53 protein-coding genes and 14 pseudogenes (2 of these 67 only partly in view) are annotated in these 57,671 nt (G+C 40.9%); 46 read left to right on the forward strand and 21 right to left on the reverse strand.

Going from position 1 to position 57,671, the window contains the following annotated elements:
• From JEU79_RS17755 to JEU79_RS17770, 4 genes are all read right to left on the reverse strand, one after another.
• A protein-coding gene (locus tag JEU79_RS17755; RefSeq protein WP_198265183.1) for a TRAP transporter TatT component family protein crosses the window boundary here: on the reverse strand, nucleotides 1-272 show its beginning. 628 nt of this gene lie to the left of the window's left edge; only the first 272 of its 900 coding nucleotides appear in the window; its start codon is at nucleotides 270-272; its stop codon lies beyond the left edge, outside the window.
• Nucleotides 273-490: 218 nt separating this feature from the next.
• Nucleotides 491-952 (reverse strand): PilZ domain-containing protein, encoded by a 462-nt coding sequence (locus tag JEU79_RS17760; RefSeq protein WP_198265184.1) that lies wholly within the window; start codon nucleotides 950-952, stop codon nucleotides 491-493.
• A complete protein-coding gene (locus JEU79_RS17765; RefSeq protein WP_214660620.1) occupies nucleotides 903-1,751 on the reverse strand; it encodes a flagellar motor protein MotB in 849 nt (282 codons plus the stop codon). Before JEU79_RS17765 ends, JEU79_RS17760 begins: the two co-directional genes overlap by 50 nt.
• Before the next feature lie 3 nt (nucleotides 1,752-1,754).
• Nucleotides 1,755-1,916, reverse strand: coding sequence for a hypothetical protein (locus tag JEU79_RS17770; RefSeq protein WP_198265186.1), 162 nt, complete (start codon nucleotides 1,914-1,916; stop codon nucleotides 1,755-1,757).
• Nucleotides 1,917-1,989: 73 nt separating this feature from the next.
• On the opposite strand from JEU79_RS17770, the pseudogene JEU79_RS17775 reads away from it, so the two are divergent.
• Nucleotides 1,990-3,137, forward strand: a pseudogene (locus JEU79_RS17775) (IS3 family transposase).
• A gap of 288 nt (nucleotides 3,138-3,425) precedes the next feature.
• On the opposite strand, the gene JEU79_RS17780 reads toward JEU79_RS17775, so the two are convergent.
• On the reverse strand, nucleotides 3,426-4,055 hold the full coding sequence (locus JEU79_RS17780; protein WP_198265187.1) for a MotA/TolQ/ExbB proton channel family protein: 630 nt from the start codon (nucleotides 4,053-4,055) through the stop codon (nucleotides 3,426-3,428).
• 300 nt (nucleotides 4,056-4,355) lie between these two features.
• On the opposite strand from JEU79_RS17780, the gene JEU79_RS17785 reads away from it, so the two are divergent.
• The 20 genes and pseudogenes from JEU79_RS17785 (at nucleotide 4,356) to JEU79_RS17880 (ending at nucleotide 14,354) form a co-directional block, all read left to right on the forward strand.
• The gene (locus tag JEU79_RS17785; protein ID WP_198265188.1) at nucleotides 4,356-4,511 is read left to right on the forward strand and encodes a hypothetical protein; all 156 of its coding nucleotides are present in this window, start codon (nucleotides 4,356-4,358) and stop codon (nucleotides 4,509-4,511) included.
• A gap of 8 nt (nucleotides 4,512-4,519) precedes the next feature.
• The gene (locus tag JEU79_RS17790; protein WP_198265189.1) at nucleotides 4,520-5,050 is read left to right on the forward strand and encodes a transporter; all 531 of its coding nucleotides are present in this window, start codon (nucleotides 4,520-4,522) and stop codon (nucleotides 5,048-5,050) included.
• Nucleotides 5,051-5,136: 86 nt separating this feature from the next.
• Nucleotides 5,137-5,376, forward strand: a complete 240-nt coding sequence (locus JEU79_RS17795; protein WP_198265190.1) for a hypothetical protein — start codon at nucleotides 5,137-5,139, stop codon at nucleotides 5,374-5,376.
• The gene (locus JEU79_RS17800) at nucleotides 5,363-5,716 is read left to right on the forward strand and encodes a hypothetical protein (RefSeq protein WP_198265191.1); all 354 of its coding nucleotides are present in this window, start codon (nucleotides 5,363-5,365) and stop codon (nucleotides 5,714-5,716) included. Before JEU79_RS17795 ends, JEU79_RS17800 begins: the two co-directional genes overlap by 14 nt.
• Nucleotides 5,713-6,213 (forward strand): hypothetical protein, encoded by a 501-nt coding sequence (locus tag JEU79_RS17805; protein WP_214660621.1) that lies wholly within the window; start codon nucleotides 5,713-5,715, stop codon nucleotides 6,211-6,213. Before JEU79_RS17800 ends, JEU79_RS17805 begins: the two co-directional genes overlap by 4 nt.
• Entirely contained in the window at nucleotides 6,210-7,862 is a 1,653-nt protein-coding gene (locus JEU79_RS17810; RefSeq protein WP_198265193.1) for a sensor histidine kinase, read from the forward strand. Before JEU79_RS17805 ends, JEU79_RS17810 begins: the two co-directional genes overlap by 4 nt.
• Nucleotides 7,855-8,175 (forward strand): response regulator, encoded by a 321-nt coding sequence (locus JEU79_RS17815; protein ID WP_198265194.1) that lies wholly within the window; start codon nucleotides 7,855-7,857, stop codon nucleotides 8,173-8,175. Before JEU79_RS17810 ends, JEU79_RS17815 begins: the two co-directional genes overlap by 8 nt.
• A gap of 43 nt (nucleotides 8,176-8,218) precedes the next feature.
• A complete protein-coding gene (locus tag JEU79_RS26765; protein WP_246540374.1) occupies nucleotides 8,219-8,797 on the forward strand; it encodes a PAS domain-containing protein in 579 nt (192 codons plus the stop codon).
• 18 nt (nucleotides 8,798-8,815) lie between these two features.
• On the forward strand, nucleotides 8,816-9,082 hold the full coding sequence (locus JEU79_RS17825) for a PAS domain-containing protein (protein ID WP_198265195.1): 267 nt from the start codon (nucleotides 8,816-8,818) through the stop codon (nucleotides 9,080-9,082).
• A gap of 91 nt (nucleotides 9,083-9,173) precedes the next feature.
• A complete protein-coding gene (locus JEU79_RS17830) occupies nucleotides 9,174-9,341 on the forward strand; it encodes a hypothetical protein (RefSeq protein WP_198265196.1) in 168 nt (55 codons plus the stop codon).
• 84 nt (nucleotides 9,342-9,425) lie between these two features.
• Nucleotides 9,426-9,761 (forward strand): ATP-binding protein, encoded by a 336-nt coding sequence (locus JEU79_RS17835; RefSeq protein WP_198265197.1) that lies wholly within the window; start codon nucleotides 9,426-9,428, stop codon nucleotides 9,759-9,761.
• 23 nt (nucleotides 9,762-9,784) lie between these two features.
• Nucleotides 9,785-10,087, forward strand: a complete 303-nt coding sequence (locus JEU79_RS17840; RefSeq protein ID WP_198265198.1) for a hypothetical protein — start codon at nucleotides 9,785-9,787, stop codon at nucleotides 10,085-10,087.
• Complete coding sequence (locus JEU79_RS17845; protein WP_198265199.1) at nucleotides 10,042-10,293, forward strand: response regulator; 252 nt, start codon at nucleotides 10,042-10,044, stop codon at nucleotides 10,291-10,293. Before JEU79_RS17840 ends, JEU79_RS17845 begins: the two co-directional genes overlap by 46 nt.
• A 121-nt stretch (nucleotides 10,294-10,414) precedes the next feature.
• Nucleotides 10,415-10,723: pseudogene (locus tag JEU79_RS17850) on the forward strand (FKBP-type peptidyl-prolyl cis-trans isomerase N-terminal domain-containing protein); the annotation flags it as partial.
• Nucleotides 10,724-10,811: 88 nt separating this feature from the next.
• Nucleotides 10,812-11,758 (forward strand): annotated as a pseudogene (locus JEU79_RS17855) (IS1595 family transposase).
• A gap of 5 nt (nucleotides 11,759-11,763) precedes the next feature.
• Nucleotides 11,764-11,945, forward strand: a pseudogene (locus tag JEU79_RS17860) (FKBP-type peptidyl-prolyl cis-trans isomerase); the annotation flags it as partial.
• 134 nt (nucleotides 11,946-12,079) lie between these two features.
• Nucleotides 12,080-12,595, forward strand: a pseudogene (locus tag JEU79_RS17865) (SGNH/GDSL hydrolase family protein); the annotation flags it as partial.
• A gap of 217 nt (nucleotides 12,596-12,812) precedes the next feature.
• Entirely contained in the window at nucleotides 12,813-13,232 is a 420-nt protein-coding gene (locus tag JEU79_RS17870) for a phospholipase D-like domain-containing protein (protein WP_198265201.1), read from the forward strand.
• Nucleotides 13,208-13,570 carry a phospholipase D-like domain-containing protein gene (locus JEU79_RS17875; protein WP_198265202.1) on the forward strand — a complete coding sequence of 121 codons (363 nt, stop codon included), beginning with the start codon at nucleotides 13,208-13,210 and terminating at the stop codon, nucleotides 13,568-13,570. Before JEU79_RS17870 ends, JEU79_RS17875 begins: the two co-directional genes overlap by 25 nt.
• 76 nt (nucleotides 13,571-13,646) lie before the next feature.
• Nucleotides 13,647-14,354 carry a phospholipase D-like domain-containing protein gene (locus JEU79_RS17880; protein WP_198265203.1) on the forward strand — a complete coding sequence of 236 codons (708 nt, stop codon included), beginning with the start codon at nucleotides 13,647-13,649 and terminating at the stop codon, nucleotides 14,352-14,354.
• Between the two features lie 40 nt (nucleotides 14,355-14,394).
• Here JEU79_RS17880 and JEU79_RS26770 read toward each other — a convergent pair whose 3' ends face one another.
• The 6 genes and pseudogenes from JEU79_RS26770 to JEU79_RS28805 form a co-directional block, all read right to left on the reverse strand.
• Entirely contained in the window at nucleotides 14,395-15,009 is a 615-nt protein-coding gene (locus JEU79_RS26770) for a glycosyltransferase family 4 protein (protein WP_246540375.1), read from the reverse strand.
• A complete protein-coding gene (locus JEU79_RS26775; protein ID WP_246540376.1) occupies nucleotides 15,006-15,632 on the reverse strand; it encodes a hypothetical protein in 627 nt (208 codons plus the stop codon). The genes JEU79_RS26770 and JEU79_RS26775 overlap by 4 nt, the downstream gene beginning before the upstream one ends.
• 178 nt (nucleotides 15,633-15,810) lie before the next feature.
• A pseudogene (locus tag JEU79_RS28800) lies at nucleotides 15,811-16,740 on the reverse strand (LysR family transcriptional regulator).
• Between the two features lie 189 nt (nucleotides 16,741-16,929).
• A complete protein-coding gene (locus tag JEU79_RS17895) occupies nucleotides 16,930-17,439 on the reverse strand; it encodes an MATE family efflux transporter (protein WP_198266062.1) in 510 nt (169 codons plus the stop codon).
• Between the two features lie 7 nt (nucleotides 17,440-17,446).
• A pseudogene (locus tag JEU79_RS26795) lies at nucleotides 17,447-17,839 on the reverse strand (MATE family efflux transporter); the annotation flags it as partial.
• Nucleotides 17,840-17,868: 29 nt separating this feature from the next.
• A pseudogene (locus JEU79_RS28805) lies at nucleotides 17,869-18,072 on the reverse strand (MATE family efflux transporter); the annotation flags it as partial.
• A 477-nt stretch (nucleotides 18,073-18,549) separates the two neighbouring features.
• Here JEU79_RS28805 and aceE point away from each other — a divergent pair.
• The 5 genes and pseudogenes from aceE to JEU79_RS17930 all read left to right on the forward strand — a co-directional run bounded on the left by aceE (nucleotide 18,550) and on the right by JEU79_RS17930 (nucleotide 26,598).
• Nucleotides 18,550-21,212 (forward strand): annotated as a pseudogene (aceE, locus tag JEU79_RS17910) (pyruvate dehydrogenase (acetyl-transferring), homodimeric type).
• Between the two features lie 69 nt (nucleotides 21,213-21,281).
• A pseudogene (gene aceF / locus JEU79_RS17915) lies at nucleotides 21,282-22,567 on the forward strand (dihydrolipoyllysine-residue acetyltransferase).
• A 17-nt stretch (nucleotides 22,568-22,584) separates the two neighbouring features.
• A pseudogene (gene lpdA / locus JEU79_RS17920) lies at nucleotides 22,585-24,354 on the forward strand (dihydrolipoyl dehydrogenase).
• Nucleotides 24,355-24,739: 385 nt separating this feature from the next.
• Entirely contained in the window at nucleotides 24,740-25,948 is a 1,209-nt protein-coding gene (locus tag JEU79_RS17925; RefSeq protein WP_198265206.1) for a patatin-like phospholipase family protein, read from the forward strand.
• A 197-nt stretch (nucleotides 25,949-26,145) separates the two neighbouring features.
• Nucleotides 26,146-26,598 (forward strand): hypothetical protein, encoded by a 453-nt coding sequence (locus tag JEU79_RS17930; protein WP_198265207.1) that lies wholly within the window; start codon nucleotides 26,146-26,148, stop codon nucleotides 26,596-26,598.
• Here JEU79_RS17930 and JEU79_RS17935 read toward each other — a convergent pair.
• The 5 genes from JEU79_RS17935 to JEU79_RS17955 all read right to left on the reverse strand — a co-directional run bounded on the left by JEU79_RS17935 (nucleotide 26,581) and on the right by JEU79_RS17955 (nucleotide 28,130).
• Nucleotides 26,581-26,913 carry a hypothetical protein gene (locus JEU79_RS17935; protein WP_198265208.1) on the reverse strand — a complete coding sequence of 111 codons (333 nt, stop codon included), beginning with the start codon at nucleotides 26,911-26,913 and terminating at the stop codon, nucleotides 26,581-26,583. The genes JEU79_RS17930 and JEU79_RS17935 overlap by 18 nt on opposite strands.
• A gap of 9 nt (nucleotides 26,914-26,922) precedes the next feature.
• Complete coding sequence (locus tag JEU79_RS17940; RefSeq protein WP_198265209.1) at nucleotides 26,923-27,072, reverse strand: hypothetical protein; 150 nt, start codon at nucleotides 27,070-27,072, stop codon at nucleotides 26,923-26,925.
• The gene (locus tag JEU79_RS17945) at nucleotides 27,072-27,707 is read right to left on the reverse strand and encodes a transposase (protein WP_198265210.1); all 636 of its coding nucleotides are present in this window, start codon (nucleotides 27,705-27,707) and stop codon (nucleotides 27,072-27,074) included. The genes JEU79_RS17940 and JEU79_RS17945 overlap by 1 nt, the downstream gene beginning before the upstream one ends.
• Before the next feature lies 1 nt (nucleotide 27,708).
• Entirely contained in the window at nucleotides 27,709-27,876 is a 168-nt protein-coding gene (locus tag JEU79_RS17950) for a hypothetical protein (protein WP_198265211.1), read from the reverse strand.
• An 80-nt stretch (nucleotides 27,877-27,956) separates the two neighbouring features.
• On the reverse strand, nucleotides 27,957-28,130 hold the full coding sequence (locus JEU79_RS17955; RefSeq protein WP_198265212.1) for a hypothetical protein: 174 nt from the start codon (nucleotides 28,128-28,130) through the stop codon (nucleotides 27,957-27,959).
• Nucleotides 28,131-28,206: 76 nt separating this feature from the next.
• On the opposite strand from JEU79_RS17955, the pseudogene JEU79_RS17960 reads away from it, so the two are divergent.
• Both JEU79_RS17960 and JEU79_RS17965 read left to right on the forward strand, forming a co-directional pair.
• Nucleotides 28,207-28,737, forward strand: a pseudogene (locus JEU79_RS17960) (Druantia anti-phage system protein DruA); the annotation flags it as partial.
• Nucleotides 28,738-28,776: 39 nt separating this feature from the next.
• On the forward strand, nucleotides 28,777-30,285 hold the full coding sequence (locus JEU79_RS17965; protein ID WP_198265213.1) for a transposase family protein: 1,509 nt from the start codon (nucleotides 28,777-28,779) through the stop codon (nucleotides 30,283-30,285).
• On the opposite strand, the gene JEU79_RS17970 is transcribed toward JEU79_RS17965, so the two are convergent.
• Nucleotides 30,197-30,907, reverse strand: a complete 711-nt coding sequence (locus tag JEU79_RS17970; RefSeq protein WP_198265214.1) for an IS5 family transposase — start codon at nucleotides 30,905-30,907, stop codon at nucleotides 30,197-30,199. The genes JEU79_RS17965 and JEU79_RS17970 overlap by 89 nt on opposite strands.
• 212 nt (nucleotides 30,908-31,119) lie before the next feature.
• Here JEU79_RS17970 and JEU79_RS17975 point away from each other — a divergent pair, with 212 nt between their 5' ends.
• The 3 genes from JEU79_RS17975 to JEU79_RS17985 are packed head-to-tail and all read left to right on the forward strand — an operon-like array spanning nucleotide 31,120 to nucleotide 32,322.
• Complete coding sequence (locus JEU79_RS17975) at nucleotides 31,120-31,782, forward strand: transposase family protein (protein WP_198265215.1); 663 nt, start codon at nucleotides 31,120-31,122, stop codon at nucleotides 31,780-31,782.
• Nucleotides 31,769-32,074 (forward strand): hypothetical protein, encoded by a 306-nt coding sequence (locus JEU79_RS17980; protein ID WP_198263231.1) that lies wholly within the window; start codon nucleotides 31,769-31,771, stop codon nucleotides 32,072-32,074. The genes JEU79_RS17975 and JEU79_RS17980 overlap by 14 nt, the downstream gene beginning before the upstream one ends.
• 26 nt (nucleotides 32,075-32,100) lie before the next feature.
• A complete protein-coding gene (locus JEU79_RS17985) occupies nucleotides 32,101-32,322 on the forward strand; it encodes a hypothetical protein (RefSeq protein ID WP_198265216.1) in 222 nt (73 codons plus the stop codon).
• Nucleotides 32,323-32,576: 254 nt separating this feature from the next.
• On the opposite strand, the pseudogene JEU79_RS17990 reads toward JEU79_RS17985, so the two are convergent.
• Nucleotides 32,577-33,384, reverse strand: a pseudogene (locus JEU79_RS17990) (IS1595 family transposase); the annotation flags it as partial.
• A gap of 153 nt (nucleotides 33,385-33,537) precedes the next feature.
• A pseudogene (locus JEU79_RS17995) lies at nucleotides 33,538-34,464 on the reverse strand (IS1595 family transposase); the annotation flags it as partial.
• A gap of 253 nt (nucleotides 34,465-34,717) precedes the next feature.
• Between JEU79_RS17995 and JEU79_RS18000 the strand changes: the two are divergent.
• The 9 genes from JEU79_RS18000 (at nucleotide 34,718) to JEU79_RS18040 (ending at nucleotide 46,764) form a co-directional block, all read left to right on the forward strand.
• Entirely contained in the window at nucleotides 34,718-35,914 is a 1,197-nt protein-coding gene (locus JEU79_RS18000) for an efflux RND transporter periplasmic adaptor subunit (protein WP_246540383.1), read from the forward strand.
• A gap of 6 nt (nucleotides 35,915-35,920) precedes the next feature.
• Complete coding sequence (locus tag JEU79_RS18005; RefSeq protein ID WP_198265217.1) at nucleotides 35,921-38,998, forward strand: efflux RND transporter permease subunit; 3,078 nt, start codon at nucleotides 35,921-35,923, stop codon at nucleotides 38,996-38,998.
• 149 nt (nucleotides 38,999-39,147) lie between these two features.
• The gene (locus JEU79_RS18010) at nucleotides 39,148-40,938 is read left to right on the forward strand and encodes a DUF1538 domain-containing protein (protein ID WP_198265218.1); all 1,791 of its coding nucleotides are present in this window, start codon (nucleotides 39,148-39,150) and stop codon (nucleotides 40,936-40,938) included.
• Nucleotides 40,935-41,309 carry a P-II family nitrogen regulator gene (locus JEU79_RS18015; protein WP_198265219.1) on the forward strand — a complete coding sequence of 125 codons (375 nt, stop codon included), beginning with the start codon at nucleotides 40,935-40,937 and terminating at the stop codon, nucleotides 41,307-41,309. Before JEU79_RS18010 ends, JEU79_RS18015 begins: the two co-directional genes overlap by 4 nt.
• Nucleotides 41,302-41,691, forward strand: a complete 390-nt coding sequence (locus tag JEU79_RS18020; RefSeq protein ID WP_198265220.1) for a P-II family nitrogen regulator — start codon at nucleotides 41,302-41,304, stop codon at nucleotides 41,689-41,691. Before JEU79_RS18015 ends, JEU79_RS18020 begins: the two co-directional genes overlap by 8 nt.
• 68 nt (nucleotides 41,692-41,759) lie before the next feature.
• Nucleotides 41,760-42,341, forward strand: coding sequence for a DUF3124 domain-containing protein (locus tag JEU79_RS18025; protein WP_246540384.1), 582 nt, complete (start codon nucleotides 41,760-41,762; stop codon nucleotides 42,339-42,341).
• 115 nt (nucleotides 42,342-42,456) lie between these two features.
• Nucleotides 42,457-42,984, forward strand: coding sequence for a phosphate-starvation-inducible PsiE family protein (locus JEU79_RS18030; protein WP_198265221.1), 528 nt, complete (start codon nucleotides 42,457-42,459; stop codon nucleotides 42,982-42,984).
• Nucleotides 42,985-43,011: 27 nt separating this feature from the next.
• Nucleotides 43,012-45,729, forward strand: a complete 2,718-nt coding sequence (locus tag JEU79_RS18035) for a cation-transporting P-type ATPase (RefSeq protein ID WP_198265222.1) — start codon at nucleotides 43,012-43,014, stop codon at nucleotides 45,727-45,729.
• A gap of 78 nt (nucleotides 45,730-45,807) precedes the next feature.
• Nucleotides 45,808-46,764: a universal stress protein gene (locus tag JEU79_RS18040; protein WP_198265223.1), complete on the forward strand. Its 957-nt coding sequence runs from the start codon at nucleotides 45,808-45,810 to the stop codon at nucleotides 46,762-46,764.
• A 21-nt stretch (nucleotides 46,765-46,785) separates the two neighbouring features.
• Here the strand turns inward: JEU79_RS18040 and JEU79_RS18045 are convergent, their stop codons facing one another.
• Nucleotides 46,786-48,546, reverse strand: a complete 1,761-nt coding sequence (locus tag JEU79_RS18045) for a Na/Pi cotransporter family protein (protein WP_214660622.1) — start codon at nucleotides 48,544-48,546, stop codon at nucleotides 46,786-46,788.
• Nucleotides 48,547-48,786: 240 nt separating this feature from the next.
• On the opposite strand from JEU79_RS18045, the gene JEU79_RS18050 reads away from it, so the two are divergent.
• From JEU79_RS18050 to JEU79_RS18075, 6 genes are all read left to right on the forward strand, one after another.
• Entirely contained in the window at nucleotides 48,787-50,169 is a 1,383-nt protein-coding gene (locus JEU79_RS18050) for a hypothetical protein (protein ID WP_198265225.1), read from the forward strand.
• A 93-nt stretch (nucleotides 50,170-50,262) separates the two neighbouring features.
• Entirely contained in the window at nucleotides 50,263-50,919 is a 657-nt protein-coding gene (locus JEU79_RS18055; protein ID WP_198265226.1) for a hypothetical protein, read from the forward strand.
• 241 nt (nucleotides 50,920-51,160) lie between these two features.
• The gene (locus JEU79_RS18060) at nucleotides 51,161-51,631 is read left to right on the forward strand and encodes a CYTH domain-containing protein (protein WP_198265227.1); all 471 of its coding nucleotides are present in this window, start codon (nucleotides 51,161-51,163) and stop codon (nucleotides 51,629-51,631) included.
• A gap of 55 nt (nucleotides 51,632-51,686) precedes the next feature.
• Nucleotides 51,687-53,300 carry an SLC13 family permease gene (locus JEU79_RS18065; RefSeq protein WP_198265228.1) on the forward strand — a complete coding sequence of 538 codons (1,614 nt, stop codon included), beginning with the start codon at nucleotides 51,687-51,689 and terminating at the stop codon, nucleotides 53,298-53,300.
• A gap of 98 nt (nucleotides 53,301-53,398) precedes the next feature.
• Nucleotides 53,399-54,892 carry a porin gene (locus tag JEU79_RS18070; protein WP_198265229.1) on the forward strand — a complete coding sequence of 498 codons (1,494 nt, stop codon included), beginning with the start codon at nucleotides 53,399-53,401 and terminating at the stop codon, nucleotides 54,890-54,892.
• 94 nt (nucleotides 54,893-54,986) lie between these two features.
• The gene (locus JEU79_RS18075) at nucleotides 54,987-55,817 is read left to right on the forward strand and encodes a hypothetical protein (protein WP_198265230.1); all 831 of its coding nucleotides are present in this window, start codon (nucleotides 54,987-54,989) and stop codon (nucleotides 55,815-55,817) included.
• A 102-nt stretch (nucleotides 55,818-55,919) separates the two neighbouring features.
• Here the strand turns inward: JEU79_RS18075 and JEU79_RS18080 are convergent, their stop codons facing one another.
• A protein-coding gene (locus JEU79_RS18080; RefSeq protein WP_198265231.1) for an SLC13 family permease crosses the window boundary here: on the reverse strand, nucleotides 55,920-57,671 show its 3' portion. 66 nt of this gene lie beyond the right edge of the window; only the last 1,752 of its 1,818 coding nucleotides appear in the window; its start codon lies beyond the right edge, outside the window; it ends in the stop codon at nucleotides 55,920-55,922.

Genomic DNA, 57,671 nt, shown 5'->3' on the forward strand with positions numbered 1-57,671 from the left:
TCAATAAAGCCAAAACCATAGCCATAATAAGCTTGGGCAGCATAGAGGCGTAGCTCTTCATTGCCGGGATCATTGACTATCATACCTTCGATGAGGCTTATATTAGCTGGCAAAGCCGCCTCCGCAAGTTCCAGATCGCTCTGCTGGTTCATGGCGATAATGCCACCTTCAATCATTGGCATTGAGGCACGTACTGTCAATTGCCCCATCGTGCAAGCGCCCAATTGGGTCACGATAAAAATGGCAAGACTGATTTGTAGATATGTTTTCATATAAATTCTGGTTTATTCGTTTGAAGTGCTTGAGAAAAAGCCCAAAAATGGGAAAAATGCTAGCAAAGACATGATAATTAAAGAAACTAAGCTATATAAGTAAAAACTAATGCTAAACGATTGTCTTTAAAGCTAAAATCAGGATCAAAACTACAGTTCAAGGATATGAGAGTCAGCCTGATTTTGCAATAGCTATACAGTACTTCTTTTGACTTTAATCAGCTAGATTGAATAGTCTCGTTATTATGGCGGTGATGAATTTGTCTTTTTTGTTCCGCTAAAATAAATTGTTCGATATACATTTGTGTCTCGGGAGTGATATCTATAAATTGACAGCAACAAGTAGTGCCTCGTATTTGTATCACTTGCACATTACAATGTAATTCAATTGTTATTGTTTCTGGCTTTTTAAAGGCAGGTAAACGGAAGGCTATGCTTAATTGGCTGGTATTTTTATAAGCCCCGGAAGTAACCATTTCATCACTTATGGGCGCAAAGGCCATACCCATAAAACTGATATCAACAAGCTTAAACTCTTGTGCTTTATGATGCACAATAATATCGTTGAGGGGCTGTATGCGAATCCCCTGACGGCGCTCATCCTCATCTAATTCAATGATAATTTCATCATCATTGCTCTTCTTTTTCCAGAACAAACTCCACCCTCCTGTTTTGTGCACGACCTTGTTCAGTCTCATTGCTTGAAAGCGGAAATAAATCCGCATAGCCCGTTGCTGACATGCGTACGGGATCGATTCCCTCATCAATAAAAAAGCGTAATACGGTTGTTGCCCTAACGGCGGATAGTTCCCAATTTGAGGGGAATCGAGACGTGGCTATGGGGGTATTATCGGTATAGCCTTTGATATCAATATTATAGTCAGAATATTTTTGAAATAAAGCCCGAATATCATCAAATATCGGCACCGCACCATCAAATAGCTCGACATCACCGGAGGGGAATAATATGGTTCCCTTGATGCGTATGATGATGCGTTCACCCTCGGTATAAACATAAATATATTCACCCAGACGCTGCTCCTGAATCATGCTTTGGATATCATTGATCAAAGCTTCTTTGTCTGAGTCCTTGGGCTTAGCGTCCTCTTGCCCCTCATCCATGCCGGGTTTGGGGATAATAGGATCAATTTTGGATTCTGTCTGAGGTAAAACTTGTTGTATAACGATCTGGCTAGCCATGGGATTATTCTGGTTTAAAGCAATTTGAATTGAAGATAATACCGACTTAAACTTCTCCTTTTCTACCGAGGAAATAGAAAACAGCAAAATAAAAAAGACCAGCAAGAGTGTGACCAAATCGGCAAATGTGACCATCCATGCTGGCGCACCTTCTTCTTCGGCAATTTCATCAATATTATTTTCTTTATCATCAGCGGCAAGCGTGTCACTAAAATCACTGAATTGCTGTGGCATTTGCAAGTTTTCAGTGGCAGAATTTTCCGTCTCCTGAGTCACCATAGACTAACCCTTCTTCTTGCTGGATTTTTTAGAGCCACCCATTGAAGGTCGCTGATTTCGGGGTAGATAGGAGGATAATTTTTCATAGACAGACAGTTGATTATTGTCTTTGAGAATACAAATTGCCCCTTCAAACATAATTTCCAGATTAATGACTTCAAACATTAATGTGGCTATACTTAACCGGACACACAACTTAAAATAACTAAAAGATAAAAAGTGTGACCTAAAATGAATGATCAAACAAAAAAACCATAAAAGCTATACATCAGAATTTAAAGAATCAGCTGTCAAATTAGCTAATGAGACGGATCAACCCGTTTCTCAGACTGCCAGGGAGCTAGGTGTTAATGTAAATACTCTACATACCTGGATCAGTAAATATTCCAAACCGGTGAAGACGGTAGCCAATAGAAGTGATGAACACATTTATGATGAAGTAAAACGTCTGAAAAAAGAATTGGCAAAAGTGATTCAGGAGCGTGATTTATTAAAAAGGCCACAGCGTACTTTGCAAGGGAAACTTTGTGAAGTACGCATGGATAACTGATCAGGCTAAAGATTACCCGGTAACGATTCTGTGCCGTTTTATGGATGTTTCCCGTAGTTGCTATTATGATTGGGTTAGCTCTCCTAAAACGGATAGAGAGAAAGAAAATGAAGCGCTTACTGAGCAGCTAAAAAACTGTTTGAAGACAGTCGCAAGACTTATGGAACCCGTCGTCTTAAAAGAAAACTGGCTGAAAAAGGCGTTCATATAAGCCGCCGGAGAATTGGTCGATTAATGAAAAAAGCCGGTTTGTTTTGTAAAACGAAGAGACGCTTTAAAGCGACGACTAATTCCAAGCATAATAAGCGTATATCTCCAAATTTACTGGAAAGAGAGTTTACTGTCTCTCAACCTGATCGCTACTATGTGGGTGATATTACCTATATTGCCACCAAGGAAGGCTGGTTATATTTAGCGGTTGTCATTGACTTATTCTCTAGGCAAATTGTTGGCTGGTCGATGGATGAGCGAATGAAAGCCAAGCTAGTCAATGATGCTTTACTGATGGCCATATGGAAGCGTAAACCAATGGATGGATTGCTTTGGCATACTGACCGAGGTAGCCAATATGCCTCTGATAGTCATAGAAAAATATTGTCGGATCATAACATAATTCAGTCTATGAGCCGCAAAGGAAATTGCTGGGACAATGCTGTATCAGAGAGCTTCTTTCATAGTTTGAAAACTGAATTGACGCACCATTGTTCAAAACCAGAGTAGAAGCAAAGCAGGCAATATTTGAATATATTGAGGTGTTTTATAATCGGGAGCGACTTCATTCGGCTAATGATTATTTGTCACCAGTCGATTATGAAATACAGCAGGAAATAGCTTAAATCGATTGATTGAAGAGGGGTAAAAGGCGACATAAATGCCGCCCATTACCGTTGACGGCCATCGGCTCCTCAGCCTGTGCCGTGAAGATATTGTAACAGGATCATTACCGTTGTGAAAATACCTTGGGTGAATGGAACGGCTCTATCGTTCCAGAGGGCAAAGCCCTTTCTCTTCATCTGTTTAAAGTTAACATGAGAAACTAAAATGATAGGAAATACAAAATGACAAAAATCACTTGAAACAGCCAAAAAAATATTTAGAAAACTGTCCGGAAAAGTGTTGACACATCACATTGTACGTGATTTCAACTTGCCAGCAATGGGAATAAAAATAACTGTGGCCAATAATGAACCATAAAATGTGGTCAGTAAGGCCACTGCCATTGACGGGCCAATGGTTGAGGGATCATCAAGCGTACTCAACATTTGAATAAGACCGATCAAGGTGCCTAACATGCCAAACGCAGGAGCATAAGTGGCCATTTTTTTAAACACATCCTGAACATTGAAATGTCGTGCTTTCATGGAATTAATCTCCGTGCGTAGGACATGACGAATCATTTGTTCATCGGAGGCATCAGCAATTAAATTGCAGGCACGTTTTAAAAAAGGTGAATTGGTTTTAACTTCCGACAGAGCCAGCAAACCTTTTCTACGACTGAGTTGTGTGAGTTGCAACATGGTTTGAATCAATTGCTCAGGCCGTTGTTTGTTGGTGCCAAAAACAAAGGCCGCACTTTTAAAGGCAGTAATAATATCTTTAAGAGGAAAGGTCAGTAAGGTGGCAGCAATCGTGCCACCAAAAACAATCATCATACCCGGCACATTGATGAAGGTTGAGGCATTGCCACCGAGTAATATGGCAGAAACAATCAATGCAAACCCCGAAATAATACCAATTAGTGAAGCAAAATCCATAGCAATGAGTGCCTAAAATGTGTGAGACCGAGGGCGTTGAGATGCTTTAATTGTAGACCAGATAAATGGATAGGCAAGGTGGGGATAAAGGGAGAGGTTCTTCGCTCATTTTTATTGACTTATCAGCAAGTAACACCTATAAATTAACAGTAGTACAAATTCCCCTGTGCCATGATAGATCTTTGTAAATTAAAGGAATTGTTGTTAATGAGTTTGAAGTTTTGGAATTTTAACTATTGGAAGTTGAACTATCGTTGTTTAAGATTATCACTTTTTTTGACCAGTTATTTAATAATAAGTATGGCACATGCAGACAGTATACAAGCTGATCGACCTGGGTTCAGCACGGGTACCTATACCGTAGCGCCGGGCTATAGTCATATTGAAGTTGGCTTACAATATGATAAGGGCAATAATATTGGTGAGCGAGGCAGTTATACCGCACCCTTATATTAAACTATAGAATGGGGCTGACGGATGAAACCGAGCTTAATCTTCTATGGGATGGTTGGAATAAAAGCAATGGTGATTCTTCTTTGACCAATGGTGACTTAATGCTGGGCTTGAAACAACGCATCGTGACCAATGAAGACTATAATATATCCTGGTTGGGCTTTGTTACGTTGCCTACAGGCACTCGAAGTAATGCTCAGCATTTTTCCCCGTTTATTGGTTTACTCTGGGATCGTACCATTACAGATAATATTTCTTTATTTGGCACTTTACAATTGGTCTCTTATGTTGAATCCAGAGACCGAAAAAACCAATTTCAGCCAGCGATAGGCTTGTCCTATCAGCATACTGATAAATTGGGTAGCTATGTAGAAATATACAGTGATATTGCTATGAATACGAGTGTTGCACCGGCGAGCGTGTTTGATGCAGGACTTACTTATTTGTTAACGGATTCAATACAGGTCGATTTTAATTTTGGCCTAGCAACGGATCGTCGCTCATCTGATTTTGCAGGCTTTGGTTTTGCCATACGTTTCTAGGTTAATGGCTGTGTCAAACTTCACCCATAATATTCATCGTAAATTGTTTACTCAATAATCTATTAAGGTAAAAGTATCAATCAGTCATGAGCTTAAGTAATAAAATAAATTATATACAACAAGCATGGAATGATTTGCGTATTGGTGCACGCCTGACAATCGGTGTGAGCACCATCTTATTTCTCACCGTTGTTGTTGGTCTAGTGGGTTGGGTCACGCTGGAATCTCAGTCTCGCTCACAAATTTTAGCCAATCAGGCGATTGATTTAGTCAGTGCATTACGTGCTGCACGTCAGGACGAAAAAAAACTATATGCTCAGTGGTGATGCCATCCATATTAAAGAAACGCTGGAAGGCATAGAAAATATCCGAAAAAATGCTGAAAGACTCAAGTCTGACTTAGAAAAAGAATTACATGCGATGCTGAATGATTTATTAGCTGAGCGGGATAACTATCAAACTGAATTTGAAAATTTTGTTGAATTGAATTATAAAAAATCGCTCAGCTTAAAAGAGATGGTAAGTCAGGGACGAGAACTGGAAAATACGGCGGTTATCTTACGTGATGATCAGAAAAAAGAATTGCAGCGTCTGGAAACTTTGGCCGTTACCTCATCCGATGAACGCCAGGAAAAAGAGAAAAAGCGGATGATGCTAATCGCATGATTAAGCTGATGGGTGAAGCACGACAACAAGAGAAAAATTTCCTGCTACGCAATAATCCGCGTTATGCCGATGATACAGAAAACCTGGTCGATAAACTCATTATTCAGGCTAATTCCACTAAATCTCGCTTTGAAGATGTAGAAAATCAACGTTTGGCACAACAAATTATTGATGCTGCCGAGCAATATAAAAAGGATCTAAAAGCCGTTGTTGAGGGTGAAAAAGAAAATACTCAGGCATTAGCAACCATTATTATTTTGGGTCGTTTAGTGGAAGATCACTCGGTTAAACTCCGTGAAGATCAAAAACAAGAACTCTTAAAATTAGAACAGCAAACGACTGACACAGGGAAGCAGCGACTGGATAAACGTGAGAAGGCCGATCTGGCCAATCGTATCATTAAACTCATGGGAGAGGCGCGGCAACAGGAAAAAAACTTTTACTGCGTAAGGAACAATCTTATGCTGAAGTCACTTATGACTTGGTCAGAGAAATGATCAAACAGGCGGTTGATTTACGGCAGCGTTTTCAGGACAAACAAAATAAAAAATTAGTCAATCAAGTCATTGAAGCTGCAAAACAGTATTTGGATGAATTTAACAAGATTGTTAAGATAACCAACGCCAATGTCTTAGCTCAGGATTCAATGGCATCATTGGGGCGTAAAGTGGAAGATCGTTCATCTCAATTGAGGGATGATCAGAAACAAGAACTACAGCGCCTGGAGCGCATTTCAACACGTTCTTCTAAGCAACGGCTGGATAAACGCATCAAGGCGGATACGGCGAATCGTATTATTAAGCTAATGGGCGAAGCCAGACAACAGGAAAAAAACTTTCTATTACGTAAGGAGCAAGCTTATGTTGAACAAACCCGCACCTTGGTGAATCAGGCAGTACGTCAGGCACAATTATTACGCGAACGATTTCAGGATAAGCAAAACCGTGAATTAGCGGATAAAATTATTAGCGCTGCACAAAGTTATTCACAAGAATTTGAAGATGTTGTGGTGGCTGAAAATGAGCAGGTGCAACAGCAAGCACGTATGGTGAATGCCGCTCGTGAGATTGAGCAATGGGCAGGTCAAATTCGTCATAAAACACAATTGTCTGCGGATAATGCTAAAGAAACCGCTGTCGTTATCATTCTATTGACCTTAGCTCTGGCGTTAATTCTAGGGGTTGCTGCGGCGGTTATATTGACCAATAGTATTTCCAAGCCTATTCAGGAACTTGTTGAGGTCATTAACCGACTGGCACGCGAAGATAATGTGGATGTACCCTTGGTGATGAATCAGGACGAAATTGGTAAAATTGCCCGCGCAATTTCAAACTTTAAAGAAGTTATTCTACGGCGTAAAGAAAAAACCGAGGCACAGCTCATTCAAGCTGAGAAAATGGCCGCATTGGGCGATTTGGTTGCCGGTGTGGCTCATGAAATTAATACGCCAATAGGTATTGCCGTGACGGGTAGTACACACTTGCAAGATCAAATCACCTTATTAGAGCAAAGCTTTGATCAGGGCAAACTGACAAAATCAGAATTTAAAGACTTTGTCGATAATGCGATGCCAACAGCAGCAACGATACAAAATAATTTGGAGCGAGCCTCTGCCTTAATCAAAAGTTTCAAGCAAGTGGCCGTTGATCAATCCAGTCAGGAATTAAGAATCATAAAAATAGCCGATTATATTAATAATGTGTTAGTCAGTTTACACCCTAAGATCAAACAAACTAAACATCAGATTTTAGTTGAAGGCGATCAACAATTGATGATTGAAACAGTGCCGGGTGCACTGTCACAAGTGATCACTAATTTGGTTATGAACTCCTTAACACATGGTTATGAGACTGACTCAGAGTCTGGCATTATAAAAATTAATATCGCATCTGAAAATAAAGATGTCATTATAACGTATAGTGATGATGGGAAAGGCATGAGTGATGAAACGGCAAAACGTATTTATGAACCCTTTTTTACGACTAAGCGTGGTACCGGTGGTAGTGGTCTGGGACTGAGTATTATTTTCAATTTGGTCACACAAACATTAGGTGGTGTTATTCATTGCTCCACAAAATATGAGCAGGGTGTAAGCTTTGAGATACGCTTTCCAATCAAAAAAGAAATGGATAACATAAATGATTGAAGATGATGATCTGTTATTTAATGACGATGATGATGAGACAAATGTGAATGATAAGACATCATTAAAGAGTGATTTGCAAGCCTGGAAATTACTCATTGTTGATGATGATCCTGAAGTACATCAAATTACCAAATTATCTTTAGTTAATTTCAAATTTGAAAATAGAGGTTTGGAATTTTTGCAGGCATATAGTGCTGAAGAAGCTTTAAAAATTATTCAGTCAACGCCTGACATTGCACTCACATTACTGGATGTGGTAATGGAAACAGAACATGCTGGCCTAGAGTTAGTCGAAAAATCCGTACACAACTGAACAATAATCGCATTCGAATTATTCTCAGAACCGGGCAACCGGGGTGGCGCCGGAAAGAGATATCATTGTTCATTATGATATTAATGATTATGCAGAAAAAGCCGAATTATCAGCCCAAAAATTATTTACCTTAGTTGTCGCTAGCTTACGTGCTTATCGAGATATCGTAAAATTAGAAGATAGTCGGGCTGAGCTAGTGGAAGCTAATTTACGTTTATCAAAAGAGCGTGAACGCATACAAGTAACCCTGGATTCAATTGGTGATGGGGTAATGACGACTGATGCACAAGGTTTGATCACCCATCTTAATCCAGTGGCAGAAAAATTGACCGGCTGGAGTCTACAAGATGCTTGCGGACTGGATGTTAAAAACGTTTTTCCTATTGTTGATGCCTCCAGTGGCGAGACGATTTCAAACCCCATTGACAAAGTCATTGCCACGGGCGAAACCGTCTATTTGAGTAATCATACCACACTGATTTCCAGAACCGGGAAGCAATTTCAGATTGCAGATTCGGCAGCGCCTATTAGAGGTGCAGACCAGCAGATTGTGGGTATGGTGCTGACCTTTAATGATGTGACAGAGCAATACAGTCTGCGCGAAGCGGCTAAACAGAGCTAACATCATCTGCAAATGATTATGGATCATACTCCCGCTATTATTTATGCCAAAGATATTCAAGGTCACTATCTTTTTTGTAAATCAGAAGTTCAAGTCGTTTTTGAACTCACGACAGAGGAAGTCATTGGTAATACGGATTTTGATATTTTCCCTGCTGAAATTGCCACAGCATTCCGCAAAAACGACCAGCTTGTTTGGGAGTCAGGAAAGGCTTGGAAGCTGAAGAAAGCGCACCTTATAAGGATGAAATCCGACATTATTTATCGGTTAAATTTCCTATTTTAGATGCTGCTGGCATGGCCTATGCGATGTGTGGTATTTCAACGGATATCAGTGAGCACAAGAAACAGGAAGAACAATTGCGCCGAAGCCAAAAATGGAGGCCATCGGTCAACTCACCGGTGGTATTGCACATGATTTTAATAATCAACTGGGTGTGGTGCTCGGTTACTTAGATTTTATCAATGACTCCGTTGAAGATGATAAAAACTGCAAAAATGGATTGGTACAGCCACCAAAGCTGCATTACGCTGCACTGATCTAACGCGCCAGTTATTGTCTTTTCACGCACCCAAGCGAATGAAAAAACCGTAGTCGATATTAACTCTAAATTAGAAGAGTTAAAAATATGTTGGCCCGTTCTATCACGCCTGCAATTGTAATCCAATATTTTTTAGCGGATGACCTCTGGCTAACAGAAACGGATGGCGGAGAGTTTCAAGACGCTATTTTAAACTTGGTTATTAACGCCCGAGATGCGATGCCTAATGGTGGTAAGTTATTAATTGAAAGCAGTAATAAAACAATTGATAGTGATTGTACGCACATTAATTCGACAGCGACTGCGGGTGATTATGTTCAAATTATGCTCAGTGATACCGGAATGGGCATGGATAAAGCCACTCAGGAGCGTATTTTTGAACCATTTTATACCACCAAGCCTAAAGGGAAGGTACGGGCTTAGGGATGGCGATGGTGTATGGTTTTGTGAAACGCTATGGTGGTTTTTTTCAAATCTATTCGGAAGTCGATGTGGGTACAACAATGCGCTTGTATTTACCGCGTACGCTTTCGGAGCAGGAAAATGCTGTTTTACCTGAAAAGAAAGGCGTTATTCCATCCGGTTCAGAAACGGTTTTAATTGTTGATGATGAAGTAGATTTATTAAATTTAGCCGACACTTATCTCTCTGCTTTAGGTTACCAAACTTTTTGGCTGAAAATGCCCAACAGGCGATGGCAATCATGGCAAAACAGCCGAATATTGATGTGTTATTCAGTGATGTGGTGATGCCGGGTGGTGTTAATGGTTACGAGTTAGCCGAGCAAGCCATAGAAAAATATCCACATATTAAAGTGCTGCTGACTTCGGGCTTCACTTCGAACACCATCGCTCAAAATGGGCAGCAACGCTTTACAAGACAATTATTAACGAAACCCTACCGAAAAATAGAATTGGCTCGGGCGTTACGCAAAGTGATAGCAAAATCGGTTTAATGAACACTGGATACCTTGTAAGATGTGTTTGAGTGACAAAGCGCAGCAATATTTTTTTATTTTCTAGAATTATCCCTCAATCAAGTAGAATACAGCTCTCATTCTTATTAGTGGAACTCTTATGGATAAATTTAGCCTCATTATTGTTATTGGCGTTATCGCCCTGACCGCCTATTATTTTATGTCAAATAAAAATAACGGCAAAACTGCTGTAGAAAATACCCGCCTGGGGGCAGAATATTTGGCTACAAACAAAGTCAAAGAAGGCGTTGTAGAAACAGCATCAGGCTTGCAATATCAGGTGCTGACTCAAGGCAGTGGGACACAGCATCCTAGCGCGAAAGCAACGGTTAAGGTGCATTATCATGGCACTCTAATGGACGGTAAAGTTTTTGATAGCTCGGTGGATCGTGGTGAGCCTATTAGTTTCTTGATTACCCACAAAGCTCCGCCATATTTCGATAATTATACTATAATTATACTATAATTAAAGTATAGATTATGTGTGGAGTAGAATGATGTCAAAAAATAAAATTCAGTTTCAAGAAGGTTATAGTTTATTTGAGCTTTTTAATGATTATGGCACTGACAAACAGTGCCGACAAGCCTTATTTAAATGGAAATTTCCTGATGGATTTGTTTGCCCAGAGTGTGGCAATAAGACTTATTGCACTCTAGAACATCGCCATCTTTATCAGTGCCACCATTGTCATCATCAGACATCAGCAACCTGTGGGACAATATTTGATAGTACCAAACTGCCTTTATCTAAGTGGTTTTAGCGATTCATCTTATGACTCAATTGAAGACAGCGGTTTCAGCATTAGAATTAAAGAGACAGCTTAAGGTAAGCTACAATACAGCCTGGAGTATGAAACAAAAGATCATGCAGGTTATGAAAGAACGTGATGACAGTAAACCTTTATCAGGCATCATTCAAATTGATGATGCCTACTGGGGTGGTGAGCACAGAGGCGGCTCCAGAGGTCGTGGTTCAGAAAATAAAACACCGTTCGTTGCAGCCGTTTCTACTAATGAAGATGGACACCCGATTGCAATGAATTTAAATGTGCTTAAAGGGTTTAAATCCAGTGAAATAAAACGATGGGCACAAACTCATTTAACACCTGGAAGTACTGTTTACTCAGATGGGTTAAATTGTTTTCCTGCGGTTAAAGAAGCTGACTGTAAGCATGTTCCAATCGTCACGGGTGGTGGTGCGGCAAGTGTTGATAAAATTGAGTTTATCTGGGTTAACACTATGATAGGTAATATTAAAAACTCTATGAAGGGAAGCTATCATTCCATTAACTCAAAACATTTACCTCGGTATCTTGCTGAATTTTGTTATCGGTTTAATAGACGCTTTAACTTAAAAGACATGATGCCAAGGTTTTTATGCGTGGCGATGAAAACGCCACCTATGAATGGAAAGCTCCTAAAAATGGCGGAGCTTTATGGGTAATCAAGATTAGTTTTGCATTAAATCAGGTTATTCCCGGTTGGACTGAAGGACTGCAATTAATGGTTGTCGGTGAAAAGACCCGTTTTTTATTCCGGCTAAACTCGCCTATGGCAATCGAGCTATGGGCGCCATTGCCCCTGGCTCGACATTGATCTTTGATGTGGAACTCTTAGGTGTTACAGAATAGTATCATGAGTATAAGGCGATGCTAAAAATACTCTGTTTTGGTGATAGCATTACCCTTGGTGAATTAGACCTTGAGTGGGGTGGCTGGGCTGATCGTTTAAAGAGGCACTTTTTGCCCAATTTTCAGCACAACAAACACAAGACATTGGCCTATATAATCTGGGCATTGCCGGAGAAAATACCGATGGCTTAGTTTATCGATTTGAAACAGAGCTCAAAGCACGTCATATCAATGGTCAACAATTGATTATTTTATTCGCCTATGGTGCAAATGATATTGTCATTCATAAAGATAAAAATATTGTTCCGGAAGCTTATTTTATCAGGAATTTAAAACACTGTATTGAAATAGCTCAAGGTGTTAATGCCGAGATAGTATTATTAGGTGTTTTGCCAATCTCTGACCGCATTGAAGGTCAAGTAAATCAGCATGGCAAGTTGCGTTTTGATAGTGACATACAAAAATATAATGTCATTTTAAACACGCTTGCTCAAAAAATGCATTGCCAATTTATTGATTTATACTCGATTTTTTCGGAAGCTGGCAATAAAGAAAAGTACCTTTCCAGCGATGGATTGCATCCCAATGCTAAGGGACATGAATTGCTCTACAAAAATATAAAGCAACAACTCGAAGCATTAGTTCTTTAACAGGTAAAATTTGTAGGGTGGGCACTGCCCACCAATTGCGATCAATGAATACTGCTGATGGACAGCTCCCTACGTTCTATTTTTTTATTTAGCCTTATTTTATTGACTCTTTAGCCTGTCAGTATCAAACTGAACCACGTAAATGCTTCACTTGAGCGATTATAATGGATTAAAGTGAAATATCGCTTATTTATATTGACAACTCAATGGGATTAATTTGAGAAACACACGTATTTTAACATTGGGCATCATTGTATTGGTGTTTATGGTCGCTTTTATCGTCAGTGTATGGAATCCATTTACACCTCGTATAATGAGCCCCAAAGACCAACCAACAGCATGTTGGCAACCGGATTCCCCTATTGCACAGTTTGATCCAAAGACTGCGGTCTATTCTGATTTTCTGCCGATCAATGATGGTATTGATGCACTTTCCTGGCGCTTGGCTCTTATTGAATCGGCTCAAGAGCGTATCGATGTGCAATATTTTATGTGGCACATGGATGAGGTGGGTTTACTGATACTGGAACGCTTATTGAGTGCAGCCGATCGGGGCGTCAAGGTGCGGATCTTATTGGATGATCTCATGGGAGGCTGGATCGTGAATGGCTTTTGGCCAGTGCCCATGAAAATGTAGAAGTACGATTATTTAATCCTTTTAGAACCCGTGATGATAATTGGTTGGCGAGAGGACCCGAGTGGCTGATTAATATTTCACGCTTAAATCGCCGCATGCATAATAAGTTATTTCTGGTGAATCAGAAAATCGGCATTATGGGCGGTCGAAATATTTCTAATGAATATTTTGGTCTTGGGAGTCATCTTGATTTCCGTGATTTTGATTTGCTGGTATCAGGTCCGGTGTCTTATCAATTGGATGAGAGTTTCGAAACCTTCTGGCATAGCACTTGGACTTATGCACCGAAAAAATTACCGAACAAAGAAAAAACCAGAACGATCTTGATGTTTTCGTGAGACAACACGGCAGTGGTTATCAAAGGCAGAGAAGATAGCTTATTTGCAAGACCTAGGCTATAACTGGGAAGATAAATTGACTGAGGCTCGTAAGCGGTTTATACACGCCAGTGCCAAGGTGATTTATGACTGTCCACCGGGGACAAAATCGGACAAGCCAGTGCAAAGGGTGATTGTTAGCTTTCGTGATTTATTGCATGTAACGGACAAAAAAATATTATTGGTATCACCCTATGTGGTACTGCCAGACAGTATACGTGAACATTTGTTTGACGCAATGGAACGGAATGTGACAGTTCAGTTACTGACTAATTCTCTTGCCGCCGCCGATCAAAATATTACTTTTAGTGCCTATGCAAAAAGTCGCAATACATTGCTCAGTAATGGTATAAATATTTATGAAATGAAGGCAAATGGGGAGCATTGGGATAATTATCGTACGCCATTGTCATCCGGTGAATACCTCAGTGTACATGCTAAAATTGTTCTTCTTCTGGATGATGATAAAGTGATGGTGGGTTCGCCTAATCTTGATCCACGTTCGAAGCTTTTGAATTCGGAAATAGCCTTGTTGATCCGTAGCAAAGAACTTTCGCAACGGATTTCGCAACTTTTTAAGCGTGATCTTCAAGCCGAAAATAGTTGGCAAGTCCGCTTAGATGATGCCGGTAAAATGTATTGGGAAGCGGGTGATGAAAAGTACTATAAAGAGCCTGCTCGTTCAACGCTACAACGACTACAGGTGTTCTTTTTCTCGTTATTTCCGATTGATGATCAGCTTTGATTAGTCATTTTTTTTGGTGTTTTTTCTTCAATCCACTTGCTCATAAAATACTGGCTACGATAAAGATTATGACGTAATATTTGGCCATAAAAATTATTTTTCGATGTGCTGATAAATTATTCATTAATTGTTTGATGGTGTTTATAAAGGCGAGCGTATGTTGTGATTCATTGAATTGTTGCTTAATAATTTGCTCACCATGCTGCTGACTTACTTGCCAAAGTGTTTTATCTTGATAGAGTTGAATGGCACTTTGGGCAATTTCCTCAGGTGTTTCGGCAATGAGTCCACCCCACGATGAAGGCTCATTGTTTTTGCTCTCATTTAGCGCCATTCCTTCCTGACCAATGGCGGTACTGATACAAGGTGTACCTGATAACCAACCATCCGCTATTTTACCTTTGATGCCTGCACCAAAGCGCAAGGGTGCTAAATTAACGCGGTATTGGCCTAGAGTTACAAGAGCATCGTCTGCTCGACCTTTAATAAAGAATCCCTTTTCGGGCTGGTGTAATTGCCAGACTTTTTCTGATGGGTAAGCACCATAAACATGTAGTTCTGCTTGTGGTAGTTGTTTTCTAATGAGTGGCCAGATAGATTGATAGCACCATAAGACGGCATCCCAATTGGGTGGGTGTAGAAAATTGCCTATCATGACAAAATGCTCACGGCTGTTATATGGCTGATGGCTGTTATAAAATTTTTATGAATAATATGATGCTTGTTTTCTAATGTCAGCATAAAGGGACAATAGAGTAAAATTTCCGCTGCTATGTTAAATTGCTCCGTCAGCAATTGCATTTCATAGCTGGAAATAATCAAACTGAGATCACAACGTAAAATAGCCCCTATTTCACGCACACAGTCATCACTGTATAAATCCAGTTCTTGCTTACTTTGTAAGGCTTTTTGTCGGGCTCTACGCAGAAAGTGCAAGTCCTGAGTGTCGAGGATATTAATGGCTGCTGGAAAATGCGCCTGTACCCGGGGAGCAAATTGTTCTTCGGTGATAAAGCGATCATAAATAACAATGTCGGGTTGGATCGTTAGAATGAAATCATCAAAGGAACTGTCATTGAGTTTGATTGCCTGACTGGTAATATTCAGTTGCTCTAAGTTCGCACAATACTCAGTTTTATCGGCGGCACTGCTAAAATAAATTTGCCAATTGGATTCACTTTGTAGGGCTTTTAACAAGGCTAAAGTCCGATAACCAGCTGCAGAAGAACTGGGTTCAGGCCATAGATGACCAATGAAGAGAATTGTTTGTTTGCTCATTAGTTAGTATTCATCCGTTTATTCTAAAATTATTTGATAATTGCGACCGTAGGGTGGGCATGGCTTTATCTGCCCACGCTGACTCAAGCGCTTATTATGTACACTTTCAGCGTGGGCACAAAAGCGTGCCCACCCTACAGTTCTTTATATAAAAAACCTATTTACGGATGGATACTAGTTAGCTTTTGCTATCAATCGGAATAATACCTTCTAAATGCGTGGCGATAATGGCCTTAGCCTGCTTGATAAAGGCAATAAAATAAGCTTGTTCCCGATCTTCCTTGCGGATAGCCGCATATAAGATGCCCCAACAACCCTTTTCTCCCAGCGGCAGGGCTTTGATGCCGTATTGCTGTAGCACTTTTTATTTAACACCCAACACGGCAGGGCAGCCACACCGCGATTGCTGGCAATCAATTGCAAGGTCATGGCATTGACTTGTGAATGACGTACCAAGCTCGGTTCAACGCCAGCAGGCCCTAGAAAACGGGTAAAAATATCCAGTCGTTCGCGTTCCACGGGATAAGTGATCAGCGTGTCATCATACATGTCTTCGGCAAAAATACAGGCCTCAGAAGCTAGGGGGTGTTGTTTGGCAACCGCTAAAAAGAATTTGATAGTTAAATAATGGAATATAAGTCACTTCATCGTGATCACGAATGTCTGAAGTAATAATTAAATCGGTATTAGCACGTAAGAGTGATTCGGTGGGATTAAGATCAAAGCCGGTTAACAAGTCTAATTCGACATCGGGCCAGTCAGACGGTATTGATCAAGGTGGGCATCAACCAGTCAAAGCAACTATGGCATTCGACACCAATACGTAAACTGCCACTATCGCTGGTTTTGATTCGGCTTAGTTGTTGCTCTGTTTGTTTGACCTGAGGAAGAATTTTATCCGCGAGCTCCAGCAGTTTTTGACCAGCCGGGGTAAAGCGCATGGGGCGGGTTTTTCTGACCAATACGGGCGTGCCGAGATAGTCTTCAATACTTTGAGTTGGTGAGATAATGCCGATTGTGACAAATTCAGTAATTCTGCCGTAGCCACTAGACTACCGGTTTCTCTGAGCCCAACTAAAGTTTTTAGGTGACGAATTTCCAGATCCATATTTGAACGCCTTTTTCTTAGCCGTGTGAATACAGTTTAACAGCTTTGAGTCGATTGGTAATAGCTATTCTAGCGTATTTCCGGTCGGTAGTAGAAGTCTTATGCTCATAAAAAAAGCCGATATGGTCAGGCCGATCAATAAGCCAATCCAAAAACCGCTAGCGCCCATGGGGGCGGTGATTGTGTCGGTCAAAGCAAGGCTATAACCCAAGGGAAGCCAATAAACCAATAGGCAATAATGGACAGGAACATGGGAATCGTTGTATCTTTTAAGCCCCGTAGTGAACCGGCAGAACAAAGTTGAATACCGTCAGAAAATTGATACAAAGCAGTGAATATCATCAGGCTACTGGCCAGTTCAATGACTTCGCGATTATCCGTATATAAGGCCGGAATACCACTGGAATAATTAACAATTAAAATAGCTGCAGTCGTGGAAATTGTCAAACTGATGATATAGCCGGCCTTGATGGTGTCCCGTACCTGTTGATATTGTTTGGCACCACTTAAACGCCCTACTTGAATGGTTAAACTAATGGACAAACTGAGAGGCAGAATAAAAATCAGAGAGGAAAAACTTAGGGCAATTTGATGAGATGCAACTGCTACAACACCCATAGAGGCGAGAAATAGGGCAATAATAGAGAAAATACTCCCTTCGACAAAAAAGTAATGCCGATGGGTAGTCCCAGCACTAATAAGCGTTTTAACTCTTCGAAATGGGGGCGTAAATCAGCTTTGAATAATTCAATAGGGGCGAGTTTTTACTTTGAAATAAATACATTAGTAAGCCAAAGAACATCACCCAATGTGTAATCGTAGTCGCCCAGCCTGCGCCCACGCCACCCATAGCCGGAGCGCCTAAATAGCCAAAAATCAAAATACTATTACTGATAATATTAACGATCAATCCCAAAATGCCGATCAACATAACGGGGATAATATTGCTCATGCCTTCGTTTAAATAACGTAGAATAAAAAATCCGACAATAGCAGGCATACCCCAGGCAATGGCACGTAAATAACCGTCGGCAATGGGCAAAATGGGGGCTTCAACAGACATAAAGACAAATAAATCATACATGGAGTACAAAGTGACAAAGCCGAATAGGCTGAGTAGAAGTCAATCCAGAGTGATTGTCGAATAGTATGACCTATATTAGAGTATTGCTTTGCCCCGCAGAAATGAGCAACGGTCGGAGTAATGGCATTCAAAATACCACCTAGTAATAACATTAATGGTATCCAAATACTTGAACCGACAGCAACGGCAGCCAAATCAGCGGCACTGGCATGACCGGACATCACCGTATCCACGACACCCATGGCCATTGACTGAACTGAGTGGCAATAACGGGGGCGGCGAGGAGAAGTAGTTGTTTAAGTTGTTGTTTGAGTGCTTGCATCTAAGGGGGTGAACTATCCTGATGATGAGTTGATTATTAGGATTATAGCGTACTTGTTATTTGGTTTTGCAATGAATTGGTGCTAAAAATGGATGTTTCAATATTTGGGTGAGTCCTTTTGACCCCCCTCTCACTAGGGTAAACACTTGCCAATAGGGGGGATAGGTCATTGAATTATGCTTGATAATTACCTATACTTGAGCGTAGATTTAACGTGCGATTTATTTTTACTTTTTAACTTCATGATAAATAAGTAAATAATATCATGCCTGTAAATTTAAAGGCATAAACAAGTAGGGATAGAAAAAATAAATTCACAATTTTCATAAATATTAAATAATAAAATGCTAATGTCTTAGAAGTGCTTATATTTGGATATTGGTAAATGGCAGGAGACTAAATCATGTCAACTCAAGACCTCGATCAGGATATTGATCAACAGGAAACGCAGGAATGGCTCGATGCACTGGAAAGTGTATTAGAAAATGAAGGGCCAGAACGCGCTCACTTCTTATTAGAGCAAATGATCGAAAAAGTACGTCGTTCCGGTGTCAACCTGCCACATTCTTCAAATACTGCTTATGTCAACACCATCCCCACGCATTTAGAACAAGCGATGCCCGGTGATATTGCCATGGAAGCTAGAATTCGTTCTTTGATCCGTTGGAATGCAGCGGCGATGGTGGTTAAGGCCAACCGTAAGTCTTCAGAGTTAGGTGGACATATTGCCAGTTTTGCCTCTGCTGCGACATTGTATGATGTGGGCTTTAACCATTTTTTCCGTGCTCCGACTCATGAGCACGGTGGTGATATGGTTCTTTTTCAAGGACACTCAGCACCTGGAATGTATGCCCGTGCCTTTTTAGAAGGGCGTTTTGATGAAGAGCAGTTAGATAAATTCCGTCAGGAAGTGGATGGCGGCGGTTTATCTTCTTATCCACATCCCTGGTTAATGCCTGATTTCTGGCAATTCCCAACCGTATCCATGGGCTTAGGTCCAATTCAATCCATTTATCAAGCACGTTTTATGCACTATATGCATGATCGGGGCCTATCCTGTACTCGCGGTCGTAAGATTTGGACTTTTATCGGTGATGGTGAAACCGATGAGCCGGAAACATTGGGTGCAATTTCACTGGCGGCGCGGGAAAAACTGGACAATTTAATTTGGGTCATTAACTGTAACTTACAGCGTCTGGATGGACCGGTGCGTGGTAATGGTAAAATCGTTCAGGAATTAGAAGCGATCTTCCGTGGCGTGGGCTGGAAAGTGATTAAAGTCATGTGGGGCAGTTATTGGGATCCTTTGCTGGCTAAAGATAAAGACGGCTTGCTAAAACGCCGTATGCTGGAATGTGTTGATGGTGATTTCCAGAACTACAAATCCAAAGATGGTGCTTATGTCCGTGAACACTTCTTTGGCAAATACCCCGAACTAAAAGCTATGGTGGCTAATATGTCAGATGATGATATCTGGCGTCTTAACCGTGGCGGACATGATCCCCATAAAGTCTATGCCGCTTATAAAGAAGCAGCAGATACTGTCGATCAGCCCGTTGTTATTCTTGCTCATAGTGTCAAAGGCTATGGCATGGGTGCTGCAGGTGAAGGTCAGATGCGGACTCACTCGCAGAAAAAACTTGATGCGGAAGAAATGATTGCTTATAAGAATCGTTTTAATATTCCCATCTCTGATGAGCAAGCGGGTAAGGCCGACTATTACCATCCGGGCAAAGACAGTGACGAATATAAATACATGATGGCACGTCGTGAAGCACTCGGTGGTGTAATGCCAGTGCGCAATCGTACTGCGGCACCATTGGATGTGCCTGACTTGTCAATATTTGACCCTATTCTTAAAGGCTCTGGTGAGCGTGAAATGTCTACCACTATGGCCTTTGTACGTATGCTGACCTTATTAGGCCGTGATAAAAATATTGGCAACAATATTGTCCCCATCGTACCAGATGAAGCTCGCACCTTTGGAATGGAAGGCATGTTTCGTCAACAAGGTATTTATTCTTCTGTGGGTCAGCTTTATACACCACAAGATAAAGACCAAGTAATGTTTTATAAAGAAGATAAAACGGGTCATATCTTGCAGGAGGGTATTAACGAAGCGGGTGCGATGTCATCTTGGATTGCAGCGGCAACTGCCTATAGTAATCACAATGTCAATATGGTGCCGTTTTATATTTACTACTCCATGTTTGGTTTCCAACGTATTGGTGATTTGGCCTGGATGGCCGGTGATATGCAGGCACGTGGTTTCTTATTAGGTGGTACTGCCGGTAGAACTACATTGGCAGGTGAAGGCTTGCAACATCAGGATGGTCACTCCTTAATTCTGGCAGCAACTATTCCAAATTGTGTGACCTATGATCCCACTTTTTCTTATGAATTAGCCGTCATCGTTCAGGATGGTATGCGCCGGATGTATAAAGAACAGGAAAATGTGTTCTATTACATCACCGTCATGAATGAAAACTATCAGCAACCTGCCATACCTAAGGGCGTGGAAAAAGGCATACTCAAAGGTATGTATCTTCTTCAGGGCGGTGGTAAGCGTCGTAAGAAAGTACAATTGATGGGCTCGGGCACTATTTTACGTGAAGTCATAGAGGCAGCTCGTTTACTCGATGAAGACTGGTCAGTCGATGCCGATGTCTGGAGTGTGACTAGCTACAACGAATTACGTCGTGAAGCACAGGATGTCGATCGCTGGAATATGCTGCACCCATTAGAAGAGCCAAAAATTTCGTACATTGAGAAATGTCTGAAAGATCGTCGTGGTCAGTGCTTTCTGCAACGGATTATATTAAGGGTTATTCTGATCAAATCAGAAAATGGGTACCTGCTAAATATGATGTACTGGGCACCGATGGCTTCGGTCGTTCTGATACCCGTGCACAATTAAGAAAGCATTTTGAAGTGAATGCGGTTTATGTCGTTATTGCTGCTTTGAAATTACTGGCGGATGATGGTCAGTTCCCAGCAGGCAAAGTACAAGAAGCCATTGCGAAATATGGTATTGATCCTGAAAAACCAAATCCAGCCACTGCTTAATTGCAGTTTGCTTGCCGACTTTTGGGTCGGCTTGGTTTCAGGACATAAAGAATACAGTGGAGTAATACCATGAGTAAAATGATAGAAGTATTTGTACCGGATATTGGTGATTTTGATGATGTTGAAGTCATTGAATTGCTCGTATCTGAGGGTGACACGATTAACGTTGAAGACTCGTTAATTACTGTCGAGTCGGACAAGGCCACCATGGAAATTCCCAGCAGTCATGCGGGAGTTGTGGCCAAGGTTAAAGTGGCTGTCGGTGAGCGTGTTGCCGAAGGCTCACTGGTCATCTTATTAGATGCTGAAGGCGTTGTCACAGAAGCGGCCCCGGTTGAAGAAAAGTCTGAGCCAGCGCCTGAGCCGGTGGTAGAAAAAGCAGTACCTGAAAAGAAACTTGCTCCTGTCTCGGCAAAAACCTTCACCGACGATTAATATCGATCATGAGAATTTCAAAAAAGCCCATGCCTCACCCTCAGTCAGAAAATTTGCCCGTGAGCTCGGCGTTGATTTAACGAAAGTGAAAGGCACGGGTAATAGTAGTCGTGTCTTGAAAGAAAATGTGCAAGATTTTGTTAAACAAGCGCTAAAAAGAACCTGCCAGTGGTGGTACTAGCTTGGGTGTTGCGCCAATGCCTGACATTGATTTCAGTCAATGGGGTGAGGTTGAAACCAAGAAACTATCCAAAATTAATATTCTGACGGGTAAGTTTTTACACCGTAACTGGGTGAACATTCCTCATGTGACCCAATTTGATGAAGCGGATATTACTGAACTGGAAGCTTTTCGTAAGAAGAGTAATGTTGAATATGCCGATAAGGGTATTAAAGTCACCATGCTGTCATTTATGATGAAAGCAGTGGTTGCGGCACTGAAAGAGTTCCCTCGTTTTAATTCTTCGTTGGATGTCACCGGTGAGTCACTGATCCAGAAAAATTATTACCATATCGGCATCGCTGTAGCGACTCCGGACGGTTTGGTGGTGCCGGTGATTCGTGATGTGGATAAGAAGAGCTTAGGCGATTTAGCCGGTGAATTACGCGAAGTATCAATGAAAGCCCGTGATAAGAAACTCAAACCTTCAGAAATGCAGGGTGGTTGTTTCACTATCTCAAGTCTAGGTGGCATTGGTGGTACTAGTTTCACTCCGATTGTGAATGCCCCTGAAGTGGCTATTCTTGGTGTCTCGCGCTCTAAAATGGCTCCGGTCTGGAATGGCAGTGATTTTGATGCCCGCTTGATGTGTCCTTTAGCCCTATCCTATGACCATCGTGTCATTGACGGTGCTCAAGGCGCTGCATTTACCGCTTATTTGAGCAAAATGTTAGCAGATGTTCGCTATTTATTAATGTAAACAACGGGAATTTAAAAATGAGTAATACCATTGAAGTAAAAGTCGAATATTGGCGACTTTGATAGTGTGGAAGTGATTGAGCTATTGGTCACAGTGGGGGATTCAATTAATGTTGATGATCCACTGATCCGGTTGAATCAGACAAGGCCAGTATGGAAATTCCATCCTCGGATGCCGGTGTGGTGAAAAGCATTAAAGTCGGTCTGGGCGACTCGGTTTCTGAAGGCAGTGTGGTAATAGAACTTGAGGCATCTGCTACTAGTGTTGAAAGTGCGGCTGAAAAGCCTGCTGAAGCAGCGCAAGAAAAACAAACTAAAGCTGAGCCGGAAACAGCAAAAGAGACTGCACCGACTGCTAGCAGTTTCTCCGGTGAGTCTGACATTCAGGCTCAAGTGCTAGTCTTAGGCTCCGGCCCCGGTGGTTATACCGCAGCCTTTAGAGCGGCAGATCTGGGCAAGCAAGTTGTCATGATTGAGAAAGATGATTATCTGGGTGGTGTCTGCCTGAATGTGGGCTGTATTCCCTCAAAAGCCTTATTACATGTTGCTGAAGTGTTAAATGAAACACGCGAATTTTCAGACTTGGGTGTGACTTATCAAGAACCAGAAATCGACACTGATAAGTTACGTGAGCATAAAAATAAAATTGTCGGTCGCTTAACGGGCGGTTTAAAACAGTTGGCCAAACAACGTAAAGTACAAATTGTTAATGGCTATGGTAAATTCACCTCGGCTAATAGCATTGAAGTTGAAGCGGCTGATGGTACGAAACAAGTGGTTGCTTTTGAGCATTGTATTATTGCCGCCGGTTCATCGGTGACTAAATTACCCTTTATTCCCTGGGAAGATGAACGGGTTTGGGATTCAACAGATGCTTTAGAATTGCATAATGTGCCCAAGCGCTTACTCGTTGTTGGTGGTGGTATTATCGGTTTGGAAATGGCCTGGTTTATCATGCGCTAGGCGCAAAAGTCACAGTGGTTGAATTAGGCGCAGGTTTAATTCCCGGTGCTGATCGTGATTTACTCAAACCTTTTGAGCGGACTTTAAAACGCCGTTATGAAAATATTTATCTGAAGACTAAAGTGACAGAATTGACGCCAACAGATGAAGGCATAGTCTGTAAATTTGAAGGTAAAAAAGCCCCTGAGCAAGATACTTTTGACAATGTCTTAGTGGCAATTGGTCGTTCACCTAATGGCAAGCTAATTGATGCGGATAAAGCTGGTGTTATGGTCAATGAGCAGGGCTTTATCCCTGTTGACAGCCAACAACGCACCAATGTGGACAATATCTTTGCTATTGGTGATGTTGTGGGACAACCGATGTTGGCCCATAAGGCCACTCATGAAGCAAAAATTGCTGCTGAAGTGATTGATGGTCAGCAACGCTATTTTGATGCCCGCACGATTCCTTCAGTTGCCTATACTGAGCCGGAAATTGCCTGGTGTGGTCAAACAGAAGAGCAGCTTAAAGCTGAAGGTGTTGAATATGAAAAGGTGTTTCCCCTGGGCAGCCAGTGGTCGGGCTTTATCGGTAGGTGCTGATGTGGGTATGACCAAGGTCTTATATGATAAGGCCACCCATCGCATGTTAGGTACGGGTATTTTGGGGAAAAATGCTGGAGAACTCATTGCTGAAGCGACATTAGCGGTCGAAATGGGTGCAGAAATGGAAGATGTCGCCTTGACGATTCACCCACATCCTACCCTGTCTGAAACCATTAACTTTGCCACGGAAGTTGCTGAGGGCACTTGTACGGATATTTATCTGCCGAAGAAAAAATAGTCAAATAGTGGAAGCACTGAATTAGCGCAGGCTAATATTTTTCAGTGCTTCAACTGATTTATCTAAGTCAATTTTCCAGATTTAATTTATTCACCGCATCACTCTTGCCAAAAAACTTGTCAAAAAAATCCCTCAGTTTATAGAATGAGTCATGCCTTTACAAAATGAAAATATAAAGTAATACTTCACTTAATCAAATTATAGTCAGAGTTAAATATCAAGTTATTATGTATCTTTTTATAAAATTGTATCCATTTTTTCTTTTTTATTATTTCTATCTGGCTGTTCAAGTCAGTCAAAGATTGAAAATTTTGAAATAACAGAGCATTCGCCTGAAAACCAATACTCCTATAAAAACAATCTAAAAAACAGAGGCGAGGTGAACTTGTTTGTTTCCTTTTCTGGTGGTGGAACCCGTGCTTCGGCTTTTTCATATGGTGTGCTTGAAGTATTAAGGGACACAATGATTAGCACGGCAACAGGCAGGAATAGTTTGTTGTCTGAAGTAGATGTCATTACCGCTGTCTCAGGTGGTAGTTTTACAGCCGCTTATTATGGTCTGTATGGCGATAAAATATTTGACGATTATGAAGAAGTTTTCTTAAAGCGGAATATCCAGCATGTACTGATTAGTGGTATTCTCAATCCATTAAATTGGATGAAGTTTATTGGTAGTGGATTTAACCGTTCAGAATTAGCCGTTAATTATTATGACAAACATATTTTTGATGGTAAAACTTTCGCTGATTTTAGATCGGATATGCCATTTGTGCAAATTAATGCCACCGATTTAAGTGCCGGTCAGCCGTTTATTTTCAGGCAAGAATATTTTGACTTTTTGTTCCGATTTATCACAGTTTCCAGTTTCAAGAGCGGTAGCTGCTTCATCAGCAGTACCTGTTGCATTTGCTCCCATTGTTTTAAAAATTATCATGGCTGTCATGAATCCGAGTCAGCGGGCGATGCAATAAAAACACATTATCAGGATAATACTCGAACAGAGCAAATAAAAAGTGGACTCTTTCGCTATATCGAGAAAGATCTTGTTGACTATGTTCACCTAGTGGATGGTGGTGTTTCTGACAACTTAGGCGTGCGAGTGCTATATGATACTGCGAACATCCTGAGTAATATCCCTGAAATATCCGATGAAGCGGCCTCTAATCCGCCAAAATATTTAGTATTACTCATTGTTAATGCTGCCGTATCGCCAGTAAAAAGGATGGATAAAGACCCTAAAGAACCCGCAATATTTGAGCAATTGAGTGCGGCTTCAGCAGCACAAATCAATCGATACAATATAGAGACGATTCAGTTGATAAAAGATTCTTTGCAGGCATGGGCGTCAAAATTGTCAAAAACAGCAGACTATGAAGTTAAACCTTTTTTTATTCAAATTGATTTTAATGGTATACAAGATAAGAAAAGAAATCGCCTGCTGCATACGATTTCCACCAGTTTAGCCTTGCCCGCCGAACAAGTGGTTGAGTTGCGTAGTGTGGCAAGAATCTTATTAAATAAGTCGCCTGAATTTCAACGTTTGATCACTGAACTTAATGCACCATCAAATACACCGATCTTAAATGACTATTGAGAAGCCCTTATAAGGTCCTGATAAAACGACTTCAGCTTGTTGAGTCGCCGTTTAAACACAGTGCTGAAGCACATCTGATAACACTAGCCACAGTATAGCTTACAAAGCATCTTGAAAAAAACCTTTCGCAAAAAATGCTAAACCCAGCAAAATTTTCTTGATAGACTTAGCCTGAATAACTGTCTATTGGATAACTTATGTCTATCTCAGAAGAATTAATTTTTAGGCAAAGTGGTCGAGAATTTGATCACAAGGATGTTCAACTCATCCAACAAACCTTCAGAATGTTTCCAACCCTATCTCAATCAGAATTGCTTGAAACGATCGGTGAAAACCTAAATTGGCTTACTGCTTCCGGTTTTCCCAAACGACGTGCCTGCAAAGAATTGATTATCCAAATGGAAGAACAAGGACTGATTCAATTACCACAAAAGCGTTCTCAAGGTGCAGTGAAGCGTTCATCACCCACAAATACCTCACTGACAGATACACCTGATATTTTAGAGGCGACTCTCAAAGTAATCAGCCCTGTTTCGGTTGAACCCGTAACAAATGATAAACCTAAAAACCGCAGTAGCCCCTGCAATGACATAAAATCCTGCAAAAAATTTCTTTTAGCTGAACGGTTTTGTCTAGGCTGGAGCAGGTAGCTTAATTTGTCGTGATTTATCTGAAACCAGTTCAAATTTTTCCATCGCTTTCTCTAAAATATAGCCCCAACACTCATCTAAAGTTAACTGCGGAGCAATTGCTTTAAGTTGTTTAAAAAACTGATTTAATCGCTTGTATATTCCCTGCAATTTTTTCACGTCACCATGGTTGCTGGTAATGAACATTTTCTTTTGGTTGCCTGATTTTGTTAAACGTCCAATACTACTCAGTAATAAGGGACGGCTTGTGATGGCTTCATGGTGTTTTTCTGGAATGGCTAAACGAACAAATAAATTCCACCAATTATAAACCAACGCAATCATTCAAGACATGAACTGACAACTCTTAATATCTTGAGTGGCATATCCACCCCAGCCCCATTGATTTTTCATTTCATCAAAGTTATTTTCACAGTCCGCTCGGTCACGATAATGGTAAAACATTGAGACTAAGTCATCTTCTAAATCAGTCACTAATACGGAGTACTCATAGGCTTTAATATTTTCCTGTCCATCAACAAATACCATCTCTTGTTGACCTCTCTTTTTTTGTACTCAATGGCCACCATGTTGTCATTAGATAAACGTCGGCGGATAATAACAACTCGGCGTGGCATTTCCCAACCATCCAGCTGAATATCATCATCCTTAGCTTCCCAACCTTTACGAACAACTGTCCATTCACCTAAGCCATGATGCTTTCCTATAAGCTCTTTAACGTTTTTTGAACGTTTAAGCTTGAACAGATAAGGTTGATTAATACTCTCCAGTTCTTTCATGAATTTATCCGTACCATAACCAATATCACCTCGAACAAATTCCGGTCTTTCATCGACCGAAAAACGTTTGAGTAAGCTCATTAATCCAGGTAATGAATGGTTTGAATGTGCCTGGTTTCCAGATTGAACTTCAACCTCTAACACTAAACGAGTATTCGCCATCATATAGGTATGATAGGTGTGTGATGGTCGTCCTGGCTTTTGTGGATTGTAGCCTATCTTGGCACCTTCCTGATGTCCATAAAGCGGTTTAACTGTGATATCAGCATCTAAAATCCAGGGTGTTTTCAGTAAGGGGAATAGCTGGATTGTAAATGTGTCTGTAACCATTTTATTCCCATTTCTTCATCAATCTTTTTAAACCTCGACGTGCAGAATCATCACTCACGACTTTACTCATGCCTAATAATTCAGAGTTGACTCGATCACTCATTAAATTCGTTATATGAGCATAACGCTTATGACCGGATAAAATGGATAAAAATAATGAACCCAGCACATCAATTTTTTTAGGGGCATTATTGCTTTTGTAATGAAGTGGGCAATCATCAACCCAGGGTTGAAATCGACCACCGAGTTTTAGAAATTGAATAAAAATGGAAGTTGACCTATCGGAGTAACGGCTGCATCAGGATCCCATTCGACTTGTAATTTTCCACCATAAGTCTCTACTTCAACCGCTTCAAATAGGTCTGTTTTCTCGGGCAATTGGGATACACCCATAGGGTGAATGACTTTTGGCGGTAATTTCATGATATTTCACTATAAATTCAACAGGTTATGATTGTAGCCGATTTTTAACTGATTTTTATAGGATAAAGAACGACATCTTTGGAATGAGTATATTGAACGATATCACCCCCTTGGATATAAACACCCCTTTGGTTATGCCATCCGTTATTTTATTCGTGCCAATGGTCAATACCTTGGCTGCATTATGTTGTCTGGTGCATCACGCGCTTTAGCGCCACGTGATCGCTGGATTGGCTGGCAGCCAAAACAACGTAAGGCCAACTTATCCTGGATAGTGAATAACTCACGCTATCTTATTTTTCCCTGGGTTAAAGTGCCTCATCTGGCCAGTCATGTCTTAGGTCAACTTGCTCGGAGAGTCGCTGATGACTGGGATGAACGCTGGGGTTTTCGCCCTGTTTTATTAGAAACCTTTGTTGATCCGCTCCACTATTCGGGCGTTTGCTATCAGGCTGCAGGGTGGGAAATGTTGGGTAAAACCACGGGAAGAGGTTTAGCGCAACCCGGTAAAACTTATACCAGTAGCCCTAAGCTGATTTATATCAAACCGCTTTCAAAGCAATGCCAGTCATTACTGTGCTCTACATTACAAGGAAGAACTGAATGATGAATGAATTTAAAAAAAATCGTCTGGCTCAGGATATGATTGAGGGCAACCGTTGCAAAAAAAACACTGGAAAAGCATCTCTACTCAGATAAACCCAAGCAACAACTGAGCACAGCCAGTCTTTTAGCGAATTCGCTCTGCCCATGGCAAACACCTGAAGAAGAACAAGTGGCAAGACAACAGCTCAGTCAAAACCAGCTTAATGTCTTTCGTTCTCAATTGCCTCTCATTCTAAAGGGCTTTAAACAAATACCCGATCACCGAAACCCCAAAAAGATAAAACATAAAATAACCGTATTAATGCTCTATGGACTGTTGATGTTCGTCTTCCGCTTTGCTTCACGTCGTGAAGTGAATCGGGAAATGACTCGACCTCTATTTGAAAAAAATCTAAAAGAATTCTTTCCAGAACTCGACACATTGCCCCATGCAGATACCTTACATCGAGTGCTGAAAAAAATAGAGATAGAACAATTTGAACAGCTCCAACTTAATGTGCTGAACGCTCTTATCCGAAAGAAAAAATTCAAGCGTTATCTCATCAATAATTGTTACCCTGTTGCTATCGATGGTTCACAAAAATTGGCTCGAAAGGTGCTTTTTACTGAAGAATTGTTGCAACGCAAAAAAAGCAAGAAGAAGGATGCCAACAATAAAGATAAATTGAATGAGGATGAGGATGAGGATGAAGATGAAGAATATCAATACTACATCTATGTACTAGAAGCGAATCTGTCCTTCCATAACGGTATGGTTATCCCTTTGTTAAGTGAGTTTTTAGAATATCAATTGGGTGATCAACAAAATAGTAAGCAGGACTGCGAACTCAGAGCCTTCAGACGTTTGTGCAAAAAAATAAAATCTTACTTCTCACATTTACCCATTCTATTATTGCTGGATGGTCTTTATGCCAATGGTCCGTTAATGAAATATTGCCAGAAGAAAAACTGGCAGTATATGATTGTTCTACAAAAAGCAGATTTAAAGACAGTCTGGCGAGAATTTAATTCACTGAGTACAATACAAAAAAATAATCAATATCAGCAAGAATGGAATGGGAGAGAGCAATATTTTACCTGGGTCAATCAGATTGAATATGATTTTGATAATGGCAAAAAAACAATGACCGTCCATTTAGTGGTTTGTGATGAGTATTGGCAAGAAGTGAATTCATTCGGAGAAGTTGAGCAAAAGCATTCACGCCATGCCTGGCTTTCCAGTCGTGAGCTTAAAATGCATAATGTTCATGAACGCTGTAACCTGGGTGCTCGATACCGTTGGGGAATTGAGGCTAATTTTTTAGTCGAAAAACATCAGGGCTATCATTATGAGCATTGCTTCAGCCTGAATTGGAATGCCTTGAAGGGATATCATTTACTCATGCGCTTAGCTCATCTGTTTAATGTCCTGGCTTTGTTTTCGGTGGCTTTAGGGGCTGTTGATCTTTTGTGTTTATATTTTAACCAACCCACATCGGTAGCCAGATTAAACAACAAGCCAAAGCTAATGTACTGGCATAGTTTCTTTCCAACTTATCGTAACGTGTAGCAATAGCACGATAATGCTTTAGTCGAGCAAATACATTTTCAACCAGATGTCTGTATTTATACAAACACCAATCCATATCTGAATTACCTGTTTTTGAATTCTTCTTTCTGGGTATAACAGGTACGGACTTTTTGTTACGAATAATTTCTCTTATTGATTCACTATCGTAACCTTTATCCGCTATAACGTAGTCTGAAATGGGTAAACGGGCGATTAAGTCAGGTGCTGCTTTACTGTCATGCACCTCACCGCCCGTTAGGATAAATTCAATCGGCAAACCATAACTATCAACAGCCATATGTATTTTAGTGGTATTACCACCACGGCTTTTTCCTATCGCTTCGACACTATTACTTGCAGCACCCATACTATGTTGATGAGCCTTTATAATACTGCCATCAATAAATTCCCACTCAATATCAGATAGTTTTTTCAGAGCATTAAACAGTGCGAGCATAATGCCTTTCTTTGACCATAAGTTAAATCGCCTATAAATTGCACTCCAGTGACCAAAAGAGGCGGGAACATCTCTCCATGGGCAACCAACTCGCATTCGGTAAAGTATACCTTCCAATGTGCTTCTATGCTCTGCCTTATTATATATTCGACCGGTATAAAGCATTCAGCAATTCTCGCTGAGATGAACAATTGAGTTGTAGTGGTACTTACCAAGCAGAAATAAAAAAACTTTTCGCAGTAACTTTAGCAAAATTAAAAAAATCGAATAAAAAGCTTGCATTTTGAGAAACAAGAGATCAAACTCTTGTTTTTCAATTGGTTGAATGACTTCATGTTAAAAAATATTTCCCTTTTATATGCTTGGTACTGTGAATTTTGGCCTCTTTAAGTCAGCAAAAAAAACATTTAAGTTTTTCTGCCCTGAAACAGGCCATCTCACTGCACTTTCATGCAATCAAAGATAGCCGAGTACAAGGAAAGTGTGATTACAGTCAACATGATGTGCTTATGAGTGCTTTTGCCTGCATGTATTTTCAAGATCCCTCTTTAAGTGAATTTCAGAAACAGATGGAAGAGGAACAGAATCAAAATAATTTACGCACTCTTTTTAATGTTGAAAAAATTCCTAAAAATAGTCAACTAAGAGACATTTTGGATCTCATACCCTCTAAAACATTTGCACCTGCATTTAAAGATTTATTTGAACGACTCAGACGACATAAGCATCTTGAAGAGTATGCCATATTACCCAACACATTGCTTTGTGTTATTGATGGCACGCAATATTATTCCTCTAAGCAAATCCATTGTGACTGTTGTCTTCATAAAGAACATAGAACGGGTGAAATAACCTACAGTCATGCTGTTTTACAAGGTGCCATTATGCACCCCGATAAAAAACAAGTGCTCCCTGTCATGCCTGAAGCAATACAAAATACGGATGGTACAAAAAAACAGGATTGTGAAAGTAATGCAGCCAAACGTTTTATAGCCAATCTAAAAAAGCACATCAAGACAAGGATTTATGATTTGTGGTGATGGTTTGATGTCACATCAACCTATGATAGAAGATATAATTGAAGAAATGATGCATTATTTATTGGTTGCCAAACCTGGTGATCACACATATTTATTTGAATGGCTTGAAGCATTTTCTGAACTCCCATCAATGGACTGGATTGACGAAAAAGGGCACCAACATCATTATCGATGGAAAAATAATGTCCCTTTACATGGCGAAAAAAATGCCATTGAAGTTAACTTTTTGAATATACCCTCACCAATACCGCAGGGAAAATTATCTACCGAAATAGCTGGGTCACCGACATAAAGATCAGTGAACATAATATTCAAACAATGACCCAGGCGGGTCGATGTCGTTGGAAAATAGAAAACGAATGTTTCAACACATTAAAGAACCAAGGCTATCACATTGAGCATAATTATGGTCATGGGAAGAAGCACCTGAGCTTTAATATGTATCTGTTAACCTTGCTGGCTTTTTATTTCCATCAAATTTTTGAATTAACCGATGGGGCTTATCAAGCTTGTCGTAAAAAGTTTGGCTCTAAAAATTAATGTGGGAAAAGTTCAGAGGGGTTATTACCTTTTTGTGATGGACTCCTGGGAACATTTAATGGATTTTTATTGTACAGAGACGATTATGAGGAGATGAGACCTGTAAAAATAAGAAAACAAACCTATTTTAGGGAAAATGCGTCGATTAAACGCAGCATCTCACGTGCCTGCTATTTAGAAAGAAAGAAAAAAAATTTTAAAAAGCATCAGGCAAACAAAAATGCTGTTTTCAGCTTAATTCATAAGAATACTTGATCAGCAAGATACCGAGGTAAATGTTTTGAGTTAATGGAATGATAGCTTCCCTTCATAGAGTTTTTAATATTACCTATCATAGTGTTAACCCAGATAAACTCAATTTTATCAACACTTGCCGCACCACCACCCGTGACGATTGGAACATGCTTACAGTCAGCTTCTTTAACCGCAGGAAAACAATTTAACCCATCTGAGTAAACAGTACTTCCAGGTGTTAAATGAGTTTGTGCCCATCGTTTTATTTCACTGGATTTAAACCCTTTAAGCACATTTAAATTCATTGCAATCGGGTGTCCATCTTCATTAGTAGAAACGGCTGCAACGAACGGTGTTTTATTTTCTGAACCACGACCTCTGGAGCCGCCTCTGTGCTCACCACCCCAGTAGGCATCATCAATTTGAATGATGCCTGATAAAGGTTTACTGTCATCACGTTCTTTCATAACCTGCATGATCTTTTGTTTCATACTCCAGGCTGTATTGTAGCTTACCTTAAGCTCTCTTTAATTCTAATGCTGAAACCGCTGTCTTCAATTGAGTCATAAGATGAATCGCTAAAAACCACTTAGATAAAGGCAGTTTGGTACTATCAAATATTGTCCCACAGGTTGCTGATGTCTGATGATGACAATGGTGGCACTGATAAAGATGGCGATGTTCTAGAGTGCAATAAGTCTTATTGCCACACTCTGGGCAAACAAATCCATCAGGAAATTTCCATTTAAATAAGGCTTGTCGGCACTGTTTGTCAGTGCCATAATCATTAAAAAGCTCAAATAAACTATAACCTTCTTGAAACTGAATTTTATTTTTTTTTTGACATCATTCTACTCCACACATAATCTATACTTTAATTATAGTATAATTATAGTATAATTATAGTATAATTATCGAAATATGGCGGAGCTTTTGTGGGTAATCAAGTAAGAATACTTGATTACCCATAAAGCTCCGCCATTTTAGGAGCTTTCCATTCATAGGTGGCGTTTTCATCGCCACGCATAAAAACCTTGGCATCATGTCTTTTAAGTTAAAGCGTCTATTAAACCGATAACAAAATTCAGCAAGATACCGAGGTAAATGTTTTGAGTTAATGGAATGATAGCTTCCCTTCATAGAGTTTTTAATATTACCTATCATAGTGTTAACCCAGATAAACTCAATTTTATCAACACTTGCCGCACCACCACCCGTGACGATTGGAACATGCTTACAGTCAGCTTCTTTAACCGCAGGAAAACAATTTAACCCATCTGAGTAAACAGTACTTCCAGGTGTTAAATGAGTTTGTGCCCATCGTTTTATTTCACTGGATTTAAACCCTTTAAGCACATTTAAATTCATTGCAATCGGGTGTCCATCTTCATTAGTAGAAACGGCTGCAACGAACGGTGTTTTATTTTCTGAACCACGACCTCTGGAGCCGCCTCTGTGCTCACCACCCCAGTAGGCATCATCAATTTGAATGATGCCTGATAAAGGTTTACTGTCATCACGTTCTTTCATAACCTGCATGATCTTTTGTTTCATACTCCAGGCTGTATTGTAGCTTACCTTAAGCTGTCTCTTTAATTCTAATGCTGAAACCGCTGTCTTCAATTGAGTCATAAGATGAATCGCTAAAAACCACTTAGATAAAGGCAGTTTGGTACTATCAAATATTGTCCCACAGGTTGCTGATGTCTGATGATGACAATGGTGGCACTGATAAAGATGGCGATGTTCTAGAGTGCAATAAGTCTTATTGCCACACTCTGGGCAAACAAATCCATCAGGAAATTTCCATTTAAATAAGGCTTGTCGGCACTGTTTGTCAGTGCCATAATCATTAAAAAGCTCAAATAAACTATAACCTTCTTGAAACTGAATTTTATTTTTTGACATCATTCTACTCCACACATAATCTATACTTTAATTATAGTATAATTATAGTATAATTATCGAAATATGGCGGAGCTTTGTGGGTAATCAAGTAAGAATAAGTTACTTCACCGAGTTTTGCTGGTTTAAACATTAGAGACCTGATTTATTTTTATGTTTGAATTACAATGAATGATTGCTTAGTATTTGTCATAAATTGTATCTTTGATAAGATTTTAAAAAACCTAACTCTTTAAAATAGACTAATGGAATAATGATGAAAAGTTTTCACCCCTTTAGCGTAATAGCAATTACTTTGTTTATAATGATATTAATTCCCGGTTGCGATAAAAAGCAAGAGGTGGAAAAAGTTGCAGAAGTCAGACTTGTAAAAACAATTATTGTTAAGACACCCGATGCGGGTGGTATAAGACATTTCCCCGGACGTATTGATGCCAACAGGAAAGCCGGGCTGTCTTTTCGTGTGTCAGGTAAGGTGCAGGAATTACTGGTTAAGGAAGGGGATTTAGTGGCTAATGGTGATACCATTGCTAAACTGGATCCGACGGATTTTCAAATTACAGTCAATGATAAGAAAGCAGTATTTACCCGGGCATCGAATGACTACAATCGTGGTAAAAAACTGGTTAAAGAAGGCCATATTTCGAAAATGGATTATGACAAGTTAGAATCTTCCTTTCTTAGTGCTCAGGCAGAGTTAAATCTTGCTAAACAACAGCTCGTTTATACTGAACTGAAGGCGCCTTTTAGCGGTACAGTGGCTAGACGTTATATCCAGAGTTTTGAAGAAATTCAGGCCAAGCAGCCGATCATTATACTGAATGATAACGAGATTCTGGAAGTAAAGTTTGACCTGCCGGAAAATTTGATCTTACGCATTCAAAGAATTGAAGGTATTAATTCGATGGAGCAATCAACAATGAAACACCAAATCCCCGTTGTTGCCATATTTCAGTCTCGGGCAGATAAGGAGTTCCCGCTTACATTTAAAGAAATGTCCACTAAAGCTGATGCCAGTACACAAACATTTTCGGTAACCTATACCATGCCGAAACCTGCTAGAGTTATTATCTTGCCGGGCATGACTACGACGGTAAAAGTTGATTTGAGCAAAATGATTGAACGTAATGATGTTTTTTACTTACCGGTTAGTGCGGTAGTGGCTGATGCGGCTTTGCAGAGCACAGTCTGGATCGTTAATGAACAAACAATGCAGGTTGAGCCAGTATCAGTGAAAGTGGGTACCATGAGAGGTAATAGTATTGAAATAAAAGAGGGGCTTGATGCCGGGCAACGTGTTGTGACTGCTGGTGTACCGTTTTTATATAAGGATCTTAAAGTCTCTTTAATGAAAGAGCTGGAACAGGCGGAAGATAATATTAAGCATGAACCGCCTGTTATGCAGCAAACACCGACTAAAAACTCAACTGCCACAACGCCGGCGAAGGGATAAGAAACTATGAATGTCGGAGAATATTCGGTAAAAAACCCGGTAGTATCCTGGCTGTTGGTCATTGTTTTTCTGGTAGGCGGCTATAGCGGTTTTATGAAAATGGGTAAGTTGGAAGACCCTGAATTTACCATTAAAGATGTCAAAATTATTACTCAATACCCGGGTGCAACAGCACAGCAGGTTTATGATGAAGTCACTTATCATATTGAAGAAGCTCTTCAGTTAATGCCGCAGATAAAATGGATCAAAATGTCTATTTCACGGCCAGGTATGTCAGATATCAGTGTCACCTTCCAGGATAAATATAATAAAGAAGATTTTCCAGATATCTATGATGAGGTGCGTAGAAAAATAGCGGATATGCTGTACAAACTGCCGCCGGGTGCTAAAGAACCGGTTGTTGTTGATAGTTTTGGTGATGTTTATGGCGTTTATGTTGCTTTGTCTGGTGACGGCTATAGTTACCGTGACTTAAAAGATACCGCTGATTTTCTCAAAAAAGAGTTGGTTCTGGTTAATGGGGTTAGAAAAATTGTTATAGGCGGGGCTCAGACTGAAGTAGTCTATCTGGACATTTCTCGTCAGCGTCTGGGCGAACTGGGTTTATCTTTGGAGAAAATAGGTCAGATTCTGCAGTCGCAAAACGTGGTTACTGATGCCGGTAAGGTGTTAGTCGGTGATGAATACCTGCGAATTCAGCCAACCGGTGAATTTAAATCAGTGAGTCTGATTGGTGATGTGTTAATCAGTTCATCCGATAAAACACTCATCTATCTGAAAGATATCGCTCAAATTCGTCGCGAATATAAAGAGGTACCAGATTTATTGATTTACTATGAAGGTAAACCCGCGTTAACCATTGGTGTATCAATGCAATCTGGTGAAAATGTAGTGGCTGTCGGTGACAATCTTGCAAAAAGAATGGGTGAAATTTCGTCATTGATTCCATTTGGTATGAAACTTTATATGATTTATAACCAGCCGGTAGAAGTTGATAATTCCGTGTCTGGTTTTATGGTCAATGTGGCGGCTGCCATTGTTATTGTTATTGTGGTACTGCTGTTGTTTATGGGCGTGACAGCGGGTTTAATTATTGGTGCAGTACTGTTGATCACTGTTGCAGGTACGGTATTGATAATGGAGTTGTATGGCATTGAATTGCAGCGGATCTCTCTGGGGGCACTGATCATCGCACTAGGGATGTTGGTGGATAATGCCATTGTGATTGCCGAAGGCATGATGGTGAGAATTCAGGCGGGAATGAACGCTGCCAAAGCGGCAAAAGAGGTGGTCGGTAAGAATTCAGTTGCCCTGCTGGGAGGAACCATTATTGGTATTCTGGCTTTTTCCGCTATTGGTCTGTCACAAGATGGTACGGGTGAATTCAGCCGTACTCTGTTTTATGTGATTCTGATTTCCTTATTGTTGAGTTGGGTCACTGCAGTGAGTACCACTCCCTTGTTTTGTGCGTTATTTATTAAGGAAAAAGTGAAACCTAAAAAGGGTGCTTCCGGTGAAGGTGCTTCTGTGGATAGTCAGGATGCTTATTCGGGTTTTGTCTTTATGCTTTACCGGAATTTTTTAAAGAAAGCACTGCATTTTCGTGGTGTCACTGTGGCCATAATCGTTGCTTTATTCGCAATTTCTGTCTATGGCTTTGGTTTTGTTCGAGGCGGTTTTTTCCCTGATTCGAATACCCCGATGTTTTTTGTTGAAGTCTGGGAAGTTGAAGGGACTGATATTTTCAAAACCAGGGATGATACTCTGCAAATCAGTGAATATATTCGTACTTTGCCGGGAGTTACCAAAACCACCGAGCTTATTGGTGGCGGTGATCAACGGTTTTCTCTGGTTTATGAACCTAAAGAACGTAGCCCGGCTTATGCTCAGATTATTGTGCAGACAGAAACGCGTGAGCAGATTGCTGATATCTGGGATAAAACCGATGCCTATATGAAAAATTATCCCAATATTGAGCCGATTATTAAACCTTTACGTATTGGCCCTGGGCGAGACAGTAAAATTGAGGCTCGAATCAGTGGACCTGATGGCGCGATATTAAGACAATTGTCTAAACAGGCTCAGGAAGTTTTCCGTAATAATGATGGTACTAAAGAAATTCGTGATGACTGGCGTCAACCCGTTAAGTTAGTTAAGCCCATATTTAATGAACAAGTTGGACGTCAGCTTGGAATTAACTATGAGAATCTATCAAATGCATTAAAATATGCCTTTGATGGCACACAGTTTGGTCTTTATCGGGATGGCATTCGCCTATTACCTATTTTTGTCCGAGCGAGCGATGATGAGCGTGAAGATATTAGCAATATTCAGGATATTCAGGTCTGGAGTCCGGTGTTGCAGAGCTCTATACCGATTGCTCAGGTGGTTAAACGCTTTGAAACAGTCTGGGAAAATACCGTTATTAGAGGACGTGACCGAAGACAGACAATTATTGCCTCATGTAATCCTGAAACGGGTGTTGACACGACAGAGTTGTTCCAGCGTCTACGCCCGCAAATAGAAGCAATTGAGTTACCACCTGGTTATCAGTTAGTTTGGGGGGGAGAGTATGAGGATTCAACCAATGCCTCGAATTCTTTGGCCTCGGCTTTGCCGGGTGGTTTCTTGATGATGATACTCACCACTATCCTGCTGTTTGGTAAGGTCAGACAGCCATTAATTATCTGGTTAACTGTTCCTCTTGCGCTAATTGGTATTACTGCTGGATTGTTAGCGCTTGATGGAGCTTTTGATTTTATGGGTTTACTAGGCGCCTTAAGTCTTATTGGACTATTGATTAAAAATGCGATTGTTTTAATTGAAGAAATTGATCAACAAATTGGCGATGGTCTTGAGTCTTTTAAAGCGATCCTAGACTCAGCCGTGAGTCGTATGAGACCTGTAATGATGGCTGCGGCAACGACAATTTTAGGTATGATTCCACTGTTTTCCGATGTGTTTTTCGTTAATATGTCAATTATCATTATGTCAGGACTGGCTTTTGCTTCCATGTTAACTTTGATTGTTGTGCCGGTATTGTATGCTATCTTTTTCAAGATAAAATACCGTGAAGATGCTTAACGATTTTATGTTTTGATTTCTTTGCTCCGGACTTTGTCCTTAATGGATAGATAAAGTCAGGGGGTGAAGGGTTCAAGCTATATTACACATTCATATTTTGTTATCATTGTTATTATTGTTAAATAGCTCAAAAAGGACAAGAGACTAACATGCCATCAAATTTTCGATTTGGGGACTATCAAAGTGAGCTTTTAGGCGGTCACAAGACGATAAGCTCAAATCGCCTTTTTCCAACATTGGAGAAAGACGCACAAGGCCATGTTATTCCAAAAAAACGTTTAGCAATAACATTAACACCGATTGAAATATTTCGTTTATTGCGCCCCTATATTTCTAGACGTTTTATAATACAGGCAAAGGCCGTTATACCACTTGCTGTATACATGATTTTATTTCAGGTCTTAATCCTTCGACAATTCTCTGCAGACTATTGGGTATTGGCCGGCGGACTATTTGCAGTGATGGTCGGTTTGATGTTTTTTATGGAGGGGCTCAAACTTGGCTTGATGCCCTTTGGTACGCTCATCGGTTCAACCTTACCCCGAAAATTATCCCTGCCAATGGTGTTAATTATCACCGCATTATTAGGTATCGGTGTGACCTTTGCAGAACCGGCAATTGGTGCGCTTAAGGCGGCAGGTCAGAATGTGTCTGTTGAGCAAGCCCCTTATCTCTATGCCTTGCTGAATAATTGGTCAGACGTGCTGGTGCTGGTTGTGGGAGCCTGTGTGGGGCTGGCAGCGGTGGTGGGGACTCTGCGATTTGTTTCTGGCTGGAGTCTGAAACCAATTATTTATAGTGCTCTAATACCGGTATTAGCATTGACTCTATTTGCATCGACTGATGCGGATTTAAAGAATATTATTGGTCTGGCGTGGGATTGTGGTGCGGTGACCACAGGGCCCGTGACCGTGCCACTGGTACTCTCCTTGGGTATCGGTATCGCGGCTGCAGCTGGAAAGGGTGACTCCGAATTATCTGGCTTTGGTATTGTTACTCTGGCCTCCCTGTTTCCGATTATCGGCGTGTTTCTATTAGCCTTTTATGTTTCTTCCATCTATACCCCTGCAGAAATTATCGCTGCGTCTCAACTCAGTGCAACTATGGCTCATACGGTATCAATCCCCTGGTATGAACGTAGTCCATACCAGGAGATTGTACTGGGTGTGAGAGCAATTGTACCCCTCATCCTTTTTTTGTTTTTTGTCTATCGCGTGATATTAAAAGCAACACTGCAAAATAAAAGTGAAATAATTTTTGGTATTATTCTCACTATTATTGGTATGTGTATTTTTAATCTGGGTCTTACCTATGGTTTATCGATGCTGGGTGGTAGTCTGGGTAATCAGATCCCGGCGGCCTTTATTGCGATCCCCGGTATGGACGGTTCACCGATTTATCAATACCTTGTTGGTGTTAGCCTAGCACTGCTGTTTGCCTGGGCTCTGGGCTATGGCGCAACCATCGCAGAACCGGCGCTTAATGCGCTGGGTGAGACGACAGAAAATCTGACTAATGGTGTCTTTAAAAAAAGCACTCTACTAAAATCAGTGTCACTTGGTGTGGCTTTTGGTATTGCTGCGGGTGTTGCAAAGCTGATGTTTGGTTGGTCACTGGTATGGATACTGGTACCCGCTTATCTATTGGCAATTGTATTGACTTATTTTTCAACTGAGCAATTTGTTAATGTTGCCTGGGATAGTGCTGGTGTGACCACTGGGCCGATTACCGTTCCATTGGTGCTGGCTATGGGCTTAGGTATTGGTGGAGCAATGAATGCCGCAGATGGTTTTGGTATTCTTTGTCTCGCTTCAATCGGGCCAATTATTAGTGTCATGATTACTGGACTCTGGGCTCAGTACGAGGATAAATTACAAACATCAGAGGCCATAAAAATGAATTCACTAATTGAAGAGCAGGAGGCAATGAGAATTATATGAGTGTAAAAAATATTGTTTATTTAACGGATGTTTCACAGATCACCTGTGTTGTTCAGGAAGGAAATGGCGATGTCATCTTAAAGGCCGCTCGAGAATTGGGCGTTTCCCTTGGCGCACGTTCCTATCATGCCAAAGGAACGGGAACGCATGAATTATTTGGCCTTTTGGGCGTTGCCGTTGAAACAGAAAAAGATGTTGTGAGTGTGCTTGTTTCAGCTGAACAACGGGATATTATTTTTGATGCGCTGTATCTTGCTGCCGAACTTGATACACCAGGAATGGGCTTTATGTACATTACTCAGTTGGATAAGGTGGCCACTTATTTGCCGGAAAGTTTTGTTAATTCTTCAGAAGATGATAGTCATGGTTAATATGAATCCTGAAGTTCAAACTGACACGGGTGTTGCTCGCGAAACGGTTAAACTTATTTCTTGCCTTGTTAATAGTGAAAAAGCTGAAAAAGAATTACTGCAGGCATTGTATGATGAGCAGCAAATTGTTCGTGCTAATAGCATTAACTGTCGTGGCTACGCTTCTTTATTTGAAGCTAGGAGCAAAAAAAACACCCTGCCACAAGCACACTTTTCATACTTGATTGAAGTTGTTGTAGCACAAGTTAATGCAGATACAATATTTGATTTTATTTTTCGCAAAGCAGGGCTTGATAAGCCGGGTGCAGGTGTGGTCTTTATGGAACCCTTACAAGGTGCCAGTCATTTTTCTTTGCCGGATGCAGCCTTGCATCTAGAATAATCAGTTGAAGGATAAATAAAGTAGCTCACTGAACTATTGAGCCGATATTTTATTATTAAGGAATATATATGAAACAAAATAACAACACTACAAATAGAAGACCGCTGTCATTAAGCAAACTAGTTGTTCCTATCGTGTTATTTGTCGTGCTGTTAGCCGGTGTGGTTTATCTTGGCGATAGACTACATAGCCTTGAAGATAACTTAGCGTATGTACCTCCGGTGTTGGAAAATATGCTAGTCGATAGTAATAGTATTCATATCAGCAATGCTCAAACGGTTTATGTGCCCATCTATTCGCATATCTATTCTTCAGGAGGAAGTCCTCAATTACTAGAAGCAACATTAAGTATCCGTAATTCTGACCCAGATAAAAGTATTATCTTGCTATCAGCAAGTTACTATAATTCTAAAGGCGAAAAGTTACAAAATTATATTAAGGGACAGCTTGTGCTTGCTCCGCTACAGTCTACTGAAATACTGATTGAAAAGCAGGATGCCCGAGGTGGTTCAGGAGCAAACTTTATTGTTAAGTGGCGCTCAGACAAACCAGTATATGAACCCGTTATTGAGGCAATTATGATAGGTGATGAAAAAAATGGTATTTCATTTAAGAGCTATGGTAGACCATTGATGAAACGAATTAAATAATAATTTTGCAAGTACCTCGAAGTACAATAATTAAAATTTGATGAAATCGAATTCATGCACTTATGACTTGAATTCAGACTACATATTATTCCAGAATTACAGAATTAGGATCATAATGAACGTTCAAGAACCGTTGATTGGAAGACTTCAGCTTATTATTAGTTGGGTAGTACGTGCGCTGGCTCTGCTTATGGTGTTTGTGATCATTATGGGGGTTATCGATGTCGGTTGGACTTTGTATCAAAGACTCATGGCACCTCCCATCTTTATCTTAACCATTACTGACATGCTGGCGACCTTTGGTGCTTTTATTGCAGTACTAATTGCCATTGAGATATTCATTAATATTGTTGTTTATTTACAAGACGATGTGCTACATGTCAAAATTGTTATGGCTACAGCATTGATGGCCATTTCACGAAAGGTTATTATTCTTGATCTTGACGCCACTGAACCTGCCTATCTTTGGGGAATTGCTTCAGTTGTGCTTGCCGTCAGTATTGGTTATTGGCTGGTTGTTCATTATAATCTTGAATTCAGTACTAATGATAGAAAAACTTCAAATGCAAGCATTTGCAAAGAAAGCGAAAAAGAACATAATGTTGTAAAAGCACAACCAAGCAATACTAAGTCTATTGATTAATAAGATACCCGTAAGAGAGCAATTAAAATGAAACCCATTATGCAAAAACATTGGCACCACCTACCACAGGAAGAAGTGCTGGAGCTGCTGGAAGCAGACCTTGAAAAAGGACTGGATCAGCTTGAAGTCGGTGAGCGACAGGAAAACTTTGGTCCTAATGAGCTGACTCAGAAAAAAGGTCATGGCCCCTTAGTCAGGTTTTTATTACAGTTTAATCAGGCTCTGGTTTACATCTTGCTGGTGGCGGTGGTTATAAAGCTGTTTCTGGGTGCTTATGTTGATGCGGGGGTCATTTTTGGTGTGGTATTGCTTAACTCTATTATTGGTTTTATGCAGGAAGGTAAGGCATTAAGTGCTCTGGATGCGCTGGCAAAAGCATTAACCACTGAAACTACAGTCTTGCGTGCCGGTGATAAGCAACGTATTAATGCCAGTGAACTGGTACCGGGAGATATTGTTCTGCTGGCCTCAGGTGACAAGGTTCCCGCTGATTTGCGCCTATTGCAGAGTCGTAGCTTGCAAATCGATGAATCTGCTTTGACCGGTGAGTCTTTGCCTGTGGAAAAAAGTCCGGGCACCCTGGGCCATGACGCTATTCTGGCGGAGCGCAAGAATATGGCTTATTCCTCTACTCTGGTCACTTATGGCACCTGTGTGGGAGTGATTACTGGTACGGGAGATGAGACTGAAATTGGTCGTATTTCCGAATTGATATCCAGTGCAGAAATACTGGCTACCCCATTAACACGCAAAATTGCCAAATTCAGCCATGTTTTGCTGTATGCAATTCTGGCATTGGCAGCAGTTACCTTTATGATTGGCCTATATCATGGAGGTCATTGGGTGGATCTCTTTATGTCGGCAGTGGCATTGTCGGTGGCAATGATACCCGAAGGCTTGCCTGCGGTGTTGACTATTACGCTAGCCATTGGTGTGGCACGGATGGCAAAACGTAACGCTATTATTCGTCATTTACCTGCGGTAGAAACACTGGGTAGCACTACCATAATTTGTTCTGACAAAACGGGCACACTGACACGTAATGAAATGACGGTGCAGCAGATCTGGGCCGGTGATGAATTATTTACGGTCAGTGGTGTGGGTTATGCACCTAAAGGGGAAGTGCTGAAAGATGCACAGAAAATAGATATTCATAGCAATACGGCGTTAACTGAGCTATTGCGCGCTGGCCTGCTGTGTAATGAGTCTATATTGAAAGAGGATGAAGAAGGCTGGAAAGTTGAAGGTGATCCGACAGAAGGGGCATTATTAGCATCTGCTTTCAAATCAGGCTTGGATTTACAAGCGGAAAAACAAGCCTATCCACGCATTGATACCATACCTTTTGAGTCCGAATACAAATACATGGTAAGCCTGCACGGAGGTGATAAGCCCGTTGTCTATCTGAAAGGTTCCGTTGAAAGTATGCTGGCTCGTTGTGATAAAATCATGGGGGCTGATGGTAAAGCGCAGGCCTTGGATGCTGAGGCCGTTAATGCCCAGGTAGAAGCATTGGCACAGCAGGGCCAGAGAGTGTTAGCTTTTGCCTGTATGACAGAGTTAGCCAATAATGTAACGGCTATTGATCATGATGATGTTGATAAAGGACTGATTTTTCTTGGCCTTCAGGGTATGATTGATCCACCAAGAGAAGAAGCCATTAAAGCGGTCAGTATTTGTCAGACTGCGGGTATTCGGGTGAAGATGATTACCGGTGATCATGCGATTACTGCCGCTGCCATCGCCGGGCAAATCGGTCTTGATCATACTTTAGCTAAGGGTGAGATGCCTAGGGTTCTGACCGGCATTGAGTTGGCAGAAATGTCAGATGCTGAGATGATAGAAGCGGCGACAGGTACTGCCGTTTTTGCCCGGGTGACACCAGAACAAAAACTGCGTCTAGTCGAAGCCTTGCAGGCTCATGGCGAAGTTGTCGCAATGACGGGTGATGGCGTGAATGATGCACCGGCATTACGTCGTGCTGATATTGGTGTGGCGATGGGAATTACGGGCACTGAAGTCTCCAAAGAAGCAGCCGACATGGTACTCACGGATGACAACTTTGCTACGATTACGTCCGCTGTTGAAGAAGGACGTGGTGTCTTTGATAACCTGATTAAATTTCTAACTTGGATCCTACCAACGAATGCGGGTCAGGGCTTGGTGATTATCACCGCTGTTGTCATGTCTCAACCGCTGCCGGTTTTACCGGTACAGGCCTTATGGATTAATATGACCACTGCTGTCCTGCTGGGGCTTGCCCTTGCCTTTGAACCCCGTGAACCCGGCATTATGAACCGCTTGCCTCGTAAACCCGACATTTCACTACTCAATGGTGAAATGATATTTCGTGTTTTGCTGGTTGGACTGATGTTATTAGTGGGTAGTTATGGCCTGTTTGAATTAGCCTTGGCTAATGGTGATAGCGAAGCTCAGGCACGTACTATTGCGGTGAATGTTTTTGCCGTCGGCCAGTCTTTTTACTTGCTTAATTGTCGTTCATTGCGATTTTCAATGTTGAGTCTGGGGCTCTTTAGTAATCTATGGATTTGGGCTGGTATTGCTGCAATGGCAATAGCACAGCTTCTGTTTACCTACCTGCCTCTGATGAATCAGATGTTCCATACCGCGCCTATTGATCTGCTTGATTGGTTACAAATTCTAGCAGTGGGTCTGGTTATTTATATTGTTATTGGTGCTGAAAAAGCAATCAGACGAAAGCAAGAAAACAAACAATACTCGTGATACTTGGAGGTGTTGCGTCTAAGTTAATCATATAGAGTTAGGATATAAGAGTTAAGGTATAAGAATTAAGGTATATTGATGAAAAACTTTAAAAACATACTTTTTATTGCCGATGCAGAAATGCAATGTCGCCCAGCATTTGAGAGAGCTATGTTACTGGCAGAAAATAATCAGGCCAACTTGACGGTTGCTACTATAGTTGATGAATTGCCCGGTTATTATCCACAGTTAATAAATGGTGAATTAAGCAAACAGATAAAGGATGAGCATCTGAAGCAGATTGAAAATCTGGTCGCATCGGTATCGCATAGTAAAAAAGTGAGAGTCATTACGAAATTATTAGTTGGGAAACCTTTTTTGGCTATTATTCATGAAGTGCTGACTCAAAAAATAGAGCTAGTGATAAAAACGGTTGATAAAGAAACGTTTATGTCACGTCTTTTTGGTAGCTCTGATATGAGTCTATTACGTGAATGTCCATGCCCTGTATGGTTATTAAAGTCATCAGTTCATGAACCGTATAAGAAGTTAATGGTTGCTATTGATTTTGATCCCATGTCAACTGAACCAGTTGATGAGCAACTTAATCGACAAATTTTGAATATGTCCCTATCTCTGGCCTTGTCTGAATTTAGTGAGTTGCATATTGTTCATGTTTGGTCTGCCTATGGTGAAAGCGGTTTGCGAACTGGATTTGCAAAGCAACCTAAAAAAGATGTTGATGCCTATGTCAATGAAATACGAGTGAAGCATGAAACGTATTTTAAACAACTGGTTTCAAGTGTGATTGATGAGGTAGGAAAAGAGGTCTCTGATTATATAAAACCTCAGGTTCATCTGATAAAAGGTAATGCTCGGGATAAAATTCCAGAATTCGCCAAAAAAGAGGAAGTTGATCTTATTTTGATGGGAACCCTTGCTCGAACCGGGGTGTCAGGTTTGTTTATGGGGAATACCTCGGAAACGATTCTAAGTCAAATTGACTGTTCCATTCTGGCTGTTAAACCTGAAGGATTTGTATCACCCGTTGCATAAAAGGATTATTAATTGTCCTGACTAACCAATGGGCGGTGGAACATTTTTAGCGATACGTTTTGTTAAAGTGTAGATGCGTCGCATTTGTTCAACAAAAGCCATTTCAACTCGCACCAGTTTCAGGTAATCAGGATCATTGGTGCCAAGGCGAATGGCTTTTCGGCTAAGCAATGCATTTGAATTTTTAGCGATAATCTTTCTCATGGATATAACGGATTCAGCCGCTTTTTGGTCGTCATCCCGGATGGCTATCACGGTTAGTTCAAGCGCCTTGACCACAGATTGATGCAGTGTTTTCATTAATATCTGTGTCGTCTTTCCCGTTTTTGGCTTAAGCTCGCAGGCTTTATGAGCAAGTGCCTGCAGTTCATTTCTGACCACATCGGCAATACTTTCAAAATTGTCACAGGCAATCATTAATTGCTGAAAATTGTCACTGTCATGCTCACTGAGTTCCCCCCTACGAATAAGCCCTAGATAGTGTAAGATTTCTTCTTCAAGAATATCGACCTCGTCATAGCGTTTGGCAATCTCAATTACTGTTTGCATATTGCCGTTTTTGTAGGCGGTAAATATTTCATCTAACATCAGGCTGGTTATGTCACCCATTCTGCCCAGTTCCAGGCGTACTTGTTGCAGGGCGATGGGGGTAGAGACTAAGGCGTTTTTATCGATAAATTTGGGTGTAATAATAACCCCTACTTTGGCTTTGCGTTCAGGTACTAGGAATTCAGCCAGGCGGGCAAACCAGGTTGTAAAGCCGATGAAGATCAGTGTGTTTATAATATTAAAAAATGTATTGGCATTGGCAATCTGTCGGGGCACTTCGGCGCCTGCTCGAGCTAGGCCTGTCAGTTCAGGTTCTGCAGGAGAGAGCCAGACGGCAATGTCTACTAAAAGCCAGATGAGCGGTAACCATATCAACACCCCCACAACATTAAAGACTACATGAACGACCGATGCCTGCACTGCCTGAGTGGACTTGCTGCTCATGACCCCCATGATGGCGGTGGTGATTGCGGTACCAATATTGGCGCCTAATGCAAGTGCGATACCTGCGGGTAAGGACAATAGACCTTCACTGGCCATTGCGATGGCAATACCAATGGTGGCAGCAGAGGATTGAACTATTGCGGTAAATATGGCACCCGCTAAAATGCCGGCCATGGGTTTTTCAAGACTGACGAGTATGTCTAAGAAGGGCTGATAAGTACGCAATGGTGTCATGGTATGACTCATTAAGCCCATGCCGTAGAAGACTAGACCAATCCCCATGATCATCATGCCATAGTATTTCACTTTATCTTTTTTTGCCGTAAAAAGCATAAAAAACCCAATTGCCACCGGACCAAGGGAATAGGCCGCTAGATCAAATGCGAGTAATTGTGCGGTGACGGTACTGCCAATATTTGCCCCCATGATGACCCCCACAGATTGTGCGAGAGTCATCATGCCACTACTGATAAAACCTACAACAAGTAGTGTTGTGACGGTGGATGAATTGAGAATGCCCGTGACAAAGGCGCCTGTTATGGCACCCATAAAACGATTTGTGGTGAGATGAGAGAGTACTTTTGTCATTGCGTCACCGGCGGCTTTTTTCATCCCCTCAGACAATAACTGCAAACCGGCAAGAAATAAGGCCAGGCCACCGAAAAGCCCCAATGCGAGTTGCAGCCAGTCAATTTTGACGTCTGTGGACGCTGCAAAAGCAAAGGGTGAGCCGCTAAAAAGCATGAGCAGGAAGATAAAACCTGAAATTTTACACAGTGTTAATGTCACTGAGGTGGCCTCGGTCATGAAGAAGAATAATATTTATATTGTATAATAGTACGAATTGACTATTCTTAGAAGGTGCTTTGTTCAAAATTCTCGAATAAATAAATGCTTCGAGGAATATACCATGCTGACAAATATACTTATGATACTTACAGTAATGGTAAAGAATAAAACGACAGGAGGAAAAATCAATGCGATTAAGGTTTAAATGTTATCTAAGTTTAATGGATTGTAGACGATAGAATGAGTGTTATTCTCAAAATAAAAATGCATGATAAATTTCGCCTAGAGCTTATCACGGTCAGTCATCCTCAGCAAAAGCCTTTAACCTTCGATTTGTTCTGGTTTTTTCCTAAAGAGCTGGATGTGACTCAATCCAGTTATCCCAAACCTTTGTTTTACCGCTATCTGAAAAATAATATGAGGTATCGTATTCCAGATCAAACATTGACGGAATTAACAGCGCCTGACAATCGTTATATAAAAATACTGGTTGATGAAATCATTAATGAAAATGATTTGGAATATCATCATGCCCTCAGGCTATTAAGTAATATCTTTGTCAAGGCTCTGAAGAAAGAAATAAACGTTCACACGGCCAATGAGAAGACTGAAGATATATTGCAAGCCAACATTCAGGTCAAGGCAGTTTTAAGGCGTTTACGTGCACAGATTACAATTTCCGGACAAGGAAATAAGTTTGGATTTCAGACTGTCAATCAATACTGTAGTAGTGAAGTTATTCAAACCTACCTCGCTTGCATTGCGGACATTCCTGACGGGCAGATAAAAAATGCCTTGTTAAAGACCGTTGCAGAAGAAAATGAATACCGCCATGCAAATAAGATGTCTGCATTAGATAATAATGCCAGCTTTATAAAATCCGTCCGGAAGCTAAAATTAATCCGGCGTTATTGTGAAGGTACACTGTTTCTTAAAACCCGTAGAAGCGAAGAAGGGGTTGTTGCACAGCAGATTATATTTAGTCTGGCTGCCGCTTTGTCCATGATGTTTGCAATGTTAATTGCCTTTTGGTCTCAGCAAAAATTTGGTAACTTTACCACGAGTTTTCTGGCGGCAATGGTATTAGGTTATATTGTTAAAGACAGGCTAAAAGAGTTGAGCCGGGAGGTAACATATCTCAGACTGAGCCGATATTTGTTTGACTTCAGCACACAATTGCAATCAGAGCGATTATTGCGTAAACCTACCATCGGCACAATCAAAGAAGTGGTACAATTTATTAAGCCACGAAAACTGGATAATACGCTTAGAAATTTCTACCAGCAACAAGCGAACTATAGCAAGGATTCTTATGAATCAGTTTTAATGTATCGGCGGCAATTTAAGACGAGTACAAAAATAATGCCAAAGGGCATTGATCAATATGTTAATTTTACGCTTTTTAACCTGAGAAAGATGTTGCGCAATGCGTCTTATCAGGACTATCCCTTTTTTTACCAAAAAGGCAGCAAAGTTATTTGTCGTATGGTGCAAAAAAGTTATCCAATAGAACTTGTGGCTCGTATCACCGGTGATGGGGAGGCACGTTATCAGCATTATACGCTGACAGTGACTCGAAAAGGTATTCGTCGCATTCATCAAGCCAGTTTTAATGATAACTAGGCACCGTGTAAAAAATTTTTTTAAATGACTGTTGTCTATTGTTCTTAACGTGTTAATCATTTAATCTGTAGAAGATAAAAGGAAGGGAAAATTATGTCTGATACAACCACATCTGATACAAATGTAAATATTGGCGAAGAGACAAAGCCCCGCTTTGAATTTAGAAGCTTTGGCCAGGATTTTTCAACACAAAGTGCTCGCATGGCACGCTTATCCTCACCAATACCTGAAAAATTATGGGAAAGAAGTTCGGATGAAATTTACATCATGTCCAGAATGAATAATGTCAATAATACCAAAGTGCGTGATGGCAAGATGGATATCAAAACCTATGTGCAAACGGTTGACGGTCTGGAACAATGGAATCCACTGATGAAGGCGGAGTTTCCTATTGCGCATGATATACTGGAAAAATCAGTGTTTCCTGCTTTTCAGGTGGAGATGCCACAGCTTGAACAAGAACGCTATTCTTATGAAGAATTTATGGCAATCATCAATGCTCATCCTGATTTGCAGGCCGTTAAAGTCCATAAACAACGGTTTGCTTATATGGTTAATGATACTATTTGTGAAACAGGCAATATCTTGTTTAATGGTGCAAAAGTGTCAACCATTAATTCTGAGTCTACAGAAATAGATGCGATTAAAAAAACACTCAGTGATACTGGCCTTGAAAACATTGAAAATATAAACTATCTTCAGGCCATTAAACGAGTGATTGGAATGATAGATAAACCATTGGCCAATTAGTGCCCATCTGTTAATAGTTTTTTTTATCAGTATAAAATAGTAGGGTGGGCATGGCTTTATCTGCCCACGCTGACTCAATACTTTGTATTCACACTTTCAGCGTGGGCACAAAAAGCGTGCCCACCCTACAGTCACAATTATCAAATAATTCTAGAATAAACGGATGGGCACCAATTAATGCTTAAACATTAGTTGGCAAATAAAAAAGCAACGTAACGACTGACATTAGAGAGAAAATAAAATGCCTTTTGAAATTGAAAAAAAGTTCCTGGTTTCAGGTGAACAGTATAAACAAGACGCTGAGAAGCAGGTGCGTATTGTTCAGGGGTATCTATCGACAGTACCTGAACGCACGGTACGCATTCGCATTAAAGCTAATACCGGCTATCTGACCATCAAAGGTAAGGGAAATCAATCGGGTGCTACCCGTTATGAGTGGGAAAAAGAAATCAGCGTGGGAGATGCTAAAGAACTATTAGCGCTTTGTGAGTCCGGAGTCATTGATAAAACACGTTTTCTGGTGAAGTCAGGGAAACACACCTTTGAAGTCGATGAGTTTTATGGTGATAATCAGGGTTTGGTGGTGGCCGAGGTCGAACTTGAATCAGAAGATGAGGCATTCGAAAAACCATCATGGCTTGCCGAAGAAGTCACCGGACAAAACCAATATTATAATGCCATGCTAATGGCCAAGCCTTTTAAAAACTGGTAGTATCGAATACAAGACAAGTTTATACCTGTCTTGAATCTGTAGAATAAGGATTTTTATGGCAGAACAAAGGCCAACAACGTCTGATCCGCTGGATATGAATAACTATCGGATCGAACACCTACCAATACGTGAGAAATCTGGTTTTGAGCAAAGGCTTGAGCAAATTGGCCTGCCTTTAGCGATTATCACCTTTTTTGCCATCCTGCTTTTTTTCAATGTCCCCTATTTGGAAACTATTAATCCTGAAATTTTGGGTAAACGTGCTTTAGAACAGTATGAGACTCTGGGGGCAGAAGCATTCGCACAAACAAATATTGCCATGATGGCTATTTTTGTTGCCGCGATTATTCTCTGGATCACCGAAGCCATTCCCAATTATCTGACCTCGTTTCTAGTGATTATTACCATTGTACTCACGGGTGTCACCCCTGAGCGTGAAGCCTATGCTCAGCTGGGACATCCAGTGATGTGGCTGAACATTCTTTCCTTTATACTGGCCAGCATGCTGGTTAAAACCTCAGCAGCCAAACGTTTTGCCCTATGGTTTATTGTACGCTTTGGCCATAATGCCACCTCCATATTTTTCAGCTTTATTTTTATTAATATTATTCTTTCCATGTTTATTTCTGCCACCACTGCCAAAGCAGCTATTTTGTTACCCATTTTTATGGTGATAGCGGCTGTTTTTGGGGCTACGGGCGGTAAAAACAAAAATAATTTTGGCCGTAATCTGGTATTGCAAAATCTGTTTCAAATTAATATGGGAGCGGGTATGTTTATTACCGGCTCCGGCGCCAATTTATTGGCTGGGGCGCTAATTGCCGGTGCTTTGGCCGACATGAATGATTTTTCTTTTTATGCTTGGATGGAAGCTGCTTTTTTCCTGTCATTTTTTAATATTCTTATTGGCTGGTTTATAGGCACCCGGTTTATTTTTAAAATACCTAAAGAAGAGGCGGTTCCTCAGATTGAAGGCGGCTTGGAACGTTTGCGTGAAGAACTGCAGAAAATGGGCAAAATCCGCTTTGAAGAAATCAAAGCCATACTTATTTTTGTCTGTGTACTCGCTGGTTGGGTCACGGACTCTTATCATGGTGTCAGCAAAACAGCGATAGCTTTTATTGGTGCCATTGTTTCCTTGATGCCGGTAGTTGGCGTGGTGAAATGGAACGATGTTGATATTCCCTGGCACTTATTATTATTTTCTGCCGGAGCTTATACTTTAGGAGCAGGCTTTTCCACCACTGATCTGCCTAATATCTCGGTTGATGCCCTGTTTAATTATCTGGGCTTTACTGATGTAACACCCTTTTGGATACTATTTTTGATCCTCACCGGGGGAATGTTATTCAGTGCGCTGATTTTTCAATCCAAAACCATGCGTACTTTAATTTTTATCCCTATCGCCATTGGTACGGCACAAAAATTTGGCTATCCTATTCTTAGTCTGGCCTTGCCGGTTGCGTTATTAATTGAACATGTTTATGCTTTACCGTTCAATAGTAAACCGGCGGCTTTGCTTTATGTGACCGATCACTATAGCTGGTCTGATACCTTTAAATTTGGTGTGACCATGCTCTTTGTTGCCTGGGTAATGATCATAATCTGGAGTGAAACCTGGTTAAGGTGGTTAGGTTATCTACCCAATGGTGTGTTTGGTTTGTTTTAGAAAGAGAAAGAGTACAAATAAAATAATAATAATAACTGCTAAAAGTGAAACATTTGCTTTAAAAAATTATAATCGTTATTAAAAAATAGGAATTAAGTATGCGTAAAAATGGTATGAAATTAAATAGACATAGCGCTCAACCTGGGCGATTTCTACTCACAGCATCGGTCTCATTAGCTATTATGGGTTCTTTTAGCGTGCCTGCTTTCGCTGTTTCTAATGATGAAATCATGAAAGAACTGAGAAGGCTGCAACAACGAGTGCAAAAAGTAGAGTCAAAACTGGAAATAACTGAGCAAGAATTGACTTCCACAAAACAAGAACTGGTCAAGACGAAGAAAGAACTGATTGATACTCAGGTGACCAGTAAAAAGCCCAATATTCGCTTCTCAAAAACAACCGGTATGCCTAAGTTAGTATCGGATGATCGTAGCTCTTCTCTAGAGTTTAATGGTCGGGTACAGCTGGATGTTGCAGCACTTCCTGATCAGCATAAGAATGGTAGAAATAGAGATAGTAACTTCTTTTCCAGTCGCACAGAAAGTGAAATTCGCAGGGCAAGACTGGGCATTGAAGGTGTATTCCATTCAGACTGGGAATATGAACTGGAATTAGACTTTGCCGAAAATGAAGTGGATTTGAAAAAAGCACAGCTCACCTATGGGGGTATCAAAGATAATGATATTACCGTCGGTTTTCAGCGTGTTGCTTTTGGTCTGGAAAATACTGCCAGCTCACGATATACCACCTTTATGGAGCGAGGCTTAACCGATACTTTTTCACCGGATAGAAATCTGGGTGTTGCCTGGCGTTATACTGGCTGGGATTGGGGACAGTTTAAGGTCGGTGCTTATATTCCAAATACAATTGATTCGACCTCAGAAGATGACATCGACGCGGGTGAAACCACTCATCGAAGTGATGCTTATAATTATGTGGGTCGTTTTACTGTGGTACCGATTAATTTAAGTAATCAGGTGCTACATTTAGGTGTTAGTGCTGCTTATACCAATTTCAGTAATGTTGATTCAGGCGATGCTATTCGCTATCGAGCTCGACCCGAATCACATTTGTCGCAAAGGTTGGTGACAACGGGTAAATTTTATGACCCTGACAATAGCAAAACATATGGACTTGAAGCTGCTTATTCCGGCTATGGATTTCTGCTCCAAAGTGAATATGTCGGAGTCTCAACTAAAGGCTATTATGATGATGATAAGTTAAGAAATGAGGATACTTATAAATATGACAGCTGGTATGTTTCAGCGGCCTATATGCTAACGGGTGAGACGCATGCTTATAGACGAAAAGGTGGTACCTTTGGCAATGTTATGCCCGATCATCCTCTTTCAAAAGGGGGCTGGGGTGCCTGGGAAATTGCTGGACGCTTTAGTTCCATTGATTTGAATGATAATGGTGAAAAGGGTGGTCAACTGGATGATTTCACCTTTGGGGTGAATTGGTATATGGAAAACAATCTAAAACTGATGTTTAACTATATCCGCTATGATGCAGATAGTTATGAAGAATATCCAAAATATGAAGATCAGGATGACAATATACTCCAAACCCGTCTGCAGTGGTTCTTTTAGAACTTCCTGAAGAATAGTATTAATCTGGATAGTGCTAAGCGATCCAGATTAATGCTCTGCTTATTACTATCGTTATAGCTTATAGGAAATAACCGTGAAAAAAATATTATTGATCGCAGTATTATTAAATACTCTCTTTGTTTTACCCGTATTTGCACTGGATATCAGTCATTTTACCCAGTCTGAATATGCCTTTAACCTTCAGGAACCAGAAGGTTTGAATAGCACACCAGGCTCACTCGCAGGCCAGCGTGAAAAATTATATGACTTCATCAATTTTGAACCGGGCAATGATGAAAAACTGGTTACTTATCTGGATACACCGGATCGTATTTTAGCTAAAAATTCATTGATTATTCGTGTCAGAGAAGACTTAAGAAGTCCCAGAAAAACCCGCATTACCGTTAAGCTCAGAGCCGAATCTCCAGCGGATTTTGGTGATATTAAACGCTATAGAAAAGCTGAAATTGATATCGTTGGCGGCAATAAATCCTATAGTGTCAGCTGGGATATTCGCTATAATCACAATGATATCAATGTCAGAAAAGTAAATATACTCGCTGTTTTAGATCGCATTAAGAAAAAGAATCCTGAAGCCTGGAATGTTGTAGAAACACGCTTAGAGGGAAAAAGTGAGCAATTAATACAAACACTGGTGATGCGCACCTTATCCTGGGAAGGACCGATTACAAAAGTACGAGGTATCGTAGAAATGGACTATACTATTTGGAGTCCCCTGTATAAAGAAAATGACGAAGCATTTACCTCCATGTCATTTAAAGGGAAAACCAAAGATAAAAACCTGTTAGCGGTTGTCAAACGTGTTGATGCTGTGCTTGCTGAAAAAGGGCTTGCTATCCCACCGGAAAAGTCTTTTTCAAAAACCAGAAGAACGTTTGATATGAGTCCCGGTTTTAAGCAATAACACTATAAGTCTAGAATAATCCCTGTATATTAAACACATAAAGTTAAACCAACCTCTTTACTGGTGTTGGTTTAGTGATTATTAAAGGATTGTTGTCGGCTGTTAGGGTGTCAAAGGAAACAATAGTGGCACTGTCAGTAAAGTGATTAGCATCGCTAGGATTTGTAATGGCACCCCAATTTTTACAAAGTCATTAAATTTATAACCGCCCGGTCCCAGAACCAGCGTATTAACGGGGGAAGCAACGGGTGTAGCAAATGCGGTGGATGCTGCAATGGCTACGGTCATAAGAATCGGATATACGGAAATATTCAGTGCAATAGCCGCTGCCACAGCAATAGGCGCAATGAGTACTGTAGTGGCTGTATTTGAAATAAATTGACTAAAGAGTGATGTTAAAACGAACAGCCCCGCCATCAAAGCAAAGGGACCATAGTCGCCCAAACCATTGACCAGGCCATTGGCAAGCAGTGTGACAGCGCCAGTTTTGTCCAGAGCAGTTGCCATCGGTAGCATGCCGGCAATCAGCACAAGGCTCTGGGTATTCAGTGAGTGGTAGGCATTATTCATACTGATACAGCCTGTGACAATCATCGCTAATGCGGCCAATAACACTGCCGTCACACTGGGCACCAGATTAAACGTCATCAGTATCAGCATAATAGCAAGAATCGCTAGTGCTAATGGTGCTTTGCGCCGGCGGGGAGCTACCTCTGCAATTTCTTCTGGCAGATTTAATACCAGAAAGTCATCATGTTCTTCCTGTAGGCGACAAATGGACCGCCACCCTCCGGCAACCAATAGAGAGTCACCAAATTCCAAGGCTGTATGGGAAAAATTTTCTTCCAGCGGTTCACCCATTCGCTGAATGCCAAGTACGGTTAGACCATGCTGTTCCCTAAAATTTACCTCGACCAAACCATGGCTAATGAGTTCAGAGTTTGGTGTCAGTAATACCTCAGCCAATCCCAACTCTTTTTTTGCGAGTTGTAGCTGGTATTTATTCAGTGGTGTTTCATTCAGTCTCTCATCGCTGCACAATGAGTTCAAATTAGAGTCGTTGCCAGCGACTAATAGTGAATCGTTATGCTCGAGGCGAGTATGGGATAAAGCGGGTGCTAGAAAACCATCATGCTCGATACCAATGACCATGGTATCGTAGCGGCTCAGTAATCTGGCTTGTTCTATCGTTTGGCCGTGTAAGGGAGAGTTCGCTCCTAAATGTAGACGACGGATTCTTTTTCGGACGCCATAAGCATCCGCCAGTTCTCGAATGGTACGGCGGCTACGACGTGCTTTGGCGGCTGTTCGATGGGGTAGCAGATGACGTCCTATCAACAGCACATAGATAATACCACTTGCTAATATCAGTAGGCCAATGGGGGTAAAGCTGAAAAAGCTAAAGGGTTCCAGCCCCTCGCGTTCCAGCTGAATGCTCACCACCAGATTGGGTGGTGTGCCAATGAGAGTTAACATGCCCCCCATTAAGGAGGCCAGTGAAATAGGCAAGAGTAGTCGGGAAGGATTGATGCCTGATTTTGCGGCTAGGCTGAGTACAATAGGAATGAAAATGGCGACGGCACCCGTAGAGCTCATAAAGGCAGATAATCCAGCAACTACCAGCATGAGCATTACCATGAGACGTAGTTCATGAGTGCCTGCGACCCGCATCAACCAGTCACCGACAGCAAAGGCAATACCTGTTCGGTAAAGTCCTTCACCGATGACAAAAAGCCCAGCAATTAACAACACGACTGGATCACCAAAACCAGCCAGCGCTTCAACAGGTGTGAGTAAACCGCTCAGCATAAGACATAGGATAGCACCTATTGCAACAACATCTAAGCGAACTTT

This window comes from sulfur-oxidizing endosymbiont of Gigantopelta aegis (assembly GCF_016097415.1).
In the GTDB taxonomy this organism is placed as follows: Bacteria; Pseudomonadota; Gammaproteobacteria; order GRL18; family GRL18; genus GRL18.

Coding starts and splice junctions, on each gene's coding strand:
- JEU79_RS18015 (WP_198265219.1), top strand. CDS start 40,935: ATGAGTGTAAAAAATATTGTTTATTTAACGGATGTTTCACAGATCACC.
- JEU79_RS17930 (WP_198265207.1), top strand. CDS start 26,146: ATGTCTATCTCAGAAGAATTAATTTTTAGGCAAAGTGGTCGAGAATTT.
- JEU79_RS17845 (WP_198265199.1), top strand. CDS start 10,042: ATGGCAAAACAGCCGAATATTGATGTGTTATTCAGTGATGTGGTGATG.
- JEU79_RS17985 (WP_198265216.1), top strand. CDS start 32,101: ATGACCCAGGCGGGTCGATGTCGTTGGAAAATAGAAAACGAATGTTTC.
- JEU79_RS17810 (WP_198265193.1), top strand. CDS start 6,210: ATGATCAAACAGGCGGTTGATTTACGGCAGCGTTTTCAGGACAAACAA.
- JEU79_RS26775 (WP_246540376.1), bottom strand. CDS start 15,632: ATGAGCAAACAAACAATTCTCTTCATTGGTCATCTATGGCCTGAACCC.
- JEU79_RS17785 (WP_198265188.1), top strand. CDS start 4,356: ATGGCACATGCAGACAGTATACAAGCTGATCGACCTGGGTTCAGCACG.
- JEU79_RS17800 (WP_198265191.1), top strand. CDS start 5,363: ATGCTCAGTGGTGATGCCATCCATATTAAAGAAACGCTGGAAGGCATA.
- JEU79_RS17805 (WP_214660621.1), top strand. CDS start 5,713: ATGATTAAGCTGATGGGTGAAGCACGACAACAAGAGAAAAATTTCCTG.
- JEU79_RS17790 (WP_198265189.1), top strand. CDS start 4,520: ATGGGGCTGACGGATGAAACCGAGCTTAATCTTCTATGGGATGGTTGG.
- JEU79_RS17765 (WP_214660620.1), bottom strand. CDS start 1,751: ATGGTGACTCAGGAGACGGAAAATTCTGCCACTGAAAACTTGCAAATG.
- JEU79_RS18070 (WP_198265229.1), top strand. CDS start 53,399: ATGCGTAAAAATGGTATGAAATTAAATAGACATAGCGCTCAACCTGGG.
- JEU79_RS26770 (WP_246540375.1), bottom strand. CDS start 15,009: ATGATAGGCAATTTTCTACACCCACCCAATTGGGATGCCGTCTTATGG.
- JEU79_RS17815 (WP_198265194.1), top strand. CDS start 7,855: ATGATTGAAGATGATGATCTGTTATTTAATGACGATGATGATGAGACA.
- JEU79_RS18050 (WP_198265225.1), top strand. CDS start 48,787: ATGAGTGTTATTCTCAAAATAAAAATGCATGATAAATTTCGCCTAGAG.
- JEU79_RS18000 (WP_246540383.1), top strand. CDS start 34,718: ATGAAAAGTTTTCACCCCTTTAGCGTAATAGCAATTACTTTGTTTATA.
- JEU79_RS17780 (WP_198265187.1), bottom strand. CDS start 4,055: ATGGATTTTGCTTCACTAATTGGTATTATTTCGGGGTTTGCATTGATT.
- JEU79_RS18065 (WP_198265228.1), top strand. CDS start 51,687: ATGGCAGAACAAAGGCCAACAACGTCTGATCCGCTGGATATGAATAAC.
- JEU79_RS18025 (WP_246540384.1), top strand. CDS start 41,760: ATGAAACAAAATAACAACACTACAAATAGAAGACCGCTGTCATTAAGC.
- JEU79_RS17945 (WP_198265210.1), bottom strand. CDS start 27,707: ATGGTTACAGACACATTTACAATCCAGCTATTCCCCTTACTGAAAACA.
- JEU79_RS17980 (WP_198263231.1), top strand. CDS start 31,769: ATGATTTGTGGTGATGGTTTGATGTCACATCAACCTATGATAGAAGAT.
- JEU79_RS17825 (WP_198265195.1), top strand. CDS start 8,816: ATGGATCATACTCCCGCTATTATTTATGCCAAAGATATTCAAGGTCAC.
- JEU79_RS18040 (WP_198265223.1), top strand. CDS start 45,808: ATGAAAAACTTTAAAAACATACTTTTTATTGCCGATGCAGAAATGCAA.
- JEU79_RS18030 (WP_198265221.1), top strand. CDS start 42,457: ATGAACGTTCAAGAACCGTTGATTGGAAGACTTCAGCTTATTATTAGT.
- JEU79_RS18020 (WP_198265220.1), top strand. CDS start 41,302: ATGGTTAATATGAATCCTGAAGTTCAAACTGACACGGGTGTTGCTCGC.
- JEU79_RS18060 (WP_198265227.1), top strand. CDS start 51,161: ATGCCTTTTGAAATTGAAAAAAAGTTCCTGGTTTCAGGTGAACAGTAT.
- JEU79_RS18010 (WP_198265218.1), top strand. CDS start 39,148: ATGCCATCAAATTTTCGATTTGGGGACTATCAAAGTGAGCTTTTAGGC.
- JEU79_RS18035 (WP_198265222.1), top strand. CDS start 43,012: ATGAAACCCATTATGCAAAAACATTGGCACCACCTACCACAGGAAGAA.
- JEU79_RS18005 (WP_198265217.1), top strand. CDS start 35,921: ATGAATGTCGGAGAATATTCGGTAAAAAACCCGGTAGTATCCTGGCTG.
- JEU79_RS17830 (WP_198265196.1), top strand. CDS start 9,174: ATGGAGGCCATCGGTCAACTCACCGGTGGTATTGCACATGATTTTAAT.
- JEU79_RS17970 (WP_198265214.1), bottom strand. CDS start 30,907: ATGCTTTATACCGGTCGAATATATAATAAGGCAGAGCATAGAAGCACA.
- JEU79_RS17770 (WP_198265186.1), bottom strand. CDS start 1,916: ATGTTTGAAGTCATTAATCTGGAAATTATGTTTGAAGGGGCAATTTGT.
- JEU79_RS17835 (WP_198265197.1), top strand. CDS start 9,426: ATGTTGGCCCGTTCTATCACGCCTGCAATTGTAATCCAATATTTTTTA.
- JEU79_RS17795 (WP_198265190.1), top strand. CDS start 5,137: ATGAGCTTAAGTAATAAAATAAATTATATACAACAAGCATGGAATGAT.
- JEU79_RS18055 (WP_198265226.1), top strand. CDS start 50,263: ATGTCTGATACAACCACATCTGATACAAATGTAAATATTGGCGAAGAG.
- JEU79_RS17955 (WP_198265212.1), bottom strand. CDS start 28,130: ATGAAATTACCGCCAAAAGTCATTCACCCTATGGGTGTATCCCAATTG.